The organism is uncultured Sphingomonas sp. (assembly GCF_913062585.1).
Classification (GTDB): Bacteria; Pseudomonadota; Alphaproteobacteria; order Sphingomonadales; family Sphingomonadaceae; genus Sphingomonas.
This window is the reverse complement of record NZ_CAJXWX010000031.1, coordinates 1-42,273: the sequence shown is the minus strand read 5'-3', so window position 1 is coordinate 42,273 and position 42,273 is coordinate 1. Positions and strand designations below refer to the sequence as shown.

Here is a 42,273-nt window from a genome sequence, read left to right as displayed (position 1 = left end):
TTTTCGCGGTGATCCGCGCGCTGGGCTCGGCCTCGACCGACCAGCGCGACAGGTCGTCACGCCGAAAGCTATCCGCCAGCCGCGACGCAGGCGATACCGCCCCAGCCAGGACTAGCAGGACGCGGATCATGCCCCGCCGCCCGCCAGCAAAGGTGCTAGCAGGACAAGATTGGCGGTGGCGGCCAGCCCCCATTGCGCGGCATCGTTGGTCGATACGTCGGTCAGTTCGTCGACCGGCTTCAGCACGGCGGGCGGCAGGATCCGGCGCGTACCCTTCGTCTGGTCACGCGCGGCGCGGTCGCCCGCCCCGGTGAACTCGGCCCAGGCCCGCCGCGCCAGCGCCGGATCACGACGCTGGACCGCAGCATAGGCGGTGAAGCGCGAATGCGCCTGGGTCAGCGCGCGTCCCTTGCCCGCGTCGCCGGTCTTGGCACGGAACGCAGCCTCGGGCGCGTTGTAGAAGGCGCAATAGTCGAGCCACGCCTCGCGATAGGCAGGAACGTCGACCAGATCGAGGACCTCGGCCATCGTCTCGAACACACCGAAGACGCCGTTCAGATGGCTCATGCTGACCCGGTCGCCGCCCCCGACGAACCGCCCGGATGCCAGATCGAACGGCGCGCCGCCCGCGAACCATTGCTTGGGCAGCGCGGCCAGCGACTGCATCCCCGCCACGATCCGGTCGCGCCAGCGTGTGTCGCGGGTGCGTTCCCACTCCGTCATCCACGCCGCGACCAGCGGGCCCCAGACCGTGCCGAACTGCACGAAGACCTGGCCCGGCGGCAACGGCTTTTCCGCGACGACCGCACCGGTGCCGCCGGGCGGCGCGGAACCGCCGATCCGCGCCTCGACCTTTCGCCCGATCTCGACATGGCGCAGCGTCTGGTCGCAGTCGATCAGCGCATGCATCAGGTCGCCGCAACGCTCGTCCGCCGCGATATAATAGAAGATGCGTTTATAGGCCGCGTTGGAGATGCGCGGCTGTTTCGAGCTGTCACCCCAATGCTGGACGCCGTGCCGCGTCCCGAACCCCCTGAAGCGGCCGAGATGATAGACATCGACCTCGCCGGTATGGCGGGTCATCGCCTCGGCCATGCGGAACACATCGGCCCGGCCGGTGCGCAGATAGGCGTACCAGAGCCATAGGTCCGTCGACAGTTCGCTATTGTCCCAGGCGAAGCCGCCAATATCGTAGCGCCAGACATGCCGATCGTCGTCATAGCTGTGCATGACGTCGCCATAATTCCAGAAGCCATACCAGCGCCGCTGGTCGACCTGGCCGATATAGAAATCGAGTTCGCGCGCAGCGCGTGTCTCCACCGTCCCGCGAAGACCGGGCCCGGGCGGCGTCGCCTGGTCCCAGATGCCGAACACGCCCGCCGCATGGATCGCGGCATTGGCGGGGACCAGACGCGGGGGCCTGACGACCTGCGCCGCCATTTCGGCCAACCTTGTGCGCGACGGCGTCGCGGGCAGCGCCCAGAGGCGGAACTCCATCGTGCGGGCGATCCCCGTCGCCTCGCCCCAGCCGGGCTCGAAATCCTCATAGGTGATGTCGAGGCCCAGATTCTGATGGGCATAGTCGGCCATGCCCATGGTGTCGTGATAGAAGCGCAGGTCCATCGCCGGGGCGTCGGGCGCATGATACCACAGGCTGAACCGCGCCGCCTCGCCGACCGCATCGGTGACGTCCAGCCCGACCGGGCAGCGCTGCCAGAAATCATGCATGGCGAAGGCCGCGCCCCCGCTTGCGCCACCCACATAGCCGAGCCCCGCCGCCCGTCCGCCGCCATCGACGTCGATCCAGCCATGGCCGGGGCCGGTCCGCTTCGTGATCGCAAAGCCATCGGCATTGGGCTGGCGCAGGCGGAAATCGCCCCAGGCGGGGATATAGTCCAGTTTGTCGCGCACGGCGGGCGCCATGCCGGCCAGCGGCGGCACGGCCGTCCCCTCGTTCTGCGCCTGGCGAAAGGCCTTGCCCGGATCGCGACGCAGGCCGGTCAGCGGCCGGACCGCCTCCGCCCATAGCCCGCCATCCTGCCCGGCAAAGCGGACATGCCGGTCCAGCAGGCCGTCGCGCATCGGCACATCCCCTTGCAGGCCCAGCCCCCGAATGAAGCGGTGCGCCGGATCGCCGTCGAAGACCAGGCTGTGCACGATGCGGACCGATGCCGATCCGGCATGGAAATAGAGACGCAGCGAAAAGGGCAGCCATTGCTCCCCCTGCCCTTCGTGCAGTCCTTCGACCCGGACCACCGCGCGGATCGGTCCGCTCTGTTCGACCACGGCCCGGTCGATCCGTCCGGCATACCGAAGCAACCGCGCCGGGTCCTGCCCTTCGCCATCATCCTCGGACCGGTCGAGTGCCGAGGCGGTCAGCCCGACATTGCGCATCACCGTTCGTCCGCCCGACATCGCCTCGCGGATGATCGCGGCGCCCTGTCGTCCGATCGTCCAGACGGTGTCGCCGACGGTTACGACGATGGTTTCGGAGCCTTCACGGACGTGAACGGTATCGGCAGGCGACGCACCGCGTCCGACCTCGACCCGAAGCGCATCGGCGCGGCCCGCATCGGTGGGGGCGGCATGGCCGGTCCATTTGATCGAGCCGTCCGGCCACCAGGCGAGCGGCCAGGTCTGGATCGCCTGCCCCCCGCCGCCGCCGGCCAGACGATAGTCGCGCGCCAAGCGTGTACCACGCGGCCAGGGCTGGCCCCAGGACACCCCTTCATGGCTTTGGGGTGGCGCACCGTCGAGCCACATGGCCCCGCCAGACGAGGCGATGGCCGCACGGGCAGGTGTAGCGAGCGGCATCGCTCCGGCGTCGTACGGCGACACCAGCATCGCGGCCGAACTCGACATCAGGAATGTCCTGCGGCTCCAATCTGCCATACCCACCTCTCCGTATTATGGAATTATAGCTCATATTATGAAATTATAGCTGCAGGGTCAAAATCTTCCTGACCCTAACCGTTCGCGTCATTTGGTAGGACCATAAAGGCCTAATGGCTGCTACTATTGACTAACACCGACCGAATGCTCCAAATTACACAAATGAACTTCGCACTTGGTCCTACCAATGTCAAAAGCGTCACGGACCGTGTCGAAACGGCGATAGAGGCGCTGATCGCGGAGCGCGACCTTCAGCCGGGCGCGCGCCTGCCCGCCGAGCGCGAACTGGCCGCGATATTGCGCGCGTCGCGTAACAGCTTGCGAGAGGCGCTGACCCGGCTTGCCGCGCGGGGACGGATCACCGTCCGCAAGGGCGGCAATATCGTGGCGCATCCCCCCGCCCCGCCCGTCCAGGCCTGGACACAGGCGACGATCGCCACGCCGCTGGCCTCGGTCGTCGCCACCGATACGGGCTTTGGCCATGACGTGCTGGAGGTGCGCCACGGCCTGGAGGGTCAGGCCGCGCATTACGCCGCGCTTCGCGCCGGGCCAGACGATCTCGCCCGGATTGGCGAACGGTTCGAGGCGATGGCCGCCTGTCACGGACGGGGCGACGCCATCGCCGACGCACGGGCCGACGCCGCCTTCCACCTCGCTATCGCCGAGGCATCCCATAATGCGGTGCTGCGCTCGGTCATGGCCAGCATGTTCGACTTGCTCCAGGCCAGCATCTCGCAGAGCCTGGACCGCCTCTACACCGTGCCGCATACGGCCGACCGGCTGCTCGAACAGCATGCCCGCCTCCGCGATGCAATCGTTGCGGGCGATGCCGATGCGGCACGACGCGCCTCGGACGATCATCTCGCCTTCGTCGCCCGGACGGTGCGCGTGATAGACGACGATGCGGCGCGGCGCGAGCGGGCCGCCGCCATTCCCTCTCCCCTGACTGCCCGAAGCTGAAGGCCACCCGCAATGATCGTGTCCGCCCCCACCGACTTCCGCGCCGCCGCGCGTCGTCGCCTGCCGCCGTTCCTGTTCCACTATATCGACGGCGGCGCCTATGCCGAGCATACCCTGCGCCGCAACGTCGACGACCTGTCCGACGTCGCGCTGCGCCAGCGCGTGCTCCGCAACGTCGCGGACCTGGATTTGGGGACCGAATTATTCGGCACCCGCCTGGCCATGCCGGTCGTGCTCGCCCCCGTCGGATTGACCGGCATGTATGCGCGCCGGGGCGAGGTACAGGCGGCGCGAGCGGCGGCGGCCAAGGGGATACCCTTTACCCTGTCCACCGTATCGGTCTGCCCGATCCGCGAGGTTCAGGCGGCCTCCAGCGCACCGATCTGGTTCCAGCTATACGTGCTGAAGGATCGCGGCTTCATGCGCGACGCGCTGGAGCGGGCACAGGCGGCGGGGGTCACCACCCTGGTCTTCACCGTCGACATGCCTGTCCCCGGCGCCCGCTACCGGGACGCGCATTCGGGCATGTCCGGGCCGCGCGCGCCGCTCCGCCGCATGGTCCAGGCGATGGCCCATCCGCAATGGGCGTGGGACGTCGGTCTGCTCGGCCGCCCGCATGATCTGGGCAATATCTCGACCTATCGCGGCAGTCCGACCGCGCTGGCCGATTATATCGGCTGGCTGGGCGCCAATTTCGATCCGTCCATCGCCTGGCGCGACCTGGAATGGATCCGCGCGTTCTGGAAAGGCCCGATGATCATCAAGGGCATTCTGGATGCCGAGGACGCGCGCGATGCCGTTCGGTTCGGCGCGGACGGCATCGTCGTGTCGAACCATGGCGGGCGGCAGTTGGACGGCGTATTGTCGACTGCGCGCGCCCTGCCCGCCATCGCCGACGCAGTGAAGGGCGAGATCAAGATCCTGGCGGATTCCGGCATTCGTTCGGGCCTGGACGTGGTGCGGATGCTGGCGCTCGGGGCCGACGCCACGATGATCGGCCGCGCCTTCATCTATGCGCTCGCTGCTGCCGGGGAAGCGGGCGTCACCCGGCTGCTGAACCTGTTCGACAGCGAGATGCGGGTCGCCATGGCCCTGACCGGCGCCCGCACGATCGCCGAGATCGACCGCTCCAGCCTGGTCGCGACGGAGCGGGCGCTCTAAACGCTCAGCGGTCCTTGCCCTGCCAGCCGCCGCCCAGCGCCTGATAGAGCAGCACGCTGTCGGTCAGGCGCTGGGCACGTGCCTGGACCAGGGCGCCTTGCGTGCCCAGCCAGGCAGTTTGCAGGTTGAGCGTCGCGGCCCCGCTGACCTGACCGAGCCGGGCCTGGGCCTGTGCGATGTCGACGGCACGCCGTGCCGCGGCATCCGCCTGCGCCGCCGCACGCAGTCCTTGCGCATCCGCCGAGACGCCTTGTAACACGTCCGCGACATTCTGCATCGCCGACAATATGGTCGAGCGATATTGCGCCTTGGCCTCATCCAACGTCGCCTCCGCCGCCCGCTGGCGCTTGAGCAGCGTACCTCCCTCGAAGATCGGCTGGAGCAGCCCTCCGGTCAGCGACCAGAAGGGATTGCCGTCGCGGAACAGCGTCGACAATCCGGTCGAGCTGCCCCCGGCGGTCCCGGTGATCGAGAAACTCGGCAGGCGTGCGGCGATGGCGACGCCCACCTGCGCCGAGGCATAATGGAGATTGGCCTCGGCCGCGCGGATGTCCGGGCGCTGCGCGACCAGTTCGGACGGCAGCGAGACGGGCAATTCGGCGGGCAGATGCAGTGCGTCGAGATCGGGCGCGACAAAATGCTCGGCCGGATAGCGACCGGTCAGCACCGCCAGAAAGTCGCGCGCCTGCGCCTGTTGCTTGGCCAGGGTCGGCAGACTTGCCTCGGCCTGCGATAGCGCCAGTTGCGCCGCCGCCACGTCCGCCCCGCTCGCCGCGCCGAGCTTCAGCTGCGTCTGGACGATGTCGCGGTAGCGGCGATCGGCATCGATCACCGCCCGCGTCATCGCGATCTGGCGGTCCAGGCTGGCGAGCGTGATCGCGGTGTTGGCGACATTGGTGGTGACGGTCAGGAACGCCGCCTCGGTCTGGAAGCGCTGTGCCTCGGCCTGCGCCTTCGCCCCCTCCACCCCGCGCCTTATGCCGCCAAACAGGTCAGGGGTGTAGCTGGCGGTCGCGCCCAGCGTGTAGAGCGTGAAGATGTCCGAATTGTCGTTCAGCGGCGATTGCAAGACATTGGAATTCTTCTGCCGCTCGATCTGGCCGTTCGCCGAGACGCTGGGGAACAGGGTGCCGCGCTGGGCCAGATAGGTCTGCCGCGCCGCGCGCAGGGCCGCCTTGGCGCTCTCGACATCCGGATTATGGGCCAGGGCATCGGCCTCCAGCGTATCGAGCGCGGGGGAGCCGAACTGCGTCCACCACCGACCGGAGACGACCCCGCCCCAGCGGAAACGCTGCGCCTCGCCGCCCGCGACCGGAGTCGCTTCGGTCTGCGCGGGGATCGTGCTTGGGGTATAGCCGCTCGCACTGGGGGGAGCGGGCATGTGGAAACCGGGGCCGACCGCGCAACCGGCGAGTGTCAGGACCATCAGGCAGGACAAGCGGCGCATCAGTTCGCCTCCTCCGCATCATCGTCTTCGAGGACGGGCCGGGGACGTCCGGCGGGCGAGAACATCTCGATCAACACCGGCAGGACCAGCAGAATCAGCGCAGGCGCGAGCAGGATGCCGCCGACCACCACCAGCGCCAGCGGCCGCTGCACTTGCGCGCCGATCGCGGTCGACATGGCGGCGGGCAACAGGCCCAGACAGGCTGCGAGACAGGTCATGAGGACCGGCCGCAGCCGCGTCTCCGCCGCCTGCACCAGCGCCTGGCTACGCTCGATCCCGCGTTCGACCAGCTCGTGGAAATAGGACAGCACGATCACCCCCTCCATCGCCGCGATGCCGAACAGCGCAATGAAGCCGATCGCCGCCGACACGCTGAACGGCGTCCCCGTCAGCGCCAGGGCGAAGATACCCCCGATCACGGTCATCGGCAGCACGCTCGACACCAGCAACGTCTCGGTGATCGAGGAGAAATGGAGGAACAGCAGGAGCCCGATCAGGACCAGCGTGATCGGCACGATCACCTCCAGCCGGTCGAGCGCGGCCTGAAGATCGCCGAACTCGCCGACCCATTCCAGATGCTGGCCGTCGCCCAGCTTCACCTGCGCCGCGACCGCCTTTTGCGCATCGGCCACCGCGCCGCCCAGATCGCGGCCGCGCACGCTGAACTTGATCGGGATATAGCGGGTCTGCTGCTCGCGATAGATGAAGGACGGGCCGGAGATCAGCTTGACGGTCGCAACATCGCCCAACGGCACCTGCGTCGTGCCACCGGCTGCGTTGCTCACCCCGATCGGAATGGCGCGCAGATCGTCGAGCGTCGCGCGCTGGGCGGTGTTCAGGCGAACCATGATCGGGAAGTTCCGATCGCTGCCCTTCTCATAGAGATTGCCCGCCGCCTGGCCGCCGATCGCCGCCTGCACCACCGCGTTGACGTCACCGGGCGCGAGGCCGTAGCGCGCCGCCTTTTCGCGATCGACGTCGATCTTGACCGTCGGCTGGCCCAGCGAGTTGAAGATCGACAGGTCTGTGATGCCCGGCACCTTCGCCATCGCCGCCTTCACGGCCTCGGCGGTGCGTTGCAGGCTTTCCAGGTCGTTGCCGTAGAGCTTGACGGAGTTCTCGCCCTTCACGCCCGAGGCCGCTTCCTCGACATTGTCCTCGATATATTGCGAGAAGTTGAACTCGATCCCGGCGAAATTGGCGGCGAGCTTGCGGTTCATATCATCGGTCAGCTTTTCCTTGGTCATGCCGCTCGGCCATTCGCTGCGCGGTTTGAGCGGCACGAAGAATTCGGTGTTGAAGAAGCCCGTCGCATCGGTGCCGTCATCGGGGCGGCCATGCTGCGAGATGACGGTCGCGACCTCCGGATAGCTCGCCAGGATACGGCGCATATGGTTCACATACTCATCGCCCGCCGCCAGCGAGACCGATTGCGGCATGGTCGCGCGGATCCAGAGATTGCCCTCCTCCAGATGCGGCAGGAACTCCAGACCCAGGCCATGCGCGGCGACGATCGCCAGCAGGAACAAGGCGCCCGCGATGGTCAGCGTCACCGCCCGCGCCCGGAGCGCCAGGTGCAGCAGCGGATGATAGACCGAATGGAGCCACCGCACGATCGCCGTCTCCCGCTCCTCCAGGTCCAGGCCGAGCAGGATCGCCGACAAGGCGGGCGACACGGTGAAGGTCGCGACCAGCCCGCCCGCGATCGCATAGGCATAGGTCCGCGCCATCGGCCCGAAGATATGCCCCTCGATCCCCGTCAGGGTAAATAGCGGCAGGAACGACATGATGATGATCGCCGCCGAGAAGAAGATGGCGCGGTTCACCTCGCCGCTCGCCTCGGCGATGACGGCGATCTTGCGCGCCATCAGCTTGTCCTTGCGCAATTTGACGTTGGGCGCCTCGGACAGATGGCGGAAGATATTCTCGACCATGATGACGGTCGCATCGACGATCAGGCCGAAGTCGATCGCCCCGACCGACAGCAGGTTCGCGGACTCGCCCCGTGCGACCAGGATCATGACCGCAGTGAACAGCGCGAAGGGGATGGTCGCCGCGACCACGATCGCACTGCGCAGATTCCCTAAGAACACCCACTGGATCAGGAAGATCAGGATCACCCCGAATAGCAGATTGTGCATGACCGTATGGGTGGTCAGGTCGATCAGCTGGCTGCGGTCATAGATCCGCTCGATCTTTACACCTGGCGGCAGGATGTTGGAGGCGTTGATCTTCTGCACCTCCGCCTCGACGGCGGCGATGGTCGGCGAGCTCTTCTCGCCGCGATGCATCAGGACGATGCCCTCGACGATGTCATCGTCCTGGTCCTGGCCCGCAATGCCCAAGCGCGGCAGATGGCCGACCTCGACCTTCGCGACGTCGCGCACGAAGACGGGAGCGCCGTTGACGGTCTTCAGGAAAGTGTTGCGGATCTGGTCGGGCGACTGGATCAGGCCGACGCCGCGGACGATCGCCGCCTTCGGCCCCAGGTCGATGGTCTGGCCACCGACATTGATATTGGCATTGTTCAGCGCCTGCAGCACCTGGGCGAGCGTCAAGCCGTTCGCCATCAGCGCCTGCTTGTCGACCGCGACGTCATAGGTCTTGGTCTTGCCGCCCCAGCCCGACACGTCGATGACGCCCGGCACCGCCTTGAACCGGCGCTCCAGCATCCAGTCCTCGATGGTCTTCAGGTCGGTGACCGAATAGCCGGGCGGGCCGACGACGCGGTAGCGATAGATTTCGCCGATCGGGCTTTCGGGCGACAGCTGCGGCTGCACGCCGCCGGGCAAAGGCGGCAGCTGGCTGAGCTTGTTGATGACCCGCTGCTCGGCCTCTTCATAGCTATAGTCATAGGTGAACTGCACCTTCACGTCGGACAGGCCGAACAGCGAGATGGTGCGCACCGTCTTCACATGCGGGATGCCCGCCAGCTGGATCTCGATCGGGATGGTGATGTTGCGCTCGATCTCCTCGGCGGACTGGCCGGGATATTGGGTGATGATGTCGACCAGCGGCGGAACGGGATCGGGATAGGCCTCGATATTCAGGCGGCTAAAGGCAAAGCCCCCTGCCCCCAGCATGATGACGAAGAACAGCAGGACTAGCCAGCGGCGCTTCAGCGCGAATTGAACGACGGCACCCATCGGATCAGTCTCCGCCGTTCGCGCGATCGATGAACACCGAGCCTGCGGTGACGACCGCTTCGCCCGGCGCCAGCCCCTGCGTCACCGTCACCGCATCGCCCGTGCTGGTGCCGGTGCGGATCGCGCGCAGCGACAGGCTGTGACGCTCGGGATGCGCGACCCAGACATGCGCATCGTCGCCTTCGTAGAGGACGGCCATCGCCGGGATCTCGACCGCCTGCACGGTCGCGCCGTCCGACAGTCGCGCGGTGGCGAACATATTGGGACGCAGCACGCCGTCCGGATTGGCGATCTGCGCGCGCACCACGATACGGCGCGTATTCGGGTCGACGACCGGCGCGATGTAATAGACCCGCGCATCGAAACGGCGCCCCGGGAAGGCTGGGACCGTCACCGACAATATCGCCCCGCGCCTCAGCTTGCCCGCATCCGCTTCCCGCACATTGGCGACCAGCCAGACATGCGACAGGTCGCTGATCGTGAACAGCGGCGTGCTGGCGCCCGACGCGGCACTTTCGACATATTGACCGATCCCGGCACTGCGCGCGGTGACGGTGCCGTCGATCGGGCTGCGGACGATCGCCTCGTCCCGGCCATGACTGCCTGCGCCGCCCAGGCCGAGCACCTGCAACCGGCCACGCGCCGCCGACAGCTGCGCCTCGGCGCTCGCCAGCGTGCTGCGTGCGTTCGCCAGATCGGACTGCGCCTGCTGCACGTCGCGCTGCGCCGCGCCCTGCACCGCGAGCAGCGCCTGCTGACGCGCGGCATTGGCCTCGGCGGTGGTCAACGCCTTGCGCGCAGCCGCGATGGCGGCCTCGGCCGTGGCGATATCGCTGCGCCCCTGCACCAATTCGGAGGCGGCGATGGCATAGACGGGCTGGCCGCGCCGGACCACGTCGCCGGGCTTTACGAAGATGCGTGAAATCCGGCCCGTAAAGGGCGAGAAGAGCTGCGTCGTGCGATCGTCATCGGTCGCGATCTGCCCATCGGTCAGCAGCGCAGGCGCATATTGGTCGCCCCCCGCCTTGGCAAAGCGCAGGTTGGCCCATTGCTGATCGGTCGGTCGGAACTCGCCGGGGGGCAGCGTGTCCTTGCGCGCGGGCGCTGCACCGGGCGAGGACGAACAGGCGCCGAGCATCAAAGCAAGGCCAATGGGGGCAAGCGCGGTCCAGAACCGCCGGTCGCGGGGAATGCAGGTCATGTGCGACGCGGTAGGGAGAAGCCCGGTTTACCGGCAATCGCCCAACCATATGGCCCGGCTATACTTTGGTATATGCCGCCCCGGCTCGACGGAGAGCGGCCCTGAGTCGATAAGAAGCACCATGCCCCGCAAGGACCCCCTACCGGCCGATGCCCGCGCGCTTCACTGGATCACCGGTGCGGGCGTGGCGCTTCTGATCCTCGCCATTTTCGTGGTCGATGTGCTGACCGACCGGCTGATCGCGGTCGCGGTCCTCTATGTGGTGCCGGTGCTGTTGTCGCTCCGGGCGTTCCCCCGCGCGCAGGTGATGGCGCTGGCGGCGGGATGCGTGGTGCTGACCATGCTCGGCACGCCGCTGACCCGGTTCGGCATGACCGAAGCCGGGGTCGTCAATCTGGCCATCAGCATCGTCGCGATCGTCACCACCGGCTATCTGGGCCTGCGCACCCTGTCGCACGAGGCCGCCTCGCATGAAGCGCGCGAGCATCTGCGCCGCCTGTCGCGGATCGGCAATCTGGGCGAACTCGCCTCCTCGATTGCGCATGAGGTGAACCAACCGCTTGCCGCCATCGCGGGCAGTGCGGGCGCGTGTCGGCGCTGGCTGGAGGCGACGCCGCCCGACCTGCCCAAGGCCAGGGAGTCGCTCGACCGGATCAGCCGCGACGCGGCGCGCGCCGGGGACGTGGTGGCGGGCGTGCGCCGTCTGGCCAGCCGCAAGGCGGCAACGCCCGAATGGACCGACCTGGGCGAACTGGTCGAGCAATGCGTCGCCATCGCCCGCGCCGAACTCGACCGCCAGCAGATCCGGCTCGACCTCGACCTGCCCCCGGAAGGCCCGATGGTCTGGGGCGACCGGGTGCAGATTCAGCAGATCATCCTCAACCTCCTGATCAACGCGATTGAAAGCCTGAGCCAGAACGGCGCGGCCGAGCGGCGCATCCATGTCGGGGTGACACGGAACGACGCCACCATAGCCCTGAGCATCGCCGATACCGGCCCCGGCCTGTCGCGCGAGGCCGCGGGGCATTTATGGGAGCCGTTCTGGACCAGCAAGGAGGGCGGCGTCGGGCTGGGCCTGACGATCAGCCGGACGATCGCGGAGGCGCATGGCGGGGCGCTGGAGTGCCGTCCGCGTGGCCGCGCGGGCGCGGTGTTCGAGTTGCGCCTGCCCCTCGCGCAGGAGGGTGGTAATGTCTGACGCCCCCCATGACGGGCCGCTCGTCCGGATCGTGGACGACCAGTTTTCGGTGCGCGAGGCGGTGGCCGATCTGCTCGCCTCGGTCGGGCTCGCCACGCGCGGCTACGCCTCGGTCGCCGAGTTTCGCGAGCGGGACGAACCAGCGCGACCCGGCTGCCTGGTCTTGGACGTGCGGATGCCGGGCAGCAGCGGCTTCGACCTGCTCGCCACCATGACGGCCGAAGGCAACGGCCTGCCGGTCGTCTTCGTCACGGGGCACGGCGACATCGCCATGGCGGTTCGCGCGATGAAGGCAGGCGCGGTCGACTTCATCGCCAAGCCGTTCAACGACCAGCATCTGATCGACGCGGTCAACGCCGCGATCCGCGAAGACGGCGTGCGCCGCCGGGCGGTCCGCGCCGCCGATGACGCGGCCCGCCGCCTGTCGAGCCTGAGCGAGGGCGAGTATGAAGTCCTGCGCCTGACCGTCGAGGGCCTCCGCATCAAGCAGATCGCCGATCGCCTGAGCATCAGCGAGATCACCGTCAAAACCCGGCGCGCGCGGATGATGCAGAAGCTGGGCGTCACGTCCCTGCTAGACCTTTTGAAGATCCACACGCTGGGATCGGGCGACCACCCCTAGCCGGTTGTCCGCCCGGCAAAGAGCATCCGCGTCGCACCGGCGACCCAGACCTTTCCGGTCTCATCCTGCGAGACGTGGATGCGCCCCTTGCGTCCCAGCTTCGTGCCCTGCGCCGCGATATAGCTGCCGCTCGCCCGACCGCTGGCGAACAGCCACTGGCCGACGGATGCGTTGAGGCTGCCGGTCACCGGGTCCTCGATCAGCCCGCCATGCGCATCGGTGAAGAGTGCGCGCAGTTCGGATGATGGCTCGTCCTATCGAGCGACAACTGGCGCTGATAGATACACATCGGTACGATCGTGCCGAACTGTATTGGTGATAATGGTAGTACGATGGCGAGCGCCCCCGACGAAACCCGCACCGGCATGGTGGTCCGCGCGATCCGCGACCGGATCGATACCCGCGCGCTGACGCCGGGCGCCCGGCTGCCGTCGATCCGCGCGATGGCCGAGACGAGCTGCGTCGCTCGCTCGACGGTGGTCGAGGCCTATGACCGCCTTGCGGCCGAAGGCGTCATTCGCTCGCGACCGGGATCCGGCTTCTATGTCGCCGCGCCCTTGGCCCCGCTGGCGTTGAATCGGCTGGCCAGCACGAAGGAGCGCGAGGTCGACCCGCTCTGGATGCTGCGCCAGTCGCTGGGCGAGCGGCGCCATGAATTGATGCCTGGATGCGGCTGGCTACCCGATGATTGGCTGGCGGGCGATGCCCTCCGCAAGGCAATGCGCGGGGCGGCGCGGTCGGACGAGAACGGCACGCTGGCGGGCTATGCTTCCCCCTTGGGTTCGCCCCCGCTCAGGGCATTGCTGGCGAGGCGGATGGAGGATCAGGGGATCGAAGCCGGCCCCGACCAGATACTGCTGACCGACAGCGGCACTCACGCGCTCGATCTGGTGTGCCGCTTCCTGCTTCAGCCGGGCGATACCGTGCTGGTCGACGATCCATGTTACTTCAACTTTCTGGCGCTGCTGCGGGCGCACCGCGCCCGGGTCGTCGGCGTGCCGATGACGTCGACCGGGCCTGACGTCGCCATCTTCGCCGAGGCCGCCGCGACGCATCGGCCGCGCTTCTACCTGACCAACTCAGGCGTTCATAATCCGACCGGCGCGTCGCTCGCCGCCGCCACCGCGCACCGGCTGCTCAAGATCGCGGAGGCACATGACATGGTCGTTGTCGAAGACGATATCTTTGCCGACTTCGAACACACGCCTTCGTCGCGTCTGGCCGCCTTCGACGGGCTCGACCGGACGATCCGTATCGGCAGCTTCTCCAAATCACTGTCGGCGGCCGTGCGCTGTGGCCATATCGCGGCCCGACCCGACTGGATCGAAGGACTGGCCGACCTGCGCATCGCAACGTCGATGGCGGGCAGTCCGCTCGCCGCCAACCTGCTGCACGCGGTGCTGACCGATGGCAGCTATCGGCGTCATGTCGACGGTGTCCGGACCCGGCTGGCCCGAGCGATGGCGCGTGTGGCGAAACGCCTCAGGGCCATTGGTATCGAGCCGTGGACCGACCCGGCGGCGGGCATCTTCCTCTGGGCGCGACTGCCGGACGGCGTCGATGCCGTCGATCTAGCCCGCCGCGCCATCGCCCAAGGCATTGTGCTCGCACCGGGGCCGGTGTTCAGCATCAGCGGCGGGTGGCGCGATCACATGCGCTTCAACGTCGCGATGAGCGATGACGACCGGCTGTACGCTTTCCTGAAAAAGGCCGTGTCGCACCCGCTACTCGAACCGGCTGGCTAGGCGCTCGACGAGAAAGTCGACGAACACCCTCACCCGCGCGGGCGTGGTGGAGCCCCCGACGAAGACCGCGTGGATCAGCTCGACGTCGCCCGGATTATAGTCCTCGAGCAGCGGCACGAGTCGGCCGTCCGCGATCTCGGCCGCGACGCTGAAGCGGCCCACCCGGGTGATGCCAACCCCGGCAGCGGCGAGATGGCCCAGCGTCTCGCCATTATTGGCGACGATGCCGCCCTCGACGGACAGCGCGAAGTCCCGGCCGTCGCGGCGGAACGGCCAGGTCGGCTCGGCGCGGCGAAAGTTGAAGTTCAGGCAATTGTGGGCGTGCAGGTCCTCCGGGACCCTGGGCGTGCCTGCCCGCTCCAAATAGTCGGGCGACGCCACGATCACCCGCCGCGCCTCGGACAATTTGCGGGCGGTGAGTCCACTGTCGGCAAGCGGGCCGAAGCGGATCGCAACATCGGCCTGTCCGCCAGCGATGTCGACCAGCGTGTCGGTCAGCGCGATGTCGATAAGGATGTGCGGATAGGCGCGCGCGAAGTCGCCGAGCAGCGGCACGACGCACAACCGGCCATGCGCCAGCGCCGCACTGATCCGCAACCGTCCGCGCGGCGCGCCCTGATCGGCGATCTGCTGCTCGGCATCGTCGAGATCGGCGAGGATGCGCCGAGCGGCGAGTAGATAGGCCTGCCCCTCGGCGGTGAGCGTCAGCGCGCGGGTGGAGCGGAGCAGCAGCCGGACGCCCAGCCGCGCCTCGATCCGGTCGATCGCCCGCGCCACCGCCGAGGGCGTCAGCCCGAGCGTGCGACCGGCGGCGGAGAAGCTGCCTTCCTCCACCACGCTCGCGAACAGGGCGAGCGATCGGGCGCGATCTCCATTGCCGGTTATCTTTGCGTCCAAGGCATAGATCCTTTGCACCGGCGGGCGGTTCCGCCTCGCTGCTTCACCATCCATCTATGCGCCTGACAATGACATTCGCAAAGGAGGTGTCATGGAATATCGGCAATTGGGATCATCCGGCCTGCGGGTTCCGGCCCTGTCGTTCGGCGCGGGGACCTTCGGCGGCAAGGGGCCGCTGTTCAGCGCCTGGGGCACAAGCGACGCCGCCGAGGCGCGGCGGCTGGTCGACATCTGCCTCGACGCGGGGGTGACGCTGTTCGACACCGCCGACGTCTATTCGGACGGTGCGTCGGAACAGGTGCTGGGCGAAGCGATCAAAGGGCGGCGCGATGCCGTCCTGATCTCGACCAAGACCGGCCTGCCGATGGGTGACGGCCCGCAGGACTGGGGCGCGTCGCGGGCGCGACTGATCGGCGCGGTCGAGGCGGCATTGCGGCGGCTCGACACCGACCGGATCGACCTGCTCCAGCTTCACGCCTTCGACGCCTCCACCCCGACCGAGGAGGTGATGGGCACGCTCGACCGGCTGATCGCCGACGGCAAGGTGCGTTATGCCGGCGTCTCCAACTATCCCGGCTGGCAGATCATGAAGGCACAAGGCTTAGCCGATCGCCATGGCTGGCCGCGTCTCGTCGCGCATCAGGTCTATTACTCGCTGATCGGCCGTGCGTATGAATGGGACCTCATACCGCTGGCGGCCGACCAGGGTGTCGGCGCGCTGGTCTGGAGCCCGCTCGGCTGGGGTCGGCTGACCGGCAAGATCGGGCGTGGGCGGCCGATCCCGCCGGGAAGCCGGTTGCACGAAACCGCGCAGTTCGCGCCGCCGGTCGAGGATGAGCATCTCTACCGCGTCGTCGATGCGCTGGAGGCGGTGGCGGCCGAGGTGGGCAAAACGGTGCCCCAGGTCGCGATCAACTGGCTGCTGCGGCGGCCAACCGTCTCGTCGGTCATCATCGGTGCGCGCGACGAGGCGCAGTTGCGCGACAATCTGGGCGCGGTCGGCTGGGCGCTGACGCCCGAGCAGGTGGCGATGCTCGACGCCGCGAGCGACGTGCTGCCGCCCTATCCACACACACCCTATCGGCAGCAGGAGGGCTTCGCCCGCCTCGCGCCGCCGATGGTTTGAGGGGAGCCAGGACCATGAAGTTCAACCTCGGATTGCTCGCGCTGGCGGTCGGCGCCTTCGGCATCGGCGTGACCGAGTTCGCGCCGATGGGCATGTTGCCGGTGATCGCGGCCGACCTGCAGGTGTCGATCCCCGCCGCCGGGCTGCTGGTCAGCGCCTATGCGATGGGCGTGCTGATCGGCGCACCGCTGATGACACTCACCACGGGCCGGATCGACCGACGGACGCTGCTGATCGCATTGATGGGCATCTTCACGCTCGGCAACGCGCTGTCGGCGGTGGCGGGCGGCTATTGGATGCTGATGGCGGCGCGGGTCGTCACCTCGTTCAACCATGGCGCCTTCTTCGGCGTGGGGTCGGTGGTCGCGGCCAGCCTCGTGCCGCCGGATAAGCGCGCGGGCGCGGTGGCGGCGATGTTCACCGGGCTGACCGTCGCCACGATCGGCGGCGTGCCGGCGGCGACCTGGGTCAGCGAGGCGATCGGCTGGCGCACCGCCTTTGCCGGGATCGCAGGCGTCGGCGCGATCGCGATGCTGTCGCTGCGTCTCGCGCTGCCGCCGCTCCCCGCGACCGAGGGCGGCGACATGCGCGCTGAGCTGCGCGTGCTGACGCGCGGGCCGGTGGTGATGGCGCTGGCCCTGACCATGATCGGCTTTGGCGGTGTCTTCACCGTGTTCACCTATATCGTCCCGATCCTGCGCGATGTTACGCATGGTTCGACCGGCTATGTCACCGCGATATTGATGCTGTTCGGCGTCGGCGCGACGATCGGCAACGGCGTCGGCGGGCGGCTGGCCGACCGTTCGGTCGACCGGGCGCTGATGACAATGCTGGCGATCATGGCGCTGACGCTGCTAGCGTTCACGATGCTGATGCAATGGCCGGTGACCGCTGCCAGCGCGATCCTGGTCTGGGGCATCGCCAGCTTCGCGATCGTGCCGCCCCTGCAGATGCGGGTGATGGACGCCGCCTCGGACGCGCCGAACCTCGCCTCCGCGATGAACATCGGCGCGTTCAACCTCGGCAATGCGATCGGCGCGGCGCTGGGCGGCGGCGTGATCGGGGCCGGGCTGGGCTTGCCCATCGTGTCGCTGGCCGGTGCGGCGATGGCGGCGGTGGCGCTGGCGATGCTGCTGGCGTTCCGGCGTCGGCCGAACGCTAAGGCCTGCCCGGCCTGAAGCATCACCGCCAAGCGGATAAGCGGGGGCAGACGGTCCGCAGCCGGCGCCCGGAGCGGCACAAGCCGAATTAGGCCTTGCGCTCGCGCCCCCGCTTCCCCTAAGGGCAGCCCCCTGTCGGGGAGTGGCGCAGTCTGGTAGCGCGCCTGCTTTGGGAGCAGGATGTCGCAGGTTCGAATCCTGTCTCCCCGACCATCCGCTTGCAAGTCTTTGATTTCGCGTCTTAACGATGGCGATCAGGGACAGTTGTACCCCCGACTGTACCCCTCGCTGTACCCCTTGGGGTGGCGGAATGGGCTTTTCGAATGTGGGCTTGCGCGGCAGCCGCTATTGGTGGCGCAAGAAAATGACGGTTGCCGGCGTGCGGTTAACGCTGGCGTTACCCATCGGTGCGATGAGCTTTACGGACGCGCGGGTTATCGCCTTGCGCCTCGGTTCGGCGGCGGAAACATTGCGCATGGGATATGGCGAACGATCCTCCGGGGTAAGACCCGACCAGCTCAAGAAGATATTCAGCGACGCGCTGCGCTGGCAGTTGCAGCGCATCCTTGAGGATCAGATCGCCAGCAGCACCCCCGCCGTCGATCACGCCAGTCTCAACTCTCGCTATGCCGAGGCATGGACCTTCCTGTCGAAGCGCGGCGTCGAGGCGAAATGGTCGCTCGATGACCATGAGCGCCTGATCGGCAACGGCTGGGACATGCAAGAGGCGAAGGCCGTCGCCGATACGGTCTTCGATCTCCAGAGCGCTAGCCCCGTCTCGGCAAAGCAGATCGACAGCTATGTCACCAACTTCGGGATCGCGCCGACGGCCACGAACCTCGACAAGCTGCGCGTCACGATCTGTGCCGCCAAGGCGGTGGCGTGCCGCAAGGCGACGGCAAACCTGTCGGCGGACGGAGACGTGCCCGCCGACTGGATCGACGACGCACTGGCGGACGATGCACCATTTGCGTGGGAAGAGGCGTCGGCCGATCCCGAGGGGGCGGTCCCCTCACAACGATCGACTGTTGTCACGCCTGAGGCACCAGCAGCGGCGCCAGTGCCAGAGAAGCCGAAGATGCGCCTGCGCGATGCAGCCGACAAATGTATCGACGCCCACAAGCAAGAGAAGGCGTGGAATACGGACACCGTCAAACAGGTCCAAACTGCCATTCGTCTGTTCGACTTCGCATGTGGAGAAAATGTCTTCATTGAAGACATAAAGCAGGAACATGTAACCGCCTTCACCAAACTATGCCGGGCCCTCCCCAATCGCTGGGGGCGCACGACCGAGGAACGGGCGGGCGGGATCGCCGCGAGCCTCGAACGGGCCAAGTCTATGGCACCGGACATGCTCGGCGTGTCCCAGATGACGATCAACAAACACATCACCTGGATTGCGGCTGTTCTCGATCATGCCGAGGGTGCGACCGACAAGGAGGGGCATCGTCCCGCTGAGCCGATCACCTTCAAGAAGGCCCGAAAAGGCATCGGCAAAAAGGCACGTCAACAGCGTAAGCGTGACCGTGACAAGCGCGCCAACTGGTCAATACAAGAACTTCGTGATCTGTTGTCCGCTCCCATCTGGACCGGGTCAGCCGGAATCGATCATCGTCTGAAGCCGGGGACAGTGGTTTTGCACGATGCCTGGTATTGGTTACCGCTGATGCTGCCGTTGTACGGCGGTCGCAGCTCGGAGCTGGCCGGGTTGCCGCTCAGCGATGTGCACGAGGATGAGCCGATTCCGTATCTGCAGATTGACTACACCGAAGACCGTGGACTGAAGAACACTCAGTCCGTCCGCAAGCTGCCGATCCATCCTGAACTCATTCGGCTAGGCTTCCTCGACTATATCAGGGAAATCCGGGCGGCGGGTTGTACCATGCTTTTTCCGGAAATGGACTCGCCAAAAAGCACCAGCTTTGCCAGCACCTTCTACAAAAGCATCTTCAATCCCTGGAGGAAATGGGCTTTCCCTAATGGAACGCCATGGCTGCACCAGGACGGCGGCGCATGGAAGGACAAGGACGTTCACAGCTTCCGGGGCCTTTCCACAACTATGTTGAAGGGCCGCGTGGAGGACAGTGTTCGTTGCGATATCTTCGGCCACGAAGGTGAAACCGAGACAGCGCGAAGCTATGACGAAGAGGCAGAACTGTCGATCAAGCTGGAGGCGCTCAAGCATCTTACACCGCTGACCGAGCATATCCCAGCAACCCTGCCAATCCGGATCCGTCCCGCGAACCGGCTGAAGTTCGGGGTCCGAGTGCCCAGTCGGTTGGGACGGCCAAAGGCCACCAAGCCAGAGTGACTCAGGATTTTGAAAAGTATTCTGCCATAAGCGGGATGGTCGCGCGGACCGATCATTTGCTCCGCTGCCGCTTTTGAAATCGCAGTCACGAGCCACGTTGACATCATGTTCGTCATCGGGTGCCGCGGGCGGCGATCAGACGATCCTTAGGCCCGGTAGAATTGACATCACCACGTAACAGGGTCCGACCGTCCCGTGCCGCCGAGCCGCCGAGCCGCCGAGCCGCTACGCGGGCTGTTGATCTCCAGGCCATGAGCGGGCGTCGCAACGAAGCTACTCGCTATTGCGTAAGCTCCGGTCGCTACACGCCCGCCTCGATAGAAGAAGTGTTCACAGGGATATCCGCATCGCGACCGGTGTTACCCTTTGATGCTTCGTCCCTTTCTCGCTGCCGCCGCCTGCTCGGCCCTGCTTTCAGCCGTTGCCTCGGCGCAAACCGTGCCGCTCGGTGCCAATCTGGAGCGGTTCGACTATCCTGCCCCCGTGCACTGGTTCGAGGCGACGTCACAGGGCCATCCGGTTCGCATGGCCTTTCTCGACTGGCCGGCGACCGCCACGCCCAACGGCACGACGGTCGTCCTGCTCCACGGTAAGAACTTTTGCGCCGCGACCTGGGGCGACACCGCACGCGGACTGGGGGCTGCGGGCTACCGCGTCATAGCGCCGGACCAGATCGGCTTTTGCAAATCGTCGAAGCCGAGCGGCTATCAGTACAGCTTCCACACCATGGCCGCGCTGACTGCCGCGCTGCTCGACCGGGCCGGGGCCAGCAAGGTCGTGCTGGTCGGTCATTCGACCGGGGGCATCCTCGCCACGCGCTTCGCGCTCCTGTACCCTGAGCGGGTCGCGAAGCTCGTGCTGGTCAACCCGCTCGGCCTCAACGACACGCTGAGCGAGGGCGTGCCCTATACCGACCTCGGCAAGCTGCGCGACGACGAGGCGAAGACGGACGCGGCGTCGATCAAGGCCTATCAGCTCCGCAACTATTATCATGGGGTCTGGCGTCCGGCCTATGATCGCTGGGTCGCCATGCTGGCTGGGCAATATGCCAGCCCCGATGGCGACACGGTGCGCGACGCACAGGCCCGCCTGTCCGACATGATCCAGACCCAGCCCATTGCCGCCGAATTGCCGCGCTTGGCGGTGCCGACCACGCTTATCATCGGCCAGCGCGACCTGACCGCCTTTCGCGCAAGCAGCGCACCGGAGGCCCCGCGCGCCCGCGTCCGCACCGTGCCGCAGGCCGCCGAGGACGCGGTGAAGCGCATCCCGGGCGCCCGCCTGATCTGCCTGGACGATCTCGGCCATTCGCCGCAGGTCGAAGCACCCGCCAAGTTCCTGCAAACGGTTCGTTCGGCAATCGCGCCGTGAAGAGATATGCCTGTGCGTTGGCATTCCTGCTCGCCAGCGGTTGCGATGCTGCGCCTGCACCACGGCAAACCGCCGTATTTGGTCCGGTCGAGACGCGGGGCCTGGACAGCGCCATCCTTGCCGACACCGTTGCCCAAGCCCGCCGTCTTCCACGGCTTCGATCGCTGCTCATCCTGCGCGACGGACAAGTGCTGGCCGAGCAGCGCTTCAACGGCGGGCCGCCGCTCGACCGGCCGGTCAATATCAAGTCTGCGTCCAAGTCGGTCCTGTCCGCGCTGATCGGCATCGCGATCGCGCGGGGCGTGCTGACCGGCGCCGACCAGCCCGTGCTGTCGGTCCTTCGCAGCGATGCGCCGCCCGATCCCGACCCGCGTCTTGCCCGGCTGACCGTCAAGGACCTGCTGACGATGCGCGCGGGACTGGAGCGGACGTCGGGTGAGAATTATGGGCGCTGGGTGTCCAGCCGCAACTGGGTCCGCTTCGCCCTCGCGCGCCCGTTCGTCGATGAGCCGGGCGGCGCGATGCTTTATTCGACCGGCAACACGCATCTGCTGTCGGCGATGCTGACCCGCGCTTCGGGACGCGACACCCACACGCTGATGCGCGACTGGCTGGCGGAGCCGCTCGGCATCACCATCCCGCCATGGTCGCGCGATCCGCAGGGCATCTATTTCGGCGGCAACGACATGATGATGTCACCGCGCAGTCTGGCCCGGTTCGGCGAGCTCTATCGCCTGGGCGGCGTGATCGGCGGACGGCGGATCGTGCCTGCGCGCTGGATCGAGGAAAGCTGGACTCCTCGCACCGTATCGCCGTGGAGCGGCGGGCAATATGGCTATGGCTGGTTCGTTGGCACCAGTCGTGGCCATCCGCTGCGCTTCGCCTGGGGCTATGGCGGGCAGATGCTGTTCATCGTGCCAGACCTGAAGCTGACGGTCGTCATGACCTCCGATCCAAGCGGCGCGCGGGACAATGGCCATATCGCCGCGCTCCATGCGCTGCTCGACGACGGCATCGCGCCCGCCGCCGAGCGGGGTGGAGCAACGTGACGGGCGAAGACGCTCAACCGCGATGCACGACCGCGCCGATGCGGACGGCGTCCAAGCCGAGCCATGCCGCCATCCGGTCCAACTCAACCTGAAGCCGGGGCAGCGTATCGGCGGGCGCTCGCGGTTCCAGAGTGATGCGGTGTGCAAGCAGCACGCCTGCCTGCCGATCCGCTTTCAAATCAACCCTGCCGACCAGCGCCTCGTCCATCAGGAAGGGCAGCACGTAATAGCCGTGCGTGCGCCGATCCTGCGGCACATAGATTTCGATGCGATAGTGGAAGCCGAACAGGCGTTCGGTGCGGGCCCGCTCCCAGATCAACGGATCGAACGGCGCGAGCAAGGCAGCGCTGCGCACCCGGCGCGGCATGGTCGCGTCGCGGTGCATCCATGCCTTCTGGCTCCAGCCCTCGACCCGCACCGGCACGAGCACGCCGTCTTCCGCCAGGTCGGCGATGGCGTGATCCGCTTCGACGGGCTTCAACCGGAAATAATCGCGCAGGTCGCTGGCGGCGGCGATGCCCAGGGCACGGGCGCTGCGTTCGATCAGCGCACGTTGCGCCGCCTCGACCGACGGCGTTGGGAGCGCCAGTACCGCCGACGGAATGACGCGCTCGGTCAGGTCGTACAGGCGCGCGAAGCTGCCCCGCCGGGTCGCGGTGGTGATCTGCCCGGACCAGAACAGCCATTCGAGCGCATGCTTGACGTGGCTCCATTCCCACCAGCCGCTGCGGCTGGACCCGTTCTCGAAGTCGGCCGCCGCCAGCGGGCCTTCGGCGGTGATCCGTTCGAGCACGGCATCCGCCTCGGCCCGGCGCTCGACCGCGAACCGGCGCAGCGCCTGATAGCCGATCTCGCCTCGCTCCGCCCGCGCCATGCGCCAGCGGAGCAGTGGGTGGAGGTCGAGCGGCAGCAACGATGCCTCGTGCGCCCAATATTCGAACATGCGCCGCTGGCGTTTCGGCCCCCACGCATCGCCCTCCAGAAGAGCACGGTCATAGCTGCCGAGACGTGAGAATGCGGGCAGATAGTGCGCCCGCGTCAGCACGTTGACGCTATCGATCTGGAAGAGGTTGAGCCGCTCGGCGATGCCGCGCAGGTGGCGAACTGATGGGTACTCTGGCCGAGATCGCCCGAAGCCCTGCGCTGCCAAAGCGATCCGACGCGCTTCGCCTATTGATATGCTCATGACCGGCGAAGATCACGTCTTACCGCCAAGCGTCAATGCTGGGGTCCGGCGCGATATCCCCTTGTTATGCGGGGACGTGATCACGTAGCGCAACCTGTCCCGCGACGTCGACGCCATCGCGAACGAGCATCGTCAGCTTCGCAGTCGCGCGGTTGCATCCGGCCGCCAGCGACGCCGGTCGACCCCGGACTTGCATGATCTCGCCCGGCAGTACCTTGAAGTGGGACTGAGCCCCGTCTTGCGGCACGATCACCGCGCGAGCCTTGCCGGGGACGAGCGACAGGCGGCAACCCGTCGAGACGTAGCAGACGGTGTCGCGCGGCAGCATGACGGTGATCCCGGTCATGACGGGAACACCATCGTCGTTGAGGGTGAACGCGAGATAGACAAGATCAACCTGTGCCTCGACGGCTGTGCGACCGAACGCGATCTGCTGGAAATGGTCGAGCGGATCACCGGCCATGATCATCAGGCCGGGGTTCATGATCTTGTTGCCGAGCAGGAGCTTGGAAACGGCAGCGACATAGGCGCGGACATGGGCGGTCTGGTCGGGGTTCATAGTGTGTCTTCCTTGTTTCATCCCCACCACGGGGATCACATCGACTTGCCCATCCCCCTCATCTTCTCCCCTCCACCGCAATCGCGCTGTCGATCGGCCCGCACGGCGGGCGGTTCAACCGGGACTGAGCACCTCGGTCCCATGTGAAGCTGCACCGCGATCCGCCGCAGGACAGCACGGTCGAGCGCGTACGCCCCATCAGCCACGCGCACCGGCCTGACCCGCTCGACGGCCGCCGGACAGATGACGGCGGCGACCGCCATCACGCCTCGCGTACTCGGCCCCGCCGCCGCGTGCTGCCAGTGCTGGCCGGCCAGCACGAGCAGCGAAAAGGCGATGACGAGCGCCCAACACGCCTGCCGCAGCAGGCGGGGCATCGGCACCGTCATGACCGATCCTCCCCGTCCGCAGGGCCGGATGTCGTGCCGCGCTCGCCGTGGGCCAGCAGGCGGATGGCCCGGACCAAGCCGTCGGCGCGTTCATGCGCCGTTCGCCACGGCACTTCTTCAACCCGAAGATGGTGCGCCGTCAGCCGGAACCCCGAAGCGGCCGTGCCGTCCCGCTTGTCCGATGTCGGCACGAGCCACAGGCCAGCATCGACATCGACCCAGAGCGTCAGCATCCAGTGCCAGGTGACCCGCCCGCTGTGCCACAGGCCCAGGGCGAAGCCCAGCATCCCGTCCTCGGCCGTAGCCCTGACGATCAGCGCGTCCGACCGCGTCGCTAGCAGCGCGCTGTCCATCGCAGCGATGGACGCGGCAAGATTGCCGACCGTTGTCGTGACCAGCAGGTGGTTCGCTTCGCTATACACGCAGCCGGCCAGCGGCAGGCCGAGGTCGGCCGGCATGTCGGTCAGCCGCCATCCAGCCGCCTGCGCCAATATCCGCACGACGTGCGAGTTCATCGCCTGGCCGATCCGCGGCCAGGGTTCGTTATCGTTCATGATGTTTCCCGATGATGGTGTTGGTTTGCAGACGTGCGCCGGCGCGGTCAGGCTTGCCGCCAGTCGGCCTGGAACTGGCGAAACGCGTTGCCAACCAGGGCATGGGCCTTGTCGGTGGCGAGTGGTGTCACCCATTCGCCAAAGCCGAGCGGCGTCAGTCGCCTGGGTCCCGCAAGGAGGGCATGAACATGCGGGGGGCTGGCACTTCCGGCGCGGTGGGGGGCATGCTGAACCAGCAGTGCGGCCACCTCGAACGGATCGACGATCAACCGGCGGGTAAAGTCGCGGACCAGTTCATACTGTTCGTGCAGTCGCGCCGTCGGGAAGGTGAAGGTCAGATAGGCGAGCAGCGCCTTGGCCTTGACCGGCAGTTCTGCGTCGACCGTCTCCATCAGAATCCGCGGGTCGGACAACCGATCATCCGCCCCCGGCGGCAACAGCACCTCGGCGCGCGCGGCAGTCAGCGTCCATGCCGGCGTGTCGGGCGGCGCACCGACGGTCAACTTAGCGGCGGCAAAAGCCGCCGCGCTGTTCAGGTGGCCGCGAAAGCTCGGTCGCAGGCAGCCATACATGACACGGGTCGTATTGCGATCGGCATCATCGCCGGTCAGCACCAGCCAGCTATGCGGGTTAGCCGGATCCGGCAGGCAGCCCGGATTGACCTCGACGCTGGGTGTTGCCGCTGCCCGCTTGGCCTTGGCGCGCATCAGATCGCCTCCTGCGGGTAGAGGCGTTCGGCCAGATCGGACGCGGCGCGATAGATGCCGTCGGCGCGTTCGGCGAGCGTTTCGTAGGGCGGCACCAGATAGAGTTCGAGGCCATGCGCCTCCAGCCGGATCGCCCCGCCGAACCCGAACGGCACCAGCCACAAGCCGCCATCATCGTGGCGGTAAAGCGCCAGGTCCTCCAGCTTGAAAGGTACGAGCCCGCCGCCAGCCAGCACGACATCGATCGACACCGGCAGCAGGTCACCGCCGGTCAAGCAGCAGCGCACCAGCATGACGTCGATCGACTGATCGGCCGCGAGGCGCTCGATCTTGCTGCGGAACATGGGGCTGGCGACACAGGTCAGCGCCACGACAACCGACTGGGCGTCGTACAGAACGCTGTCGGCGGGCATACCGCCGCCCGAAACCAGGACGGGCACCTCGGGCTTGCCGAAGGCGGAGGCGATATAGTGGAGAAGCACGTGCGGCAGCGAGTGCACGGGGGTAGTCAGAAAATCCATTGCGGTACCGAAGCTTAAGGGTCGCGGACCGAGCGATCCGGACAAGCACCTCCAATCTTTTTCATCGATCTTCAGCGGCTCAAAATCCCGGCTTCCGTTCACTCTCGTCAGACTCAGGCCGGCGGCGCACGCGTCTCGCCGCAGCAGAAGGCGGCCCCTACGACGCAGCGACCGCACTGATTGCCTTGCAGACCGCCCTCAGTGCGCGCCGCCTCTTCCAACTTCGCGGTCAGTTTGTTTGACGGCTGCACGACGCGCACGTTCGGGCATTCACGCCTGACGTCGGTCGTACCGAACATCTTTGGTCTCGCGCCTTCCGGAACCGTGCCTACGCACGGTGGAGGACCCCGCAGGCCGATGGCCGAGGTATGTCAGATAGCCACCGCATAGCTGACACCATTCCGTCGCAGACGGAGCGCAACGCTCCTCTCCGGCCTTCAGGAAGCCGGGAGGGGCGGTAAAGTTGGGGTTCAGCAACTTTACGGTATTGCGCCCTCAAAATCTGGTGTGTCAAATCAGGGCTCCTGACATACCCAGATTTCGCGATTTCGTCGAAATCGCGTTCGTTCTGACATACCGGCCGCAGGCCGCTCGGAACGCGGCGACAGGTATGTCAGACTTCCTCAACGATGTGCAGGCTATGCCAGCGTCTTGGTGGTGCGCGCGGCGAACGGTCTCGCGTCCCGTGAAGATGCGTCGGTCCCGTCGTTCCACAACGCGACCGTCAGAATGGGAAGGTTGAGCGGGGATGGCTGAGCCAAGCGAAGATGGGGATGCGGTACGCTCGGCCGAGGCTGTGGCAGAGCCGGAGATCACCACCAGGGTCTTGGCCTTGGTCAGCAAACTGGCTTCGGATCCCGCAGGTGGGGGAAGCGCTGGCATGCGCGCGGTCGACAATCTACAGGGCCATGCCGAGCGCGAAGCCTATCTGCGGGAAATGGTCATGAATTTCCGGCCGCCCGAGGCTGACCCGGAACTTTGGCTTCGGTGGCTGTCAGGCGGTCCCGAACCTTTTGCGCCGCGCGTGCCAGAGAAGCCGCACGTCTCACAGGTGAATACCAAGCGGGAGATCGAGCGCGCTTCGAAACGGGTCACCGCAGCGCGGGACCGGATTGCGAAAGCGGAACGTGAACTCTCGGCAGCGCAGTCGGTGGCGGCATCAGCCCTCGAATTCGAGTCCTCACTCATCGTATGGGCGCTGATGGAGCAGATCACGTCGCTGGTGACGCCGGTTTTCGCCATGGGGCCGGCGTGGACGTTGATGCGCGTTGTCAGCCCCCATGTCCCAGCCGATGAAATGGAAAACGAATTGATCCTCGAAGACCACGAACCTAGCCGCAAGGCGCTGGAACAAAAGGTCAGGGAGGAACGCGTCGAGCTGTCGAAGAAGCTGCATGCTGCACTCGATTTCTGGGCAGGTGACAGGGAGTTCGAGGTGGACTTGCGGAACGCGATCAGATCCGTTGTCGACAAACATCGGCCGCGTGAAGCCGCTGCCCGCGCCAAAGGCCGAAAGGTGCGCTCGCAAAACGAGGCCAAGAACTCCGTCAGGCCGGATAGCGCAGCCGCGCGTAACGAAATCCTCGGTCAGTCGGAACCCCTGGAGTAACTGTAGACCGCCGTGGCGGCTTACCATCTTCCCAATCCGACCGCGTCGACTGCAGACGACTGGCGCGACCCATAGCCCGCGATCACGAGCAGCCGGTTCCAGCGAATGCTGCCTTCATCACCATCCGCATGGGGCGTGGCGGCAGCATAGCTAGGCCCGTCTGCCGTGCGCGGTGCTACGCCCCTTGACATGGCATCTGTAATCGGCGTGGCGATCGCCATCGGCAACGTCGCGACCAGCGCCGGCAGCAAAGACGCAAACGTCTTTACAGTCGATTTTAAAAAGCGCCGCGCGCTGCAGCCGGTGCTTCGCGCGCGGCCGCCGCCTTTACCGCCGCCTCATCGGCAAGACGCGCGTTTCGCCCGCGGGTGCCGAATATCTTGAGCGACCAGGCGTCGGACCTGACGGTGATGCGCGGATTGGGCTCCATCGTCAGATCGCCGCCGCATCGGGTCATGCACCACGATCCGTTCGCCGGGATGCCCTCGGTCGGCCGCCCGTACTTCCCCTCGACTTGGCCGACGAGCGTGGCCGGATCGACGCGGTTGGTCGATACCGTCAGGTCGATCCGGTCGACGATCTCGCCCGCCGGCGTCTGCGCCATGAATAGGCGGAGATATTCACCAGCAGGACCCTGGCAGGTCAGGTCACCAACGGCAGTGCCATCAGGGCCAAAGCCGTCGGGGATGCCTTTGCGCTTGCGGACCTCTCGCTCGACGAGCTGTCGGAACGATGCCGACTGGTAGATCGAGCAACGGTAGGTCCCCGCCAGCGCTGCCTGCACCGCGGCCAGCGGCATGCCGAGGCGGACGCCAGCGACATCCATCGCCAGCGGCCCCGCCGTATACAGCGCGGGTCGTACAGCCCCCTGCGCCTTCTGCGCCATGGCGGGAGCCGTGGGAAGCGACAGCGCCATCACGGCGCCGATGGCAGCAGCCTTGGTCATTTTCATCATGGTGTTCCTTGACGAACCGGCGCTCGGCGCCGCGGTCATAGTGTCGGTCGAAATGGATGGGATGGTGACGGTCACGTCGATCGTCAGCGCGGCATCGGTCGCCAGCCGCCGCTCTGCAGCTCGAACGGCATCGTCGCCTCCTTAGGCTCGGCCATCCGCGCTTGTTCCGCCGGTGGCATAACCGGGATCGGATCGACGCCGTGGTAGGTGTAGGTGACCTGGCTCCCCCGATGACCGGCAAAGTCGGTCGGCTCGGTCCAGCGCACGACGTCGACGACCTCGCCCTTGGCCATGCAGAACGACGGCACGGCAACCGTTGCGTTCGTCGCCTTGCGCTCGACCGTATGAAGGTAGGGCGCCCCCTTCTCGGTCGGCGCGTAGGAGATCAGCGGCTGCCGCACGAACGCGTTGGTGGAGCCACTCCATCGCGCGGGCTTCTCGAACGGTGTGCGCGTGACGAGCCCGACGCCGGCCAGACCGTTCAGCATCGCGACCGCCTTCCCGTCGGAACCCGGTCCCGCAAGCGTCGGCTCCGGCGAGGTGACGATCGGGAACCCCGATCCGGCGGTCTCGCCCTCGACCTCGTATCGCATCACGTCGATGGGATGGCAGAAGACATCGCGAACGACGGGTTCAAGCGCGGCGGCGAACGCCGCCTTGCTGGGGGCCTTCGAATTGCCACACCCGCTCAAGCCCGTGGCGGTGGCGAAGAGCAGGACAGCGGCGGACACGGACGTGGATCTGGACATGGGTGTTCCTTGCGGTTCAGCGGACGACGAGATTCAAGAAAGCGGCCACGTCTGACGCGCCGCGGACATGACCGGCGTCGAAGGCATGGGCGACGCCGAGCCGCAGCGTTGAGGACGGTGCCAGCGCCGTCGACCAGCCGAGCTCGAGATCAAGCTCGCGCGCGGTCGGCGACAGGTCGAAGGTCCGGCGCTCTTCGCCGAGCGCACCCGACATCAGGTCATAGGCGACCGGGACCATGAGCGAAGCCCGCGCCCGCTCAACCCGCAGCGGTGACGATAGGCCCAGCGTGGCCAGTCCGCCGAGCAGCGGGCGCACACCCTCGACCGCGAAAGCGGTACTGACGATGCGGCCGTCGAAACGGACGCCTGCGACCGCGTCGGCGGCTCTGCTGCTGCCAACCGTGGCGCGACCGGATAGCTGCACGCCAGCGACGCTCCGGCGCAGCGTCGTGGTCGCCAGCACGGTCCGGGCACCGGCCGCACCGGCCCCCGCATCGTCCCGCAACCCCAGCACCTGCCCCCGTTCGACGAGCTCCGATACCTCCAGGCCGACACCGAACGGGGCGGAGACCGCTACGGTACGCAGGCCGGCCTCGCGGCTCCGCGACCCGCGGCGGAACGACGATGGCGTCGCGGTGATGGAGGAACCCGATGCGAGCGAAGCCGACCAGCCGCCGATGGACCATTCGGACGACATGCCGATCGGCTGCCCGATCGCGCCGCGCAGATACGAACCTGCAAGAGACGAACCACCGCCCGGGCCCACGGCGACGTTCGCACCCAGCGTGATCGTCTGACCCGCAGCCGGCGAGAAGGCCACCATTGCCAGCCGACCGGACGCAGCGGCCTGCCAGGGTCCTATCGTCGTCGAGGTCGCGATGCCCAGTTTCGCGTCCGACCACGACGAGGACCGAAGGGGATAGGGAGATGCGGATGCGGTGAGCGCCCCCGCGAGCAGACCGGAAGACCGCGCGCGAATGCCGCTGGGCGCCGTCATCAGGTAATCTCGGCCGTAGCGGTCGAACACGGTCATGGTCGACGTGCGCGAGCCGAGGTCGGCCGCGCCCGCCGCACCGCCGAACGGCGCGGACACGACCAACGATGAATAGCGCGTCAGCACCGTCCGTGCAGCGGCGAACGACATTGCCGGTGCCTGCGCCTGCATCGCCTTCTCGACGTTCAGCAGACCCACGCCGTAGACCTGATCGACCCCGGGCGCGCCGAGATCAGTCGCCGTGTCGAGCATGATGCGGCTGATCTCCTTGCCGCCGAGCTGCGGCCAGTACTGCTTCAGCAAGGCCGCGGCACCCGCTATCCCCGGCGCCGCGAAGCTGTTGCCCGTCACGACGACCTGCTGACCATTCTGGTCCACGGTGGCGACGTTGCTCGCGACGACCGACAGGGTGCGGTCCGCCAATGCGCCTGGCGTGCCGTTGCCGCTGGGCGGCTGCAGATTCGCATCGACGCGGACGCCGAACAGGAACCAGTCCTTGTTCGACAGGTCCTTGCCGACGAGATTCTCCGCGACCTTGCCCGAAAAGCTGTCCTCGCCGACGTTGTTCGTCACCGATTCGACGAAAAGGCGGTTGCCGCCGCGCACCTGATCCATCGCCGACTTCAGATCAGCGGCCATCTGCTCGCCGCCACCCGAGCCGTTGATGCTCATGGAGATCACGAAGGCGCCCTTGTCGACCGCGTACCTGATCGCCGGAGCGATCAGTGCAACGTTCGGGGCATCCGATTCCGGTATCGGGCCGGTCGAACCCGCGACGACCCCGTCGAGGTTTGGGCCGCTGATCTTCAGCGCCAGGATGGTGGCGTCGTAGGCGACGCCGTGCATGCCGTTCCCGTCGCGCGCCCCAGCGGCGATGGCGGCGGTCTTGCTGCCGTGGCCGTCCTTGTCGTCGAGCTCGAACCGGATCGTCTCGCCCGGGCAGGTCGCGCAACGGGCGATCTTCTGGTCGAACGCGGTACTGTCGGCCGAGATGCGGCCTGCGAACTCCGGGCCGTCACGGTCGATGCCGGTGTCGACGATCGCGATCGTCACGCCCTTGCCCGTGATGCCCCGCGCGTAGGCGTAGTCGGCCTTCATGCCGATGGCAGCCGCGCTCTTCGCATCCTCGGCGGTCGGCGCAGGCGAAGGAGTTGGCGTCGGAGCCGGGGTTGGCGCTGGCGTCGGACTTGGTGTAGGGGTGACGACCGGCGTCGTTCCGGGGGAGTTGACGCTTCCGCCGCCACCGCAGGCGCCGAGCATCATGGCGGTCGCAACCGCCGCCGAGTTCCTGATGATGGCGAGTCGCCTGCTGCGGCAACCATGATATGCACCCACGCTCGAACCCCCGTTCGCGTCGGTGCCGGCAGGCTGATCCCAGCCGGCGGCACCGCCCCTGTTGAAACGAGGCGGTGCCGGCCCGTGAGCCGGAGATTGGAAACCTGCAGTAAGACAGGCGCGAGCGTCTTTAGGCCTCCGAAGAAGCCCTGGACATACACGCCCGCTCCCCGGCCGAAACTGGTTCGGGCCGGGCATACGGCTACTTACTGACGAGGTTTCCACGCCTCGGTCCGCCTGCTGGCGAACAATCCACCTCTACGCCGGGCGGGTTAACAATCTCAAGTGCTGAACTGCGGCTTTGGCGCTGCCGGGCGTAACATGCTGACGACATTGCGCATAATTCGGCGAGGCGGCATGGCGGGGCAATCTGCCGCTCATAAAAGATGAAAGCCGGCTGCTGAGGCTCTTCGGCGAACGAGCAGGAACAGCATCACTCAATCCATAAAGCGGACGACCAAGAAAATTCGGACAATCGCAGCGATTTTTTCATCCTCCCTGTCCGAATATGCCGGCAGGTCCGCTTTTATGATTGAGAGGCATCGCCATTTTGCCCAACCTTGCTTCAACTGCCGAGGATCGTGCCGCCGACAGCCACTATACGCCGGCCGAGATCGGCGTGATGCTGGGCGCACTCCCCAACTTTGACCGGCGGCGGCTTATCGCCTCCTCTCGCTATCTGGCACGCGACAGGCATATTCTCGCCGCCGACTTGCGTCAGGAAGCCTTCATCCGGGCGCTCGACGGGCGGCGCAAATGCCAGCGCAGCTGGAACGTCACCGACTTCCTGGTCGGGATCATGCGCAGCCTGACCTCGGCTGACCGTGAAGCTGACATCGCGGGCCACCGCCCCGTTCTGATCGGTACATTCGGTGAAGGTGGCATCGATCTGGCGTCACCCGCGCCCTCGCCGGAGCAGGTCGGCCATGACGCCATATATTACCGCCGCACGATCACTGCCATCCGCGAGGCGATTGATCGCGACCCACGCCTTGTCGCGTTGATCGATGCGCTACTGGATGGTGCGAAGGGTGCCGATCTTCAGCGGCGGTTGGGGGTCGATGCAACCGAACTTGCGTCGCGCCGAAGGCAGCTTAAGCGCGTGTTGATGAACGCCACGAGAGACAGGAGCCTGCCGTGACGCAAATGGATGCGGATCTCGAGCAATTGCGGCTAATTGACGATTTCCTCGAAGAAGAAATCATCGATCTGTCCGACAGTGACGCGTTTAACGCCGAAATCAGGCAGGCAATCACAGCGGTCAAGGAGGCGGTGTCGCCGGATAGCGAATCCGTTCTTGATCATGCACGAGACTACGCATGGGTAGCATTATTTGACGGCCCCTGACTGCCGGTGGCCGACGGTAACGGCAATTGCTGGTGGGCGTCCGGCGTACATGGTGTTTGGAGGAAGTGCCCGCCATGCTGCTGCGTATCAACCAAAGGGGGAAGTTTTGAAGATCGGGGTCATTGCCGACGCACATGGAAATCTGGCCGCGCTGCAGGCTGTCCGCGACGCAATGACTGCCGCCGCGCCCGACCTGATCATCAATCTGGGTGACCTCGTATCCGGCCCCTTCGATCCTGCGGGAAGCGCCGAGCTTCAGATGCGCTCCGATTATCTGACCATCGCTGGAAACGACGAGCGCCAGTTGCAGGACGGCAGCGACGGCGCCTTCGACGTTCTGGCGCGGCCGCTCCTGACCCAAGAGCATTGGGCCTGGATCGAGGGTCTGCCCGCGACGCTCACCCTCTGCGACGGCGATGTCTTCGCCTGCCATGGCAGCCCGGCGGGCGGGGATCTGGAATATCTGCTCGAGGACGTGACGTCCGGCCGCGCGACACTGGATGCCGACCCTGCCATCCGGCCACGCCTGAAGGGGATCGGGTCGGCCAGTCTGGTGCTGTGCGGGCATACGCACACGCCGCGCATCGTGGCGGTCGATGGTGTGCTGATCGTCAATCCCGGTAGCGTCGGGATGCCGTGCTACCGGGATTGGGGCGCGACCCCGCATGTCATGGAGGCGGGTAGCCCGCTGGCGCGCTATGCCATCGTCGAGCGTCGTAATGCCGGATGGGCGGCCCAACTGCACGGCGTACCCTATGACTATGAAATCGCCGCGCGTCAGGCGGAGTCTTTCGGCTTTCCGGCCTTTGCCCACGCCGCCCGGACGGGCCGTCTCCTGCCCGGCTGATCCGCCGCCTGTTCGAACGCTAGGTCGGAGTGGCGGGACGAGAAAGCGTCCCGCCGAACCTGCGACCGTCAGGCGCGATAGCCGCCCTGGCGCTCGAGCATCCAGCCGGGATATTCCGCTGGCAGCTTGGTCACCGCATCGAGCGCAGCCAGATCGTCCGCGTCGAGCGACACCTGGGTCGCGGCGATATTGTCGGTGAGCTGATCGACCCGCTTGGCCCCGACGATCACGCTCGTCACCACCGGCTGATGGAGCAGCCAGGCGAGCGCGACCTGCGCGGCGGTGCAGCCCTTCGCTTCGGCAATACGGCGCATCTCGGGGATCACCACCGAACCACGGGTGCGATCGACCGGCGGAAAGTCGAAATTCGCGCGCCGCCCGTCCGCCGCCTGGCCCTCGCCATCATATTTGCCCGACAGATACCCGCCGGCCAGCGGGCTCCACACCATCAGCCCGATCTTCTCGGACCGCAGCATCGGCACGATCTCGCGTTCCAGGTCGCGGCCGACCAGCGTGTAATAGGCTTGGAGCGACAGGATCGGCGCGAGCCGCCGCGCCTCTGTGATGCCGACCGCTTTCACCACCTGCCACGCCGCCCAGTTGGACAGGCCGAGATAGCGAACGTGACCGTGACGGACGAGCGTGTCGAGCGCCTCCAGCGTCTCCTCGATCGGCGTCGCAGGATCAAAGCCATGGATCTGGTAGAGGTCGATATGGTCGAGGCCGAGCCGCTGGAGGCTCTGCTTGCACTGGCTGAGGATGTGGCCGCGCGAGGCGCCGCGCGCATTGGGTCCGTCGCCCATCGGCCCCAGCACCTTGGTCGCGATCACGACATTGTCGCGGGCGACGCCTAGGTTCTTGAGCGATTGGCCGAGGATACGCTCGCTCTCGCCGCCGGCATAGACATTGGCGGTGTCGATGAAGTTGATGCCGGCATCGAGCGCGGTCCGGACCAGCGCATCGGCTTCGTCCTGGCGAAGCTGGCCGATCTGGCCCCAGATGCCCTCGCTGCCGCCGAAGGTCATGGTGCCGAGGCAGAGTTCGGACACAAAAAGGCCGCTATGGCCGAGTTGGCGCATACGCATGGGATGATACTCCTGTTGGAATGGATGAGCCGGAGATACGCCGCGAACGTTCGGCGCCGCGACGTCGATCCGATCAAAGTCCTGCCCGATCCTATCAAAGTCATTCGTAGACGGGTGCTTTCGGTGTGCGGTGAAGCTACGATCTCTGCCATGACGACGTTGTCCGACCTTGCCCGGCTGATCGAGCGCCATTGGTTCGTCCATGGTCGCGAAACGCCGATCCCGGGCCTGCTCATCACCCGCGCGGAGGAGCCGACCGGCATCATCCGCTCGGTCTATCGGCCCTCCTTCTGCCTCGTCGTGCAGGGCGCGAAGATGTCGATGCTCGGGCCGACACCGTATCACTATGCCGAGGGCCAATGCCTGCTCGCCTCGGTCGACCTGCCGGTCACGTCACGCATCGTGCGGGCGAGTGCCGACGCGCCCTATCTGGCGCTGTCGCTGGCGATCGAACCCGTGACCGTGGCCGAACTGGTGGCGGAGCAGGCCAGCGTGCGGGGACCAGCCGCCGCCTTCCCTGCACTGGCGACCAGCGACCATGATCCTGCGTTGCGTGATCCTCTCAGGCGGCTGCTCGACCTGCTCGATCATCCGGCCGATCAGGCTGTGCTCGCCCCGCTGATCCGGCGCGAGATCGTCTGGCGGCTGCTCGGCGGCACGCTGGGACCGGCGCTGCGTCAAATGGGTCTGGTCGACACCCATGCCGCGCGGATCGGCCGCGCGACGGGGTTCATCCGCGACCATTATGCCGAGACGCTACGCGTGGCCGACCTCGCCGCGCTGGCGGGCATGAGCGTCCCCGGCTTCCACCGTCACTTCAAGGCGGTGACGACGATGACGCCGGTGCAGTTCCAGAAGCAGGTGCGTTTGCAGGAGGCGCGCCGCCGCCTGGTCGCCGCCGAGGAGGTCGCGCGGGTCGGCTTCGCGATCGGTTACGAAAGCCTGTCGCAGTTCAGCCGCGACTATCGCCGCCTGTTCGGGGCACCGCCCGGTCGGGACGCGGCGACGATGCGTGCGCAACTGGTGCCGGAGCCAGCATTACCCTGATACTTGACTCCGTCAAGTAAAATGAGCCAGCTTGGCGGATATGGAAGATGCAGACGTCACCGCCATCCGCCGGTTCAACCGCTTCTACACCCAGACGATCGGCGCGCTCGACGCACGGTTCCTGGGCACCGAGGCGAGCCTGCCTCAAGCACGGTTGCTGTTCGAGATCGCCACGCGCGAGCCGGTTACCGCCAGCGTGTTGCAGGACGCGCTGGGCATGGACGCGGGCTATCTCAGCCGCTTGGTTGCACGCTTCGAGAAGCGCGGCTGGATCGTGCGGGTGCGTCGTGACGACGATGCCCGCGCCCGCGACCTCCGGCTGACCGAGGCGGGACGTGAGGCCTTCGGCACGCTTGACCACCGCCAGAGCCATGCCGTCGGCGATCTGCTCGCAACCGTCGATGGACAAGCGCGGCGCGATCTGGTCGAAGCCCTGACGCGCGCGCGGCTGCTGCTCGATCCGGCCTCGGGTGGGCCGTTCGTGATCCGGCCCTTTCGCACCGGCGAGCCCGCGCTGATCGCTGCGCGCCAGTCGCTCCTCTATGCCGAGAGCCATGGCTGGGGTCGCGAACTGGAGGTGATCGAAAGCGAGGTGACCGCGGTGTTCCTGCGCGACTTCAAACCCGAGCGCGAGCAATGCTGGGTCGCCGAGATCGATGGGGTGATGGCGGGCGCGGTGTTCGTGACCGACGAAGGCGACGGTCTCGCCCGGCTGCGGCTGCTGCATGTCGAACCCTTCGCCCGCCGCCGGGGCATTGGCGATGCGCTGGTGGGCGCTTGCGTCACCTTCGCCTGGGACACGGGCTATCGCGCGGTGACGCTGTGCACCCACACCGTGCTGGAGCCCGCGCGCCGTATCTATGCCGCGCATGGTTTCGCCTGTGTCGACACGGCGATGCATGAGCAGTTCGGCGTTCCGCTACAGGGAGAGACCTGGCGGCTGGAGTTGGCGGCGTGACCGGCGACCTGACGATCCGCCTCGCGATCGAAGCCGACCTCGGGGCGCTCCGCGACCTGATGACGCTGTCGATCGATCAGGGCCAGGCGGCGGTGCTGACCCCGGCGCAGATCGTCGCCAGCCGCTCGGTGATGGGGCTCGACACACAGTTGGTGCACGACGGCACGTACTTCGTCGTCGAGGACCATGGCGTGCCGGTCGGCTGTGGCGGATGGAGCCGGCGCGCGACGCTCTATGGCGGCGATCATAGCACCGACCTGCGCGATCCGGCGCTGCTCGATCCGGCGGAGGACGCCGCCCGTATCCGCGCGATGTACACCCACCCCGACCATGTCCGGCGGGGGATCGGGCGGCTGATCCTCGATCGTTGCGAGCAAGCGGCACAGGCGGAGGGTTTCGCCGCCGTCGAACTGATGGGCACGGCGGGCGGCGTGCCGCTTTACGCGGCCTGCGGTTACGAGCCGGTTGAGCGCGCCGACACCCATGTCGATGGTGTCGTCGTGCCGCTGACCCGAATGCGGAAGCGGCTGTGATCCAGGGCTGATGTCGCCGCCCGTCAGGCCGGGCAGGCCTTGGCGTTCGGCCGACGCCGGAACGCCAGCAACATCGCCAGCGCCACCGCCGCCATCGCCGCACCGGCCAGCGACACGGTGGACAAGCCCAGCCCAGCCCCGATCACGCCGCCGCCCAGCGCCGCGCCGATCGCATTGCCAAGGTTGAAGGCACCGATATTCATCGCGGAGGCGAGGTTCGGCGCGTCCGAGGCCGCGTCCATCACCCGCATCTGCAGGGGCGGTACGATCGCGAAGCTGGCGATGCCCCAGACCAGGATGGCGATCGCGGCGGTCACCTGCCATTGCATGAGAACCGTGAAGGCGAGCAGCGTCAGCGCCATGATCGCCAGCATCGTCATCAGCGCCCGGTCGACCGAACGGTTGGCGAGCCGACCGCCGAGCCCGTTGCCGATCGTCGCGCCGACGCCGAACAGCATCAGCATCGCCGTGACATAGCCGGTCGAGCCATGCGTCACATCCCGCAGGATCGGGACGATATAGGTGAACACGGTGAACACGCCGCCAAAGCCGATCGTGGTCAGGGCCAGCGCCATGACTACCGGCCCGCGCGTCAACACCCGCAACTCGGCGCGCATGTCGCCACCTTCGGCCGCGGGCAGCGGCGGCAGCGCGATGCGCAGCGACACCATCGCGATCGCCCCCACGCCGGCGATCCCGGCAAAGGCGGTGCGCCAGCCAACCGCCTCGCTGACCCAAGTCGCCGCCGGCACGCCGCCGATCGTGGCGACGGTCAGCCCGGTGAACATCGCCGCCACCGCGCCGGCGCGCTTGTCCGGCGGCACGAGGCTGGCGGCGACGACCGATCCGACGCCGAAGAACGCGCCATGGTTGAACGAGGTGACGACCCGCGCCGCCATCAGCATCCAGTATCCGCCCGCCACTGCCGACAGCGCATTGCCGAGCGTGAAGATGCCCATCAACGCGATTAGCAGCGTCCGTCGGTCGACCCGCCCCGTGGTGAGCGTCATCAACGGCGCACCGACCAGCACGCCCATCGCATAGGCGCTGACCAGTAGCCCGGCGGCGGGGATCGACACCTGCAGGTCGCCGGCGATCACCGGCAACATGCCCATCGGCGCGAACTCGGTCACGCCGATGCCGAAGGCGCCGACCGCCAGCGCGAGCAATCCGAGGTTGAACTTCATGATTGTGGCTCCCTCAAACCATCGGCGGTGCGAGGCGGGCGAAACCGTCCTGCTGCCGATAGGGCGTGTGCGGATAGGGCGGCAGCACGTCGCTTGCTGCGTCGAGCGTCGCCACCTGCTCGGGCGTCAGCGCCCAGCCGACCGCGCCGAGATTGTCGCGCAGCTGCGCCTCGTCGCGCGCACCGATGATGACCGACGAAACGGTCGGACGTCGCAGCAGCCAGTTGATCGCGACCTGCGGAACCGTCTTGCCCGTCTCCGCCGCCACCACCTCCAGCGCATCGACGACGCGGTAGAGATGTTCGTGCTCGACCGGCGGCGCGAACTGCGCGGTTTCATGGAGGCGGCTGCCCGCCGGGATCGGCCGTCCGCGCCCGATCTTGCCGGTCAGCCGGCCCCAGCCGAGCGGGCTCCAGACCAATGCACCGACCCCCTGGTCCGCCGCCAGCGGCATCAGATCCCATTCATAGGCGCGGCCGATCAACGAGTAATAGACCTGATGCGCGACGAGGCGCGGCCAGCCATGACGATCGGCCAGCGCTTGCGCCTTCATGATCTGCCAGCCCGGGTAATTGGACACGCCCGCATAGCGGATTTTGCCATCCGCGGTCAGCTGGTTGAGCGTACCCAGCACCTCCTCGGTCGGGGTAGAGGCGTCGAAGGCATGAAGCTGGAGTAGGTCGATCCGGTCGGTGCCGAGCCGTCGCAATGCCGCCTCGACCGCGCTGATCAGCCGCGCCCGTGACGCGCCCAAGTCCTGCGGGCCGTCACCCATCGGTAGGCCGGTCTTGGTCGAGATGAGGACGGCGTCGCGACGCCCTTTGATCGCTTCGCCCAGCACCTGTTCCGACGCGCCATCCGAATAGACGTCGGCGGTGTCGAACAGCGTGACGCCGGCGTGGAGGCAGATATCGACCAGCCGCCGCGCCTCGGCGGCGTCGCTTGTGCCCCACGCGCTGAACAGCGGTCCCTTGCCGCCGAAGGTCCCCGCGCCGAACGACAGGGCCGGAACGCGCAGGCCGGACGATCCCAATTGCCGATATTCCATGACACCTCCTTTGCGAATGTCATTGTCAGGCGCATAGATGGACGGTGGAGCAGTGCGGCGGAACCGCCCACCGCTGCAAAGGATCTGTGCTTTGGACGCAAAGGTAATCGGCAATGACGATCGCGCCCGGTCACTCGCCCTGTTCGCGAGCGTGGTGGAGGAAGGCAGCTTCTCGGCGGCCGGCCGCACGCTCGGGCTGACGCCATCAGCCGTGGCGCGGGCTATCGACCGGATTGAGGCGCGGTTGGGCGTCCGGCTGCTGCTTCGCTCCACCCGCGCGCTCACGCTCACCGCCGAGGGACAAGCTTATCTGCTCGCGGCCCGCCGCATCCTCGCCGATCTCGATGATGCCGAGCAGCAGATCGCCGACCAGGGCGCGCCGCGCGGACGGTTGCGGATCAGCGCGGCGCTGGCGCATGGCCGGTTGTGCGTCGTGCCGCTGCTCGGCGACTTCGCGCGCGCCTATCCGCACATCCTGATCGACATCGCGCTGACCGACACGCTGGTCGACATCGCTGGCGGACAGGCCGATGTCGCGATCCGCTTCGGCCCGCTTGCCGACAGCGTACTTACCGCGCGAAAACTATCCGAGGCGCGGCGGGTGATCGTGGCGTCGCCCGACTATCTGGCGCGGGCAGGCACGCCTAGGGTTCCGGAGGACCTGCATGCCCATAACTGCCTCAACTTCAACTTTCGCCGCGCCGAGCCGATCTGGCCGTTCCGCCGCGACGGCCGGGATTTCGCGCTGTCCGTGGACGGCGGCATCGTCGCCAACAATGGCGAGACGCTGGGTCATCTCGCCGCTGCCGGGGTTGGCATCACCCGGGTCGGCCGCTTCAGCGTCGCGGCCGAGATCGCGGACGGACGGCTTGTGCCCGTGCTGGAAGAATACAATCCAGGCGACGTCGAGCTGATCCACGCGGTCTTCGTCGGCGGCGCCGCCACGCCTGCACGGGTGCGGGTATTCGTCGATTTCCTGGTCGAGCGCTTAGCCAGCCGGTTCGAGTAGCAGGCACGACACGGCCTTTTCTAGAAAAGCGTACAGCCGATCGTCATCGCTCATCGCGACGTTGAAGCGCATGTGATTGCGCCACCCGCCGCTGGGACTGAACACCGGCCCCGGTGCGAGCACGATACCTTCCGTGATCGCCCGCCGGGCAAGCTCAACGGCATCGACGCCATCGGGCAATCGCGCCCACAGGAAGATGCCCGCCGCCGGATCGGTCCACGGATCGATACCGATGGCCCGCAGGCGTTTCGCCACCCGGGCCGTAGCACGGGCCAGCCGGGTCCGGACGCCGTCGACGTGACGCCGATAGCTGCCATCGGTCAGCACCGCGTGCAGCAGGTTGGCGGCTAGCGGACTGCCTGCCATCGATGTCGCGATGCGCAGGTCGGCCAGCCCTTCGATCCAGTCGGGCCGTGCCGCGATATGGCCGCAACGCACCGCAGCCGACAGCGATTTGGAGAAGCTGCCGATGCGGATCGTCCGGTCGAGCCCGTCGAAAGCCGCCAGCCGTGGTGACGGCATGTGCTCGAAGTCGGCGAAGATATCGTCCTCGACGACGACCATGTCATGCGCCTCCGCGATCTTGAGCAGCCGGTGCGCGGTGGCGGCGGCGAGCGACGCGCCGGTCGGGTTATGGACGCCCGAGTTGGTCAGGTAGAAGCGCGGCCGATGCGTCGCGGCGGCCTCGGCGAAGGCGGTGACGTCGGGCCCGGTCGATGTCATCGGCACGCCGACGACCTTGGCGCGGTGCGCCCGCAGAAGCGCCAGGAAGTTGAAATAGCACGGGTCGTCAACCAGCACGGTATCGCCCGGCTGAAGCAGGAAGCGGCACACCAGATCGAGCGCATGGGTGCCGCTGTCGGTCAGCAGGATTTGGTCGGGGCCGGCTTCGATACCCTGGTCCGCCATCCGCCTCGCCAGCAACGCCCGGAGTGGGGGCGAACCCAACGGGGAGGCATAGCCCGCCAGGGTGCCGTTCTCGTCGGATCGCGCCGCCCCACGCATCGCCTTGCGAAGGGCATCGCCCGCTAGCCAATCATCGGGCAGCCAGCCGCATCCCGGCATGAATTCGTGGCGCCGCTCGCCCAGCGACTGGCGCAGCATCCAGAGCGGGTCGACCTCACGTTCCTTCGTACTGGCCAGCCGATCCAGCGCCAGCGGGGCCAAGGGCGCGGCGACATAAAATCCCGATCCCGGTCGCGACCGGATCACACCCTCGGCGGCGAGGCGATCATAGGCATCGACCACCGTCGAGCGCGCGACGCCGCTCGTCTCGGCCATGGCGCGGATCGACGGCAGCCGTGCGCCCGGCGTCAGCGTGCGGGCGTCGATCCGGTCGCGGATCGCGCGGACCACCATGCCGGTGCG

At 67.0% G+C, this 42,273-nt stretch carries 37 protein-coding genes and 1 tRNA gene; 19 read left to right on the top strand and 19 right to left on the bottom strand.

From position 1 onward, the window contains the following. Window positions 1–126 precede the first annotated feature (126 nt). Entirely contained in the window at window positions 127–2,862 is a 2,736-nt protein-coding gene (locus tag QZ546_RS16360) for a Tat pathway signal sequence domain protein (RefSeq protein ID WP_294239932.1), read from the bottom strand. Window positions 2,863–3,054: 192 nt separating this feature from the next. Here QZ546_RS16360 and QZ546_RS16355 point away from each other — a divergent pair, with 192 nt between their 5' ends. Then, on the top strand, window positions 3,055–3,852 hold the full coding sequence (locus QZ546_RS16355; protein WP_294239930.1) for an FCD domain-containing protein: 798 nt from the start codon (window positions 3,055–3,057) through the stop codon (window positions 3,850–3,852). A 12-nt stretch (window positions 3,853–3,864) separates the two neighbouring features. Further along, on the top strand, window positions 3,865–5,013 hold the full coding sequence (lldD, locus tag QZ546_RS16350) for an FMN-dependent L-lactate dehydrogenase LldD (RefSeq protein WP_294239927.1): 1,149 nt from the start codon (window positions 3,865–3,867) through the stop codon (window positions 5,011–5,013). Window positions 5,014–5,017: 4 nt separating this feature from the next. Here the strand turns inward: lldD and QZ546_RS16345 are convergent, their stop codons facing one another. Genes QZ546_RS16345 through QZ546_RS16335 form a run of 3 tightly spaced genes read right to left on the bottom strand, consistent with a single transcriptional unit; the run spans window position 5,018 to window position 10,807 of the window. Then, window positions 5,018–6,460, bottom strand: a complete 1,443-nt coding sequence (locus tag QZ546_RS16345) for an efflux transporter outer membrane subunit (protein ID WP_294239923.1) — start codon at window positions 6,458–6,460, stop codon at window positions 5,018–5,020. Beyond that, on the bottom strand, window positions 6,460–9,606 hold the full coding sequence (locus QZ546_RS16340) for a CusA/CzcA family heavy metal efflux RND transporter (RefSeq protein WP_294239920.1): 3,147 nt from the start codon (window positions 9,604–9,606) through the stop codon (window positions 6,460–6,462). Before QZ546_RS16340 ends, QZ546_RS16345 begins: the two co-directional genes overlap by 1 nt. Window positions 9,607–9,610: 4 nt before the next feature. Next, window positions 9,611–10,807, bottom strand: a complete 1,197-nt coding sequence (locus QZ546_RS16335; RefSeq protein WP_294239918.1) for an efflux RND transporter periplasmic adaptor subunit — start codon at window positions 10,805–10,807, stop codon at window positions 9,611–9,613. A 121-nt stretch (window positions 10,808–10,928) separates the two neighbouring features. On the opposite strand from QZ546_RS16335, the gene QZ546_RS16330 reads away from it, so the two are divergent. Both QZ546_RS16330 and QZ546_RS16325 read left to right on the top strand, forming a co-directional pair. Then, on the top strand, window positions 10,929–12,005 hold the full coding sequence (locus QZ546_RS16330) for an ATP-binding protein (RefSeq protein ID WP_294239915.1): 1,077 nt from the start codon (window positions 10,929–10,931) through the stop codon (window positions 12,003–12,005). Further along, the gene (locus tag QZ546_RS16325) at window positions 11,998–12,627 is read left to right on the top strand and encodes a response regulator (protein ID WP_294239912.1); all 630 of its coding nucleotides are present in this window, start codon (window positions 11,998–12,000) and stop codon (window positions 12,625–12,627) included. Before QZ546_RS16330 ends, QZ546_RS16325 begins: the two co-directional genes overlap by 8 nt. Here the strand turns inward: QZ546_RS16325 and QZ546_RS16320 are convergent. Continuing rightward, complete coding sequence (locus QZ546_RS16320) at window positions 12,624–12,827, bottom strand: PhzF family phenazine biosynthesis protein (protein WP_294239939.1); 204 nt, start codon at window positions 12,825–12,827, stop codon at window positions 12,624–12,626. The genes QZ546_RS16325 and QZ546_RS16320 overlap by 4 nt on opposite strands. Before the next feature lie 132 nt (window positions 12,828–12,959). Between QZ546_RS16320 and QZ546_RS16315 the strand changes: the two genes are divergently transcribed. Next, a complete protein-coding gene (locus tag QZ546_RS16315; protein ID WP_294239910.1) occupies window positions 12,960–14,372 on the top strand; it encodes a PLP-dependent aminotransferase family protein in 1,413 nt (470 codons plus the stop codon). Here QZ546_RS16315 and QZ546_RS16310 read toward each other — a convergent pair. Then, on the bottom strand, window positions 14,352–15,269 hold the full coding sequence (locus QZ546_RS16310; RefSeq protein ID WP_294239907.1) for a LysR family transcriptional regulator: 918 nt from the start codon (window positions 15,267–15,269) through the stop codon (window positions 14,352–14,354). The two genes, QZ546_RS16315 and QZ546_RS16310, sit on opposite strands and share 21 nt — an antisense overlap. Window positions 15,270–15,360: 91 nt before the next feature. Here QZ546_RS16310 and QZ546_RS16305 point away from each other — a divergent pair, with 91 nt between their 5' ends. From QZ546_RS16305 to QZ546_RS16280, 6 genes are all read left to right on the top strand, one after another. After that, window positions 15,361–16,395, top strand: a complete 1,035-nt coding sequence (locus QZ546_RS16305; RefSeq protein WP_294239905.1) for an aldo/keto reductase — start codon at window positions 15,361–15,363, stop codon at window positions 16,393–16,395. 14 nt (window positions 16,396–16,409) lie between these two features. Beyond that, entirely contained in the window at window positions 16,410–17,573 is a 1,164-nt protein-coding gene (locus QZ546_RS16300) for an MFS transporter (RefSeq protein WP_294239902.1), read from the top strand. Window positions 17,574–17,691: 118 nt separating this feature from the next. Continuing rightward, a tRNA-Pro gene (locus QZ546_RS16295) sits at window positions 17,692–17,768 on the top strand. 97 nt (window positions 17,769–17,865) lie between these two features. Beyond that, on the top strand, window positions 17,866–19,866 hold the full coding sequence (locus QZ546_RS16290; protein ID WP_294239900.1) for a hypothetical protein: 2,001 nt from the start codon (window positions 17,866–17,868) through the stop codon (window positions 19,864–19,866). 369 nt (window positions 19,867–20,235) lie between these two features. Then, window positions 20,236–21,237, top strand: coding sequence for an alpha/beta hydrolase (locus tag QZ546_RS16285; protein WP_294239898.1), 1,002 nt, complete (start codon window positions 20,236–20,238; stop codon window positions 21,235–21,237). Continuing rightward, the gene (locus tag QZ546_RS16280) at window positions 21,234–22,286 is read left to right on the top strand and encodes a serine hydrolase (RefSeq protein ID WP_294239895.1); all 1,053 of its coding nucleotides are present in this window, start codon (window positions 21,234–21,236) and stop codon (window positions 22,284–22,286) included. Before QZ546_RS16285 ends, QZ546_RS16280 begins: the two co-directional genes overlap by 4 nt. Window positions 22,287–22,299: 13 nt before the next feature. Here QZ546_RS16280 and QZ546_RS16275 read toward each other — a convergent pair whose 3' ends face one another. From QZ546_RS16275 to QZ546_RS16250, 6 genes are all read right to left on the bottom strand, one after another. Next, window positions 22,300–23,472: a crosslink repair DNA glycosylase YcaQ family protein gene (locus tag QZ546_RS16275; protein ID WP_294239889.1), complete on the bottom strand. Its 1,173-nt coding sequence runs from the start codon at window positions 23,470–23,472 to the stop codon at window positions 22,300–22,302. A 64-nt stretch (window positions 23,473–23,536) separates the two neighbouring features. Continuing rightward, window positions 23,537–24,031, bottom strand: a complete 495-nt coding sequence (locus QZ546_RS16270; protein WP_294239887.1) for a hypothetical protein — start codon at window positions 24,029–24,031, stop codon at window positions 23,537–23,539. A 35-nt stretch (window positions 24,032–24,066) separates the two neighbouring features. After that, on the bottom strand, window positions 24,067–24,420 hold the full coding sequence (locus tag QZ546_RS16265) for a hypothetical protein (protein WP_294239884.1): 354 nt from the start codon (window positions 24,418–24,420) through the stop codon (window positions 24,067–24,069). Then, window positions 24,417–24,974, bottom strand: coding sequence for a hypothetical protein (locus tag QZ546_RS16260; protein WP_294239880.1), 558 nt, complete (start codon window positions 24,972–24,974; stop codon window positions 24,417–24,419). The genes QZ546_RS16265 and QZ546_RS16260 overlap by 4 nt, the downstream gene beginning before the upstream one ends. 47 nt (window positions 24,975–25,021) lie before the next feature. Beyond that, window positions 25,022–25,681: a hypothetical protein gene (locus QZ546_RS16255; RefSeq protein WP_294239876.1), complete on the bottom strand. Its 660-nt coding sequence runs from the start codon at window positions 25,679–25,681 to the stop codon at window positions 25,022–25,024. Beyond that, window positions 25,681–26,202 carry a hypothetical protein gene (locus tag QZ546_RS16250; protein WP_294239872.1) on the bottom strand — a complete coding sequence of 174 codons (522 nt, stop codon included), beginning with the start codon at window positions 26,200–26,202 and terminating at the stop codon, window positions 25,681–25,683. Before QZ546_RS16250 ends, QZ546_RS16255 begins: the two co-directional genes overlap by 1 nt. 880 nt (window positions 26,203–27,082) lie before the next feature. Between QZ546_RS16250 and QZ546_RS16245 the strand changes: the two genes are divergently transcribed. Further along, the gene (locus QZ546_RS16245) at window positions 27,083–27,811 is read left to right on the top strand and encodes a hypothetical protein (RefSeq protein ID WP_294239869.1); all 729 of its coding nucleotides are present in this window, start codon (window positions 27,083–27,085) and stop codon (window positions 27,809–27,811) included. Window positions 27,812–28,088: 277 nt separating this feature from the next. Here the strand turns inward: QZ546_RS16245 and QZ546_RS16240 are convergent, their stop codons facing one another. The 3 genes from QZ546_RS16240 to QZ546_RS16230 are packed head-to-tail and all read right to left on the bottom strand — an operon-like array spanning window position 28,089 to window position 31,607. Beyond that, window positions 28,089–28,841, bottom strand: coding sequence for a hypothetical protein (locus QZ546_RS16240; protein WP_294239867.1), 753 nt, complete (start codon window positions 28,839–28,841; stop codon window positions 28,089–28,091). Between the two features lie 8 nt (window positions 28,842–28,849). Further along, window positions 28,850–29,515: a hypothetical protein gene (locus QZ546_RS16235; protein WP_294239864.1), complete on the bottom strand. Its 666-nt coding sequence runs from the start codon at window positions 29,513–29,515 to the stop codon at window positions 28,850–28,852. Window positions 29,516–29,531: 16 nt separating this feature from the next. Next, window positions 29,532–31,607 carry a S8 family serine peptidase gene (locus QZ546_RS16230; protein WP_294239863.1) on the bottom strand — a complete coding sequence of 692 codons (2,076 nt, stop codon included), beginning with the start codon at window positions 31,605–31,607 and terminating at the stop codon, window positions 29,532–29,534. Window positions 31,608–32,394: 787 nt separating this feature from the next. Between QZ546_RS16230 and QZ546_RS16225 the strand changes: the two genes are divergently transcribed. The 3 genes from QZ546_RS16225 to QZ546_RS16215 all read left to right on the top strand — a co-directional run bounded on the left by QZ546_RS16225 (window position 32,395) and on the right by QZ546_RS16215 (window position 34,038). Beyond that, window positions 32,395–32,985 (top strand): hypothetical protein, encoded by a 591-nt coding sequence (locus tag QZ546_RS16225; protein WP_294239860.1) that lies wholly within the window; start codon window positions 32,395–32,397, stop codon window positions 32,983–32,985. Continuing rightward, window positions 32,982–33,191 (top strand): hypothetical protein, encoded by a 210-nt coding sequence (locus QZ546_RS16220; RefSeq protein WP_294239856.1) that lies wholly within the window; start codon window positions 32,982–32,984, stop codon window positions 33,189–33,191. Before QZ546_RS16225 ends, QZ546_RS16220 begins: the two co-directional genes overlap by 4 nt. A 106-nt stretch (window positions 33,192–33,297) precedes the next feature. Continuing rightward, a complete protein-coding gene (locus tag QZ546_RS16215) occupies window positions 33,298–34,038 on the top strand; it encodes a metallophosphoesterase family protein (RefSeq protein ID WP_294239853.1) in 741 nt (246 codons plus the stop codon). A 68-nt stretch (window positions 34,039–34,106) separates the two neighbouring features. On the opposite strand, the gene QZ546_RS16210 is transcribed toward QZ546_RS16215, so the two are convergent. Further along, window positions 34,107–35,123: an aldo/keto reductase gene (locus tag QZ546_RS16210; protein WP_294239850.1), complete on the bottom strand. Its 1,017-nt coding sequence runs from the start codon at window positions 35,121–35,123 to the stop codon at window positions 34,107–34,109. A gap of 150 nt (window positions 35,124–35,273) precedes the next feature. Here QZ546_RS16210 and QZ546_RS16205 point away from each other — a divergent pair, with 150 nt between their 5' ends. The 3 genes from QZ546_RS16205 to QZ546_RS16195 are packed head-to-tail and all read left to right on the top strand — an operon-like array spanning window position 35,274 to window position 37,661. Then, on the top strand, window positions 35,274–36,170 hold the full coding sequence (locus QZ546_RS16205; RefSeq protein WP_294239847.1) for an AraC family transcriptional regulator: 897 nt from the start codon (window positions 35,274–35,276) through the stop codon (window positions 36,168–36,170). A gap of 40 nt (window positions 36,171–36,210) precedes the next feature. Next, the gene (locus QZ546_RS16200; protein ID WP_294239936.1) at window positions 36,211–37,128 is read left to right on the top strand and encodes a helix-turn-helix domain-containing GNAT family N-acetyltransferase; all 918 of its coding nucleotides are present in this window, start codon (window positions 36,211–36,213) and stop codon (window positions 37,126–37,128) included. Beyond that, a complete protein-coding gene (locus QZ546_RS16195) occupies window positions 37,125–37,661 on the top strand; it encodes a GNAT family N-acetyltransferase (RefSeq protein WP_294239845.1) in 537 nt (178 codons plus the stop codon). Before QZ546_RS16200 ends, QZ546_RS16195 begins: the two co-directional genes overlap by 4 nt. 23 nt (window positions 37,662–37,684) lie before the next feature. On the opposite strand, the gene QZ546_RS16190 is transcribed toward QZ546_RS16195, so the two are convergent. Both QZ546_RS16190 and QZ546_RS16185 read right to left on the bottom strand, forming a co-directional pair. Then, window positions 37,685–38,848: an MFS transporter gene (locus tag QZ546_RS16190; protein WP_294239843.1), complete on the bottom strand. Its 1,164-nt coding sequence runs from the start codon at window positions 38,846–38,848 to the stop codon at window positions 37,685–37,687. Window positions 38,849–38,861: 13 nt separating this feature from the next. Continuing rightward, window positions 38,862–39,896, bottom strand: a complete 1,035-nt coding sequence (locus QZ546_RS16185) for an aldo/keto reductase (RefSeq protein WP_294239841.1) — start codon at window positions 39,894–39,896, stop codon at window positions 38,862–38,864. Between the two features lie 91 nt (window positions 39,897–39,987). Here QZ546_RS16185 and QZ546_RS16180 point away from each other — a divergent pair, with 91 nt between their 5' ends. After that, window positions 39,988–40,905, top strand: coding sequence for a LysR family transcriptional regulator (locus tag QZ546_RS16180; protein WP_294239838.1), 918 nt, complete (start codon window positions 39,988–39,990; stop codon window positions 40,903–40,905). On the opposite strand, the gene QZ546_RS16175 is transcribed toward QZ546_RS16180, so the two are convergent. Beyond that, window positions 40,885–42,273: PLP-dependent aminotransferase family protein (locus QZ546_RS16175; RefSeq protein ID WP_367113542.1), on the bottom strand; the 1,389-nt coding region annotated here is incomplete at its 5' end. The two genes, QZ546_RS16180 and QZ546_RS16175, sit on opposite strands and share 21 nt — an antisense overlap.

Excerpts from the sequence above, each read along its gene's own strand:
- QZ546_RS16360 (WP_294239932.1), bottom strand. The coding sequence starts at position 2,862 with ATGTCGAGTTCGGCCGCGATGCTGGTGTCGCCGTACGACGCCGGAGCG.
- QZ546_RS16355 (WP_294239930.1), top strand. The coding sequence starts at position 3,055 with ATGAACTTCGCACTTGGTCCTACCAATGTCAAAAGCGTCACGGACCGT.
- lldD (WP_294239927.1), top strand. The coding sequence starts at position 3,865 with ATGATCGTGTCCGCCCCCACCGACTTCCGCGCCGCCGCGCGTCGTCGC.
- QZ546_RS16345 (WP_294239923.1), bottom strand. The coding sequence starts at position 6,460 with ATGCGCCGCTTGTCCTGCCTGATGGTCCTGACACTCGCCGGTTGCGCG.
- QZ546_RS16340 (WP_294239920.1), bottom strand. The coding sequence starts at position 9,606 with ATGGGTGCCGTCGTTCAATTCGCGCTGAAGCGCCGCTGGCTAGTCCTG.
- QZ546_RS16335 (WP_294239918.1), bottom strand. The coding sequence starts at position 10,807 with ATGACCTGCATTCCCCGCGACCGGCGGTTCTGGACCGCGCTTGCCCCC.
- QZ546_RS16330 (WP_294239915.1), top strand. The coding sequence starts at position 10,929 with ATGCCCCGCAAGGACCCCCTACCGGCCGATGCCCGCGCGCTTCACTGG.
- QZ546_RS16325 (WP_294239912.1), top strand. The coding sequence starts at position 11,998 with ATGTCTGACGCCCCCCATGACGGGCCGCTCGTCCGGATCGTGGACGAC.
- QZ546_RS16315 (WP_294239910.1), top strand. The coding sequence starts at position 12,960 with ATGGCGAGCGCCCCCGACGAAACCCGCACCGGCATGGTGGTCCGCGCG.
- QZ546_RS16305 (WP_294239905.1), top strand. The coding sequence starts at position 15,361 with ATGGAATATCGGCAATTGGGATCATCCGGCCTGCGGGTTCCGGCCCTG.
- QZ546_RS16300 (WP_294239902.1), top strand. The coding sequence starts at position 16,410 with ATGAAGTTCAACCTCGGATTGCTCGCGCTGGCGGTCGGCGCCTTCGGC.
- QZ546_RS16290 (WP_294239900.1), top strand. The coding sequence starts at position 17,866 with ATGGGCTTTTCGAATGTGGGCTTGCGCGGCAGCCGCTATTGGTGGCGC.
- QZ546_RS16285 (WP_294239898.1), top strand. The coding sequence starts at position 20,236 with ATGCTTCGTCCCTTTCTCGCTGCCGCCGCCTGCTCGGCCCTGCTTTCA.
- QZ546_RS16275 (WP_294239889.1), bottom strand. The coding sequence starts at position 23,472 with ATGAGCATATCAATAGGCGAAGCGCGTCGGATCGCTTTGGCAGCGCAG.
- QZ546_RS16270 (WP_294239887.1), bottom strand. The coding sequence starts at position 24,031 with ATGAACCCCGACCAGACCGCCCATGTCCGCGCCTATGTCGCTGCCGTT.
- QZ546_RS16265 (WP_294239884.1), bottom strand. The coding sequence starts at position 24,420 with ATGACGGTGCCGATGCCCCGCCTGCTGCGGCAGGCGTGTTGGGCGCTC.
- QZ546_RS16260 (WP_294239880.1), bottom strand. The coding sequence starts at position 24,974 with ATGAACGATAACGAACCCTGGCCGCGGATCGGCCAGGCGATGAACTCG.
- QZ546_RS16255 (WP_294239876.1), bottom strand. The coding sequence starts at position 25,681 with ATGCGCGCCAAGGCCAAGCGGGCAGCGGCAACACCCAGCGTCGAGGTC.
- QZ546_RS16250 (WP_294239872.1), bottom strand. The coding sequence starts at position 26,202 with ATGGATTTTCTGACTACCCCCGTGCACTCGCTGCCGCACGTGCTTCTC.
- QZ546_RS16245 (WP_294239869.1), top strand. The coding sequence starts at position 27,083 with ATGCGCGCGGTCGACAATCTACAGGGCCATGCCGAGCGCGAAGCCTAT.
- QZ546_RS16235 (WP_294239864.1), bottom strand. The coding sequence starts at position 29,515 with ATGTCCAGATCCACGTCCGTGTCCGCCGCTGTCCTGCTCTTCGCCACC.
- QZ546_RS16230 (WP_294239863.1), bottom strand. The coding sequence starts at position 31,607 with ATGAAGGCCGACTACGCCTACGCGCGGGGCATCACGGGCAAGGGCGTG.
- QZ546_RS16210 (WP_294239850.1), bottom strand. The coding sequence starts at position 35,123 with ATGCGTATGCGCCAACTCGGCCATAGCGGCCTTTTTGTGTCCGAACTC.
- QZ546_RS16205 (WP_294239847.1), top strand. The coding sequence starts at position 35,274 with ATGACGACGTTGTCCGACCTTGCCCGGCTGATCGAGCGCCATTGGTTC.
- QZ546_RS16200 (WP_294239936.1), top strand. The coding sequence starts at position 36,211 with ATGGAAGATGCAGACGTCACCGCCATCCGCCGGTTCAACCGCTTCTAC.
- QZ546_RS16190 (WP_294239843.1), bottom strand. The coding sequence starts at position 38,848 with ATGAAGTTCAACCTCGGATTGCTCGCGCTGGCGGTCGGCGCCTTCGGC.
- QZ546_RS16185 (WP_294239841.1), bottom strand. The coding sequence starts at position 39,896 with ATGGAATATCGGCAATTGGGATCGTCCGGCCTGCGCGTTCCGGCCCTG.